Source organism: Geoanaerobacter pelophilus (assembly GCF_018476885.1).
GTDB lineage: Bacteria > Desulfobacterota > Desulfuromonadia > Geobacterales > DSM-12255 > Geoanaerobacter > Geoanaerobacter pelophilus.
In genome coordinates this window covers 1-57,671 of record NZ_JAHCVJ010000007.1, presented here as the reverse complement: position 1 = coordinate 57,671, position 57,671 = coordinate 1, and the positions used below count along the sequence as shown (strand labels likewise).

Below are 57,671 nucleotides of genomic sequence, written 5' to 3'. Positions count from 1 at the left end.
ATTGACAGCGAAGTCGCCAGGCTTATGCCCGGACTGGTCGAAGATATCAGCAAGTACGGCAAGGACCACTCAAGTGTGCTTGAGTTCGTTGCCCCACCGTTCCTTGTCCGTGGCGGTGAGATCTGCAAACATGAACCGATTGAGGTTGAAAAAATCCACTCGCTGGTCGAGCGGCATCGCCTCTGCAGGCATTCCTTTATTATTGCCATCGGCGGCGGCGCGGTGCTTGATGCTGCCGGCTATGCGGCGGCGACAGCCCATCGCGGCGTGCGCCTGATCAGGATGCCGACCACGGTTCTGGCGCAGAACGATGCCGGGGTCGGGGTAAAAAACGGGGTCAATGCCTTTGGCAGGAAAAACTTCCTCGGCACCTTTGCCCCGCCATTCGCCGTTATCAATGATCTCGATTTTCTCAAGACCTTGCCAGAACGGGATCTGCGTTCCGGGATCGCAGAGGCGGTTAAGGTTTCTTTGATCCGTGACCGCAACTTTTTTGATTCCCTGTATGCAGACCGTAAAAAATTGGCCTGTTTTGATCCAGCAGCTATGGAACAGATGATAACTCGCTGCGCCGAACTACATCTGCAGCATATCGCCGGTGGCGGCGATCCCTTTGAATTCGGGTCATCACGACCGCTCGATTTCGGCCATTGGAATGCCCATAAAATGGAGGAATTGACTGGCTGTGAACTACGCCATGGTGAAGCTGTAGCCATCGGGATCGCCCTTGATTCCATCTATTCGAACATTGCCGGTTTGTTGGGTGACCTTGACCTGCATCGGATCCTGACACTCCTCGACGATCTCGGCTTCAGCCTCTATCACCCGGCCCTATCCTGGCTTGATGTTAAAAAGGCCTTGAACGACTTCCAGGAGCATCTGGGAGGAGAGTTATCGATCCCCTTGCTCACAAGCATCGGCAAAAAGATCGAAGCACATCACATCGATACAGCCCTTATGAAACGAAGCATTGAACTGCTGGCTGATCGCGCAGCACTCAGAAATCCGGCACCAGCCAACCGACCGACGGTAACCGACCGAAACCAGGGAGAGCTCAGATGACACCGCACTACCGCCAACTCAACGCCACCGAAATTCTCGATCTCTACTTTATAGAAAACCGTGCCCGGCTCCTTGATATCGCCTCGTTTCTTGACAGGATCGACCGCTATGAAGGATCGGATGAGGCCAAGGCCGATTTCCGTTACCAGGCGTTGGTAAATGCCGCGAAACTTCTGCACAACTCTGATACTGGCAGGACTGTCGCCATCCAGAATTCGTTCAGTGATCCAAGCACCGAGCCTCTGGAGAGTGCCATTGGCCTGAAGGCGGTCGGCGCCTGGGATGGGGGTAAGCAATGAAGGCGATCGATCCCCATATCCACATGGTCTCACGCACTACTGACGACTATCTGAAACTTGCTGTCAGCGGCATTCACACGGTTTCTGAGCCTGCCTTCTGGGCCGGGTTCGACCGGAGTTCTGCTGACAGCTTTCGCGATTACTTCTTCCACCTCACTGTTACTGAACCGGCCAGAGCCGCACGATTCGGCATCAAGCATTACTGCTGGATCGGTCTTAACTCCAAGGAGTCCGAAAATCTACAGCTTGCCGAAGACGTGCTGGCCATTATGCCGGAATTTCTCGATCGCCCGACAGCACTGGGTATCGGCGAGGTCGGTCTGAACAAGAACAGCCGCAACGAGATCAAAATTCTGGAAAAGCAGTTGGCACTGGCGGTCGACCGCAATGAACTGCTCCTGATCCACACCCCGCACCTTGAGGACAAACTGAAGGGGACCCGGATTATCATGGACATGATCCTTTCTGAACCGCGCATCAAGCCGGAACGGGTGCTGATCGACCATGCCGAGGAGCATACCATCAGGGAAATCAAGGATAACGGCTTCTGGTTCGGCCTGACCCTGTACCCCAATTCCAAGGGGAGCCCGGAGCGGGCCATTGATGCGGTCGAAATCTACGGCACCGACCGGATCTGCATCAACTCCTCGGCAGACTGGAGCGTCAGTGACCCGCTTTCGGTGCTGAAATGCGCCAATGAAATGCGGCGACGCGGCCATCCGGATGATGCAATCAACAAGGTTTTCTACGACAACCCGAAGGCGTTTCTCAGCCAATGCCCCAAATTCAGCGCCGCTTGATTACCTACTGCACCAACATCCATCCCGGAGAAAGCTGGCAAGAGACCTTCACGGCACTGCGTCAGCATCTTCCGGCCGTGAAGTCCGCCGTTTCCCCTAGCGCCCAGTTCCCCATAGGGTTGCGGCTATCAAACATTGCCGCCAGCCAGTTGAGCGAAACAGAAAACCGTAAGTTCAAGACCTGGCTGGAAGAGCAGGACTGCTTTATCCCCACCCTGAACGGCTTCCCGTTCGGCTCATTTCATAATGACCGAGTCAAAGAACAGGTTTACCTGCCGGATTGGCGCAGCCCGGAACGCACCGCCTATACCAACCGTCTGGCAGACCTGCTTGCGGGCTGGCTTCCGGAACACCTTACCGGATCGATCTCGACGGTGCCGTTAGGATTCAAGGGAGTTGTTACTAAAGAGGATCTCCCGGCAATAATGAAACAGCTGCAGGGGGTGCTTGCTCATCTTGTAACCATATATGAAGAACATGGCAAAAAGATCATGCTGGCGCTGGAGCCTGAGCCGGGATGCCTGCTGGAGACTACCGACGAGGTCTGTAGCTTCTTCGAGAATCTCGAACTGCCGGATCGGCTGCGAAGTCACCTTGGTCTCTGTTATGATTGCTGCCACCAGGCAGTGGAATTTGAAGAGCCGGCTGCGTCGCTTGCCCGGTTGAAGGCATCCGGTGTCGAAATTGCCAAGTACCAGATTTCCTCTGCCCTTAAAGTTGTCGACCCTGCCCTGCCCCTGTTGCAACCTTTTGCCGAGCCCTGTTACCTGCATCAGGTTGTGATTCGCCGCAGGGATGGTACCATAGCCAGGTATATGGACCTCGGGCCGGCCCTTGCCGACCATGACCGACAACCAGGGGACGAATGGCGCTGTCACTTTCATGTGCCGATCTTTCAGGATCAGTATGACGGTCTGAGCACAACCCGCTCGTTCCTTGAGGAACTCCTGCCGGAGGTGCCGGCCGGAATACTGCTGGAGGTTGAAACATACACCTGGGAGGTTCTGCCGCCAAGTCTCAGGTGCGAACCGGTCACCGGTTCGATCATCCGCGAAATCTCCTGGCTCAAGGAGCAGCTTAATGCAGCGTACAGTCGTCCTTAATGTCGTCGGTCTTACCAAGTCGCTGCTAGGCGGGCCTGCGACGCCGCACCTCAACCGGTTCCTGGCCCAATCAGTGCCGATTGCGGCCATTACCCCTGCCGTGACCTGCTCTGTTCAGTCGTCCTACCTGACCGGCACCCTCCCATCGGAACATGGCATCGTTGCCAATGGTTGGTATGATCGCGCCCTCGGCGAAGTCATCTTCTGGAAACAGTCCAACCTGCTCGTTTCCGGGGAGAAGATCTGGCACGAGGCAAAGCGCCGCAATCCGTCATTCACCTGCGCCAACAGCTTCTGGTGGTATGCCATGCAGAGCGCTGCCGACATTACCCTGACCCCCCGCCCCCTTTACTGTGCCGATGGCCGGAAACTTCCCGACTGCTATTCGGTGCCGATGGAGCTGCGTGACCGCTACAACGCAGAGTTCGGTCAATTCCCGTTGTTTCAGTTCTGGGGACCGGCAACCTCGATCGTGTCCAGCGACTGGATCGCTAAAGCGGCCATGGCCGTGGAAAGGGATTTTTCGCCGACCTTGCAGCTTGTTTACCTACCCCACCTCGATTACTGCCTGCAGAAATTGGGGCCAAAGGGTGATCTTAGCCGCGATCTGAGCGAAATAGATGCCGTGTGCGGCACGCTGTGCGACTTCTTTACTGAACGGGGATGCCGGATCGTCGTGCTCTCCGAATACGGCATCACCGAAGTATCTCGTCCGCTCCACCCGAACCGGATCCTGGCCGAGGCAGGACTGCTGTCGCTGAAAGTCGATCAGGGCCGCGAATATCTCGATCCCATGACCAGCAGGGCCTTTGCTGTTGCCGACCACCAGGTAGCCCATATCTACGTCAGAGACAAGGCTGATATCGCCGAGGTAAAGCTCTTGTTCTCAAAAGTGCCCGGGATCGAGCAGGTTCTGGATACTGAGGGGAAGAAAGCTTACGGACTGGACCATGAACGGTCAGGAGAACTGGTGCTGGTTAGCGATAGCGCAAGCTGGTTCACCTACTACTGGTGGCGTGATGACGCCAAGGCCCCCGATTATGCGCGGACAGTGAATATCCACGCCAAACCTGGTTACGATCCCTGCGAACTGTTTCTTGACCCTGCCATCAGCTTCCCCAAGCTGAAAATTGCCGGAACTTTGGCGAAGAAACTCCTCGGGTTCCGGTACCTGATGGATGTTATTCCGCTGGATGCCACTCTGGTAAAAGGTTCGCACGGCAGGATCACTGACACACCCGATGAAGGGCCGCTGTTCATGACCAGTGCCCCTCAACTGCTTGAAGGTAGCGCCATTACCGCAACCGATGTCCGCAACCTGCTGCTGCGCCATATCTTTGAAGCATGACCAGTCGCTATTCCGCAACATTCAAGGCATACCTCGATCTCTGCCGGGTCAGCAACCTGCCGAGCATCTGGACCAATGTCCTCTGCGCTTTTGTCCTGGCAACCGGGCTGTTTGCCCCTGGCCAGTATCTAGTCCTTGCCGTTGCCCTCTCCTGCTTCTATCTGGCGGGGATGTGCCTCAACGATGTCTTCGATGCTGAACACGACCGGGCACACCGCCCTTCCCGGCCGATCCCATCGGGGCGGGTGACGCTGCGCGGTGCAGTTACCTTCTCTGCTGCGCTGCTGACAGCCGGTTTTCTGCTGCTCCTTGCCCTCCCCTTCCGCCAGGGGCTGCTTGCCGCTCTATTGTTGCTCATTACAATCATCTGGTACGATCGGCATCACAAAAAGAACCCGCTGAGCGTGCTGCTGATGGCCTCATGCCGCTTTCTAGTCTTTGCAGTTACGGCGCTGTCGGCAACCGGCATGCTCAAGCTGCCGGTAATAACGGCTGGGAGTGTACAGTTTCTTTATGTGGTCAGCATCAGCCTGGTGGCGAGGCATGAGAACAATAGGCCTAAACCGTTTGCCCGGCCGGTAATCCCGCTGATGCTGGCCGGGATCTGCCTGGTTGACGGCCTTATCCTGGCAATCCTGGCAGCACCTGCCTGGATGATTGCCGGGGTCTGTGGAGCGCTGCTGATGCACGCCGGGCAGAGGATGGTTCGCGGGGATTAGTTACTGATTAGCCGATCAACCTTGATGAGCCTGGGCAAAGGGATCTTTGCCCAGGCGATCAAGCAGCCGCAAAAGGCCGTCGAGGATGGTCAGCGGGTGCGGAGGACAGCCGGGGATGTAGAGATCGACCGGGATCAGGCCATCAACGCCGTTGTGGACTTCAGGGTTATCGATGAACGGTCCGCCATTGATGGCACAGGCACCACAAGCGATAACGATCTTTGGCTCCGGCACTGCGGCATAGGTCTTCAGCAGCGCCTCGCGCATATTTTCGCTCACCGGGCCGGAAATGAAGACTCCGTCGGCATGACGGGGCGAAGCGACGAACTGGATACCGAACCGCCCCAGGTCCCAGCCTATGGTCGACAGGACATTGGTATCCGCCTCGCAGGCATTGCAGCCGGCTGCTGATACTTCACGCAGCTTCAGGGACCGGCCGAACAGCTTCAGCATTCCGGCATCCAAGGCCTTTGCCAGGCGCAGCTCTTCTCCGGGCCGGACAACCAGCTCTTGCCGATTCCTCACCGCCAGCCGCGCATCGTTGGTGAAGCTGATAACGCCGCCCGGGCAGGCTTCTGCACACTCCGCACAAAACAGACACTTCCCCATATCCAGCGCAACCGTTTCACCTTTACTGGAGCCGATAGTTATGGCGCCGTGCGGACAGGCATTGCTGCATGCCCGACAATCATCAGGGCATTGCATCGCTTTGAGTTCAGGGTAACCGCGAAACCGCTCCGGGAGTTGAACCGGCTTTGCCGGATATTCCATGGTGCGGTGACCCTGACGAAGCCTGGCAAGTAATGGCTTGAACATTGTTGCTCCTAAAGATCAAAGCCGCAATAAGAGAGATTGAAGCTCTTGTTGCACAGCGGGAAATCCGATATCTGCTCTCCGCGCAACGCCATTGCCAACCCCATCCAGTTGTGAAACGACGGGTCTACCACCTTGTAGCTGGCAAAGCGCCCGGCGGCATCAGTCACTGCGCTATGACAGATCTCACCCCGCCACCCTTCCACCAGGGCAACGGCGATCATTTCAGCAGCAGGTTCCCTGATCCCGGTCAGGCATGGCCCCCCTGGAAGGCGCGAGAGAAGGTCATCAATGAAATAGATGGAATACTCAGATTCCAGCCAGCGGATCATGGCCCTGTCGCCGACATCGCCGCTATGGCCGGTGACCAGCGGAATCGAGCGGTAGCGGTAATAGCCGAACGGGTGATCGGTTCTGACGTCCTGTGCCAGGGTGCTCGCCCGGGCTGCGGGACCGACCAATCCCAGGTCTTTGGCAGTTTCAGGGGATACGACACCGGTCCCCTCGAAACGGGCCATGACCGAAGGGGTATCCCACAGCAGGTCAGCTGCCTCCTTCAGGTCGCGACGGGCAACACTAAGGCGTCGTCGAATATCGGCAGCCATGTCATGGGAGCAATCAAACCGGGTGCCGCCGCTCCTGATCAACCCTCGACCAAAGCGACTGCCGCATAGTTCGGCGGTCATGTTGAGGAATTCACCGCGGATCCTGCCGCAAAACGACATGGTTGGCAGAAAACCGATGTCGCCGGCCAATGCCCCGAGATCACCGGCATGATTTGCCAGCCGCTCAAGCTCCAGAGCAACGGCACGAAGCGCTTCGCCTCGCTCCGGCACTTCACCATTGGCAAGCGCTTCCAGGACCGTGCAATAAGCCGTGGCATGGCCTATGGTGGTATCCCCGGCAATGGTCTCCATTGTATGGATCGACCGAGGCGACGGACCACCTGCCAGCGACCGCTCAATGCCCCGATGCTGATACCCCAGAGAGATCTCTAGGTGATGAACAACTTCACCATGGCATTGGAACCGGAAGTGGCCTGGCTCGATAATCCCGGCATGCACCGGACCGACTGCCACCTCATGAATTTCTTCGCCCTCCACCCGGTAATAATCCATGATCCCAATCTTGATCGATCCGGGTTCCCTCCCCCAGGCATCGACACCAGGCCGGTATGACGGATGGAACCGCACCGGCTTCAGCCATGGGTGCCATTCGGGCTGGATGCCCCACTGTTCAGCAATCTCACGTTCGAAAAGATGGGCCTGGGGCGAATATTCGGCTATAGACGGGAACCGGTCCCCTTCAACCAGGGCCGACATCAGGGCCAGGCGTCGTGACGATCCGGCAAGAACGCAGACCAGCTGGTGCCTCTTCTCCCTGGGTAATGCGAAATAGCTGGCAATGCGCCAACCCTTGCCGGTGGCCGTTACTACGGTCTGGAGAAACTCGTCGATAGCCAGCACCGGGAGTTCGGCCAGAGGTGTTGCCGATCCGTTCGTTATTTCGAGGAACTTGCCGTTCATTATTCGCCACCCAGCAGAAACGCAGCATTATGAACCAGCCGCGCCAGAGGTAAAGGAAAGCAGAGCCCCATCAGCAAAAGGATAAGGGTAAGGAGCAACGGCGGAGCCACAGTCAGGAAGCTGTCCCGGTACAGGGTCCGCTCGGATTCGCGCAGCCGCTCGCCAAGCGCCATTGGCAGCACATTGGCCGCCATCCCCAGGTAGGCGGCAGCAAAACTGACCACGAGAATCGTGGTAACAACCGGCCTGCCAGCGGCAAATGATCCGGCAATGATCCCGAATTCGCTCAAAAACATGCCGAACGGCGGCGATGCCGTACCGGCAAAGAAACCGGCCAGGAACAGGCTGCCGGTCCATGGTAGACGGCGCAGGACCCCATGGACGACATCGCACCGCTTGCTGTTGTAGGATCTATGGATATTGCCGGCCGTAAGAAAGAGCACACCTTTGGTTAAACTGTTTGCCAGCAGATGCAGCAGCGTAAAAAAAATGGCACCCTTGCCGATTCCCAGACCAATAGCAATGACCCCGACATGCTCGACGCTCGAATAGGCAAGCATCCGTTTGAAATCGGCCTGCCGCACCAGAAACACTGCGGCAAGAATGGTGGAGAGCAGGCCCAGGCCGACAAGGGCATCCCGATAGAATGTGGTATCACCGGCGGCAATGCATACCTGGTAAATGCGCATCAATCCGAGAACTCCGCAGGTGACGAGGCCTCCGGAAAGCAGGGCGCCGACTATGCCGGGCGCTTCGCCATAGGCATCCGGTTTCCAGGTATGAAGCGGCGCCAGTCCGACCTTGGTGCCGAAACCAACCAGAATGAAGACAAAGGCGGCATGGAGCCACGCCGGGGAGAGCACTCCGGCCCGGGAAACAAGCTGGTCAAGCAGCAAGGTTGCCTCATGGCCGGCAACCAGCATGGAATAAGCGAGGAAAAAGAGGCCGAGAAGCGCCAGGGCAATACCGACAGAACAGATCATCATGTATTTCCAGGTAGCCTCAAGGGAACGGGCATTCCGGTTGAAATAGACCAAGGGTGCCATCACCAGGGTTGTGGTCTCAAGGGCAAGCCAGAGAAGCCCCAGATGATGGGCTACGGAAGTGAGCGACATTGCCGAAAGGCAGACCAGAAGCCCCATGCACAGGATCCTGTTGGAACGTTCCTGCCGGTAGTTGAGATAACCTACGGCATAGAAGGAACAGGCAAGGAATAGAGGACTGATGGCCACCAGAGCCAGACAACCGAGCGGGTCGAGATGAATCCAGCCTTGCAACGAAGGCAATGGCGGCGACAGAATCAGGTCTACGGTTATGGCTCCGTGAAGCATCCCGAAAACTGGCAACAACCACGGCCGGAGCCTATTGTCCGGCACCAGCCAGGCGATGATTGCTCCCAGCAGAGGTAGAATGACCAGGGCAGCTATCATCAGACGTCCCTCAGCGTTGTCAGCCGGGAGGTGTCCACTGAAGAGAATTCAGCCCGGATATGGCCGATTATGATCCCCATGACAAAGATGCCGACCAGGAGATCAAGGAGCACTCCTGCCTCTACCATGAACGGCATGGCAGTGGTCAGGAGCTGGCCGAAGATGAATATGCCGTTCTCAAGGAGTAGATAACCGATAACCTGCGACACAGCCTTGCGCCTGGTGACAATGACAAGCAGGCCTGCCAGGAGGGTAGAGATGGCTGCCGGAACGATCATCAGCCCCTGGTGCTCGGGAGCCAGAGGGAGCCGGCCGGCAAAGGCAAATGACAGCGCGGTGCAGATGCCACCGACGACCAGCGTCGGGATATGGCCGACAAACGGGTCAGACTCGCGCTTGCTGGTCAACCGGTTCACTGCCCTGGTAAGCAGCAACGGGATAATGAATCCCTTGACCGCCACCATGCCGAAACTGATAAACGAGAGATGGACCGAAAAGTGGTGAAGTATGGCGGGAAGCAGCCCCAGAGCAATCCCCTGGATCGCCACGATCCGCACCGAAACAGCAAGACGGCTGGAGCCGAGCACGACGAAATTCAAAAGCAGCACAAAGACAAGGATTTGATCAGCAATTTGGGTCATACCGTCACCGAAGCACCAGCAGCAGCCCGAAGGCTGTGAGTATGGTCGCTACCGCAAGCAAGTAGGGGATTTTTACCAGCCTCAGACGTGCCATGAGCGACTCGGTCAAGCCGATTGTGATAGCCAGCAGCAGTTGGGAACAGACAAACACGCCCCAGTCAAGCACCTGATAACCGGAGCTAATCGGAAAGGCAATATGAATGAGCAATGCCCCCAGGACAAAGAGCTTGACTGCTGCTCCGTAAAGAATGATCCCGAAGAGCGGCCCGCTGTGATCCAGCACCATCACTTCATGAATCATGGTCAATTCCAGGTGGGTGTTGGGGTCGTCGAAAGGAATCCGGCAGTTTTCAGCCAGAATAATCACATACAAGCCACCCAGCAGCATCAACAGGGGTGCGCCATCGTTTATCAGGTTCACGACCGAGCGGTGAGCCAGCATCCCGGTCAATGAAAATGAGCCGCTGAGCTTTGCCAGGGCAAGGAAAGAAAAGAGCAGTGCCGGTTCGGCAAGGCAGGCAAAGGTAGCCTCACGGGCAGAACCCATCCCCTCGAAGCTGGAACCGGTATCAAGGGCCGCTATAATGGTGAAAAATCGGGCCAGCGCAAAGAGGTACAGGAACAGGAGCATGTCGCCGCGGAAAGAGAACGGCGCCTGAGGTGCCCCAAAAGGGATGAGCAAGGCTGCCGTAAGCACAACAGCGAGCGAAACCAACGGTCCGGCACGGAATACCCAAGTGGTAGTACTGCTGAAGACCGAGCCCTTGTTCCAGAGACGAGCGATGTCGTAATAAGGCTGCAGTAATGGCGCACCGCTACGACCGGCGCAGAGAGCCTTTGTCCGTGCGATCACCCCGATCAGGAGCGGGGGGAGTAGTATTGCCAGCATGGCATGGATAAATACGTTAGTTACCATCATCTCCAATCACCAATGACTCCAGAACAGTAAAGAGACCAGGGTAACAAGGATATAAAGGACATACAGATGAAGCTGCCCATGCTGCACCCTTCTGAGCGGGGCGATTAAAGACTGGATCTTAGCGAGGAACGGCAAGTAAAGCTGCTCCAAAACCACTTCCGGAACATGACTGGAAAACTTTGCTGCTGCCGGAAACAACCCCTTTATCTTCGTACTATGCCACTCAGGCCGCAAAAACATGGCATTCAGCCGGGTCAGCATCTCTGCAAATGATGAAGAGGTGTACTGCATCCTGGGGGTCGGCTCGATATAACCGCAATCCCAGGTAACTCCCGGGGACACGCCTAGCGATCCCACCCTCTTCAGGATCACATATGAAAAGACAAGAATCAGGGCCAATAACAGGCCGTTGACCGCAGCAATCGAGACCAGAGGCGCCAGAGACGGCAAGCGGCTTGAAGAGGCAGCAAGAGACGGGAGCCAGGCAAAGGCTGCACTCTGTACAAGAGGCGAGATCAGAAACGGGAAGACGCCGATAAAAATACAGATGGACGCAAGCAGCACCATCGGCGTCAGCATCTGCCAGCCACCTTCATGCTCGTCTTCTTTAGAGATGCTGCGGGGTAAGCCAAGAAAGGCAATACCAAAGACTTTGACAAAACAGGCCACAGCCAGAGCCCCAATCAAGGCAAGCGCCGGAGCCGCCATCGCCGGAATTGCCGCAAGCCAGCTTTCGGTAGCGATCAGCCCGGAAAAGGCGGCCAGGTAAACGAGAAATTCGCTGACAAACCCGTTCAGCGGCGGCAGTCCGCATATTGCCACCGACCCGACCAGAAAACATAAGGATGTCCAGGGGAGGCGCCGTGATAAACCGCCCATGAGGTCTATTTCCCGGGTTTCGGTGGCGTGAATAACCGACCCTGCGCCAAGGAAGAGTAACGACTTGAAGGTAGCATGATTGACAGTATGGAGCAGTGCCCCGGACATCCCGAGCAGTGCCAGATCGGAAGAGCCCATGGTGCGCCCGATCAGGGCCAGACCGATACCAATGGCGATGATGCCGATATTCTCGATGCTGTGGTAGGCAAGGAGCCGCTTGATGTCGTGTTGCCCCAGGGCGAACATGACGCCGACAACGCCGGAAATAACGCCGAGGACCAGGACAAGCACCCCCCACCAGATCGGCGGCACCGAGAAAAACGACAAGACCCTGACGATCCCGTATATCCCCATCTTGAGCATCACCCCGGACATCATGGCAGAGATGTGGCTGGGAGCACTGGCATGGGCCGCAGGCAGCCAGACGTGAAACGGCATAAGCCCTGCTTTGGCCCCGAAGCCGATGAGTGCGGCGAGAAAGATCAGGGTGGCATATCCGGAGTTTGGATCAAGAGAGCCGACAGCCGGTAAGGAGAAACCACCGGTAACGACTTTGAGGTGCGCGAACATGACGAACAACAGTAGCGTGCCGCAATGGGTGGCGACAAGGTAAACCAGCCCGGCATCCCTTACCTGGCGGTCCCTGTCGGAGACAGTCATGGCAAAGAACGACGAAAGGGCCATGAATTCCCAGACAATAAGGAATAAAGCGCCGTTGCAGGCCATCACCACCAGGGACATCGAGGCAACCAGAGTACCGAGAAAAAATGACAGGCGGGCCTCGCTACCACGTTGACGGCTTGCCGGCCAATAACCGACTGCATATAACCCAGAACAGGCGCCGACGAGGAATATGGGGATCAGGAAGATTGCTGAAAGGGGATCGATGGAGAGTTCGGCGGTGCCGAAGGGAAGTGTCCAGGAGAGGATGAAACTCTCACTCCTCTCCCGGAACAAATGAATTACTGCGCCGGTAACGCCAAGGACGCCGGCTGCGACAAGAAACCATGCAGCCACAATCTGGCCACGTCCGGGGCGGCTGCCGAGAAAAAGTCCCGGAATCCCCGAACACCCGGCCAACAAAGTGGCAACCAGCACGAGGTTGGCGGAGAGGGACACTCCCTGGGCCAGCTGGTCCATCATGATCTCCATAATAATGGAATTTATTAAAAGAACGCGTTTTAAATATAGCTGCGTTCAGGGCGCTGTCAACGCTAAATCAGGTCTCCAGTAAGCTCCTTGCGGCCGAATATAGCCTTGAGCGCATACCCTTCTGCCTCGATGTTCTCTCTGCCACCCTCTTCGCGGTCAACCAGGGAGACGATACCCAGTACCGTGAGCCCTTCCTCCTCTGCCCGGCGCACCGCTTTCATGGAGGAACCGCCAGTGGTGACAACATCCTCGACAATCACCACCTTTGTCCCGGCCGGAAGGTTTTTACGACCTTCAAGCCACTGGCCGGTGCCGTGTCCTTTGGGCTCCTTCCTGATAATAAAGGCATGGAGCGGATTGCCGTCAAGCAGCGCGGCAATGGATGTAGCAGTGGCAATTGGGTCAGCGCCAAGGGTAATGCCGCCAACAGCCTGGACTCCCGCAAACTCCTTAGCAGCCTGATAGAAGAGCTTGCCCACAAGGAATCCCCCTTCGGCATGAAGGGTGGTCTGTTTGCCGTCAAAATAAAAATCGCTCTCCCGGCCGGAAGCGAGGGTCACTCTGCGTTTTTCATAGGAAAGCTCCATAATGATCTGTTTCAGGCGTTCACGATCGGTCATCTTTCAAGCTCCTTCTTTATAGAGTTCGATTTAGAAACAAGGAATTTTTCGTCCTGACCAGGAAATCAAGGAATTGCGCGAAGGCGTACTACAGTACGCCGCACAAGCAAGGCCGCAGATTGACACCGTCAGGGCGGAAAAGAACCGTTTCTAGAATAGGTCAAGCTGCGGCTCTGGTCCAAGCCTGGGAAAGCCGATCGGATAATCGCCGGAGAAACAGGCGTGGCAGAACGATTCCTTATCGCCACCCACAGCGGTCAGCAGCCCCTCGTGTGACAGATAGCCAAGAGAATCGGCAGTAATATAACGCCTGATCTCCTCAAGGGTGTGGGATGAAGAGATCAACTCCTTGCGGTTTGGCGTGTCAATGCCGTAGTAGCAGGGATAGCTGGTCGGCGGCGATGAGATCCGCATATGAACCTCGCTGGCTCCGGCCTGCCGCACCATCTTGACGATCTTGCGGGAGGTTGTGCCCCTGACAATGGAGTCGTCGATGACCACTACCCGTTTCCCTTTTAACACTTCGCGGACCGGGTTCAGCTTGATCTTGACCCCGAAATGGCGGATCGACTGTGCCGGCTCGATGAAGGTGCGGCCAACGTAATGGTTGCGGATCAGCCCCAGTTCGAAACGGATCCCGGATTCTTCGGCATAGCCCATGGCAGCGGGCACGCCGGAGTCAGGCACCGGGATGACGATATCGGCATCAACCGCATGTTCTCTGGCAAGCTGCCGGCCGAGCTCCTTCCTTACCAGGTAGACGGTCTTGCCGAAGATGTACGAGTCAGGACGGGCAAAATAGACATGTTCAAAGATGCAATGGGAAGGCTTGACCTTCTTGAACGGGAAATGGGAAGTAATGCCACCGCGGCCGATGACGATCATCTCGCCCGGTTCCACCTCGCGGATGAACTCGGCCTCGATCAGGTCCAGAGCACAGCTTTCGGAGGCAACCACATAGGACTCGCCAAGCTTGCCGAGACAGAGCGGCCGGAAACCATGCGGGTCGCGAACCGCCACCATGCGGGTTTCCGTGATAAAAAGCAGGCAATAAGCTCCTTTGATCCGGTTGAGCGCTTCAACCATGCGCTCTTCAAGACTGCTGGCCTTAGAGGCAGCAAGGAGATGGACAATGATCTCCGTATCCATGGTGGTCTGGAAGATTGAGCCCCAGGCCTCCAACTCTGCCCTGATCAACTGGGAGTTGACGATATTGCCGTTGTGCGCCACGGCAATCGCGCCACGCGAATAGTTGACCAGTATCGGCTGGATGTTTTTGGAAACCGAATCGCCGGTTGTGGAGTAGCGGACATGACCGATTGCCGAATCGCCAGGGACATTGCGGAAGATCTCAGGATTGCCGAAAACATCGGCAACCAGCCCCATGCTCTTGTGGGAGTACAACCGCTGCCCATCCGAGGAGACTATGCCACAGGCCTCCTGACCACGGTGCTGCAGGGCATAAAGCCCCAGATAAGTCAGATTTGACGCCTCGCGATGATTGTATATCCCGAAAATGCCGCACTCTTCTTCAGGCCGGTACAGGTTCATATGTGCCTTTCTCGTTATACTTCGTGGTTACAAAAGGTTATTCCGGACATACTCCGCAGCATTTCGATAGAGCATCAGCCCGTCGCCATCTTCCGGCAACTCTTCACGGGTCCATCTAGGGTGCTGGGTATAATGGACAAATGCCTCGGGATGAGGCATCAATCCCATGAGACGGCCAGTGGGATCACACAGGCCGGCAACGGCATTCTGCGACCCGTTTGGATTAAGAGGAAAATCCATGGAAGGCGCCTCGTAGTTTTCGTCGGAATACTTGAAAACTGCCAGATGACCGGACTCGATCCGCTCAATGGTTTCGGTTGTATTGCACAGGAACTTCCCTTCGCCATGCCTTACCGGCAGATAGATCCCCTTCTCTATCCCCTTAGTGAAGATACAAGGAGAGCCTTGATCCACCTTCAAGTAACACCAGCGGTCCTGAAACCTGCCGCAGTCATTGTGGGTCAGGGTAACGGTCTGGCTCAAATGATCGCCATCAAGGGCGGGCAACATCCCCATTTTCACCATCAATTGGAAACCATTGCAGACGCCAAGAATCAGTTTGCCGCTATCAATAAAACGGATGAACTGTTCAACCAACCGCTCGCCAGTACCGGCGACCTTGGCGTTGGTCAGGCGGTTGGCCTGCGCCTTGGCGCTGCCAAGGTCATCACCATCAAGAAACCCACCGGTAAGATTGAGAAAATGAAAGTCATCCAGCCTGATCTCTCCGGAGAGGATCTCAGCAATATGGGCAATGACCGCCTCATCAAAACCGCCGAGCCGGCAGGCATGGGCAGCCTCTGTTTCGCAGTTGGTCCCGTTCCCGGTTATTACGATTGCACGTGATTTATCCGACATGTCAGAGTTCCCTCAATGTATTCTGCCAGGCTTCCTTCAGCTCGGCAAGAGCTGCCTTGATGACTGCAGACCCGCTCAAGCCGGTTATTGCCAGCATCGGTTCCTCGGTTACCACTCCTACGCAGGCAAAGCAGTTGCTGCTCATCAGCGCTTCAAACTCACCCTGCTTATCCGGACGAACGGTCACAAGATGACGAGAGGCCGATTCACTGAACAGCAGAGCAAGATCGTTCCTGCCTGACTGATCGCCTTTCCATAGAATTTTTGCCAGATCAAGCGAGATGCCGAAGCCGCCGGCAAAGGCCGCTTCTGCCGCAGCAACAGCAAGCCCGCCATCCGAGAGGTCATGGCATGATGCAACAGTGCCGGCCATCACCGCTTTATGATAGGCCTGATAGCGGCGATATGCCTTTTCAGCATCTACTTTCGGCACATTGTTGCCGACAAAACCCTTAAGGGCAAGGAATTCTGAGCCGCCAAGCTCGTCGGCAGTCTTGCCAAGCAGGTAGACCAGATCCCCAGGTTTCTTGACATCCATGGTAACGGCCTTGCGGCTGTCATCCATCTTGCCGATCACCGAGAACAGGAGCGTCGGCGGAATGGATATTTTGGTCGTACCGTCATAGAAGTCATTCTTCATCGAATCCTTGCCGGAAATAAGAGGCAGATTGTACACCATGCAGATATCGTACAGTGCCTGGTTCGACCGGACCAATTGCGCCATCTTGTATGGGCCGTCCGGCGTTTTCTCGGACAGCACCGGATCGCACCAGCAGAAGTTGTCGAGACCGGCAACCAGATCCAGGGAGCCACCGACGGCAACATAGTTGCGCAGTGCCTCGTCAACCGCGTTGGCTGTCATATGGTAAGCGTCGATATCAGAATAGCGCGGGCAGATGCCGTGTGCCGTCACCACCCCTTCGAAGGAGTCGAGAATCGGCCGCACAACCGCTGCATCCGAAGGGCCGTCATTGGTCACCCCGGTAAACGGTTTGACTACCGAGCCGCCCTGAACCTCGTGATCATAACGCCTTACCACCGATTCCTTCGAGCAGATATTTAACGATGAGAGCAGTGCACGCAGCTCAGCGGTGAAATCGCTTTTACCCGCAAGCACCGGCTCTTCGTGGACAGGAGGAGTCCACTTTGCCGGCAGCTGCATCGGCGGCAGCCCTTCGTGCATGAACGCCATCGGTAACCAGGCAACAGTTTTGTCACCGTAGAGGATATGGAAAACACCAGAGTCGGTGAACTCCCCAAGGACGGTGGACTCCACGCCGAATCGCCTGGACATTGCCAGGAACTCGTCAATTCGCTCAGGAGGTACAGCCATGGACATCCGCTCCTGGGCCTCGGAAATCAGGATCTCCCAAGGGTTGAGTCCGGGGTATTTGAGCGGCGCCTTGGCCAGGTCCATCCGGCAACCGCCGCACTCTCCGGCCATCTCGCCAATAGAAGAGGAGAGCCCCCCTGCCCCGTTATCGGTAATAAACCGATAGAGCCCTTTGTCGCGGGCCCGGATCAGGAAATCAAACATCCGCTTCTGGGTAATCGGATCACCGATCTGCACTGCAGTTACCGGGGAGTTCTCGTTCAACTCCTCGGAAGAGAAAGTGGCGCCGTGGATGCCGTCTTTACCGATCCGGCCGCCGGACATCACAATCAGGTCCCCAGGAATGATGTTTTTTTCGTGCCCAGGCTTACCGTTGACCTCGGCAGGCATCAACCCGGCGGTCCCGCAAAACACCAGGGGTTTGCCGCAAAAACGCTCGTCAAAGACGATGGAACCATTGACTGTCGGAATGCCGCTCTTGTTGCCACCATGCTCCACACCCTCAACCACTCCTTCGTAAATGCGGCGGGGATGAAGCAGACGTGACGGCAGCGGCTTGTCATAGAACGGATCGGCAAAACAGAACACGTCAGTATTGAAGATCAGCTTGGCTCCCTGCCCGGTGCCGAACGGATCGCGGTTGACACCGACAATGCCGGTGAGCGCCCCGCCGTACGGGTCAAGCGCCGAGGGAGAGTTGTGGGTCTCAACCTTGAACACCAGCGACTGCTTATCGTTGAACCTGATTACGCCGGCATTATCCTTGAAAACAGAGAGGCAGAAATCCTTGTCCCCCAGCTTCTCACGCACATCCTTGGTGGTCCGTTGGATAAAGCTTTTAAAGAGCGATTTTATCTCCTGGCGATTGCCATTTTCATCCTCATACTGGACTGTTCCGGCGAAAATCTTGTGTTTGCAATGCTCTGACCAGGTCTGGGCAAGGCATTCGAGCTCGACATCCGTTGGCCGGGCCCCAAGCCCCTGGCTGGCGCGCTCGGCAACCACCTTGGGATCGCGGTAATGACTCTGGATGATCTTCATTTCTTCCAGAGTCAGGGCAAGGACGCCGTCCTTACTGATCTTCATCAGCTCTTCGTCGGAAACTTCCAGATCGATCTCGCGCACCTCTGTCCTGGTTTCACCGGCAACCTTGGGAACGTAGACAGGGAAGCCTCTTTTTGCGGCAAACTCTGCTGCCGAGACAACAGAGTAGCGCTGGATCAGGGTATTGCAAAGGAGCCCGGTTGCTATGTTCTGCACGTCCTCCAATCGCAAATCCCCTTTGATCAGGTATTGGACCGAAGAATAGACTCCTTCGCCAGGAGAAAAGGACTGGGCAGCCAGGTATTCAGCCGCCTCTCGGGCAGTCCGGCCGACGTTGTCAGTGACTCCCGGCCTGAAACCGACCTCAACGGCAAAGTTGAAATCCTTGCCCTGGGGCCGGTCAACGGTCCAGGTTTGGATGACCGGGTCGCAGAAGGGGCCGCCGGCTATTTTTTCCAGAAGGTCACGGGAGAGATCCGCATCAACCGTGTAGACGTCTATCGACCTGACCTCGTCTACCGAAAGATGGAGGAAATGAGCGATTTCATTACGGATCCGCTCGCCGCGCGGGTCTCTTATGCTGTCTTTCAGCGCAATCTCTATGCGATGTGCCATTATTCTTCCTTGTGCAGGTAGATGGTTCTTGTTGGAAACGGGAATACGATGCCGGCCTCGGCAAACCGTTTGATGATCAGTTCATTTATGCTGTCTGTTGTACCAAATACCTTAGTGTAATCTGCCACCCAAAAGAACAGCGCCATATTCAGGGCACTGTCGCCGAAAGCAGTAAAAAATGCTTCGGGAGCCGGATCGCTGAGCACCCCTTCGACTTCAAGGGCAGCCGACACCAGGGTTCTTTTTACCAGTTCAATATCACTGCCGTAAGCCACGCCGACCGTTATCTTACCCTTTGCCTTGATATCCGGGAAAGCCTGGTTGATGACGGTGGTGTTGCAAAGATCAGAGTTAGGGATGATCAACAGAGTATTGTCCACTGTCTTGATTTTGGTGGTACGCAGTCCAATATCGGTCACATCGCCCCAGTTGCCGTCTTTCAGGTGAATCCGGTCGCCGATCCGGAATGGACGGTCGATCATCAGGGTGAACCCGGAAATCATGTTGGCCAGGGTATCTTTTGCCGCCATACCAATGGCAAGAGAACCGATGCCCAAGGCTGTCACCAGAGACAGTATATCGTAGTTGAAATGCTTCAGCACAATGATCAGCGCAGTGCCAATCAGGAAGATCGTTGCCAGTTTTTCGGCAAGCGGCACCAACTGACGATCAAGCCCCTCGCCATGCCGTTGCACCAGACGAGCTGCATACCACTGAAGAATTTCATCGGTACAGCGGTAAGCAACATTGGTGAGGATGGCAACATTAACAATAAACACCAGCCCCGAGGTCACCAGATGGACCTTCTGTGGTAATGCCAGGTAACTAACCGAGTAATAAAGACCGGCAAAGATCACCAGAAGTGATATCGGAGGCGTAATCCGCTTGAGTATCCGGTCATCAAGATCAGTCGCGGTAATAGAGGTGAAGCGAGGTGCAATATTTATCAGAATCCATCTGACTACCTTTGATAGCCACCAGAAAAAAACAAAAATCAGGACAGCAATCAGTATCTCCTTAATCCAGAAGAGATACAAGCTGTCTGTTTCCTGCAGTCGATAAAAATCGAGAATCCTATTCACCGAATACCCTCTTGAAAATAGTATCCACATGTTTCAGGTGATATTTCAGGTCAAAGGATTCACGAATCCGCGACTCGCCCAGAGCCCCGATCACCTCAGGATCGGCAAGCAGCTCGGTCAGAAAATCCTTCCCTTCCTGCCAGACCTTCATGGCGTTCTTCTGTACCAGTCGGTAGGCATCTTCGCGCGACACCCCGGACTGGGTGAGATCGAGCAGGATCTTCTGGGAGAAGACCAGCCCTTTCATCTGGTTAAGATTCCGGACCATATTGTCCGGGTAGACAACCAGGTTCTTGATCAGTCCGTGCAGACGACGCAGGGAGAAATCGAGGGCCACCGTAGCATCTGGCGCGATATAGCGTTCGACCGAACTGTGGGAAATATCCCGCTCATGCCAGAGGGCAACGTTTTCCAGTGCCGGAATGCACAGTCCGCGAATATATCGAGCCTGGCCGGTCAGGTTTTCCGAGAGGATCGGGTTGCGCTTGTGCGGCATTGCCGACGATCCCTTTTGCCCCTTGCTGAAGAACTCTTCGGCCTCAAGTACCTCGGTGCGCTGCAGATGGCGAACTTCTACGGCTATCCGCTCCATGGAAGAGGCGATGATTGCCAGGGCACAGAAGTACTCGGCATGGCGGTCACGGGGTATGACCTGGGTCGAGACCGGCTCCGGCTTGAGCCCCATCTTTTCGCAGACATACTCCTCGACATAAGGGTCAATATTGGCAAAAGTGCCGACAGCACCGGAGATGGCGCCGGTAGCGATGTTTTCCCGAGCCGCGGCGAGCCTGACGCGGTTCCGTTTCATCTCGGCATACCAGGAGGCCAGCTTGAGACCAAAGGTCACCGGTTCGGCATGGATGCCGTGCGAACGCCCCATGCATACCGTATCCTTGTGCTCCATTGCCCTGGTCTTTATCGACTCCAAGACCATATCCAGGTCGATGAGCAGTTCATCCGCAGCCTGGACCATCTGCATCGACAAACAGGTATCAAGCACATCCGAGGAGGTCATCCCCTGGTGGATGAACCGCGCTTCCGGGCCAACAAATTCGGCAACTGACGTGAGAAACGCAATGACATCGTGCTTTACCTCCAACTCAATGGCATCGACGCGTGCTATATCAAAATTTCCTTTTTCACGAATTACCGGTACCACCTCTTTCGGGATAACTCCCAGTTCAGCCTGGGCCTCGCAGGCGAGCGTCTCGATCTCAAGCCAGATGCGGAAACGATTTTCAGGCTCCCAGATACGTGCCATCTCTGGTCGGGTATAACGTGGAATCATAGGTGAAACCTTTCTTGAACTGAAATTATAATGTCAGCGTCAAACTGGGCTGATACTGATTGCCGACAAAAAGCTGCGGATTGCAGGTATTCTGCCCTGCGAGAAATGATGTTGTGGCTGCCAGTGCTTTTTCCGGGTCGTTGTTCACCTCTGAAAGATGTGCAAGAAAAAGCCCGGCGAGTTCTCCATGGAGAATGTCCTGGAGAAGATCAACAGATTCGGCATTGGACAGATGACCATGCCGCGATTTTATTCTCTGCTTTAGATGCCATGGATACGGTCCGTTCATGAGCATCTCTTCGTCATGGTTCGACTCCAGAACCAAGGCTCGGCACCCTTGAAGCTTATCCTTTACAAGCCTGGTGGCAATCCCCAGGTCAGTTGCGACACCTGTTTTGCCTTCACTGCTTTCAATGACAAACCCCACAGGATCGCAGGCATCATGGGTAATGGGAAATGGGTCGATATGGAGATCCCGGAACTGGAAACCGGTCCCCGGCTGAAACTCGATAATATCACATTTGCCGATCTGCCTGCTTGCCGCTTCTTGGGTTCGGTGACTGACAATCACCGGGATCTTGAGTTTACGGGCGAGCGCCCCTACGCCGGAAATATGATCTGAGTGCTCGTGGGTGATAAAAACCGCCGCAAGTTTTTCAGGTTTAAGCCCCCTGCTTTCAAGTCGTTTACAGATCTCTCGTCCTGAGCACCCGGAATCGACAAGAATGCAGGTCTCTCCGGACTCAATATAAACGGAATTCCCCTTGCTCCCACTGGCCAGCAGGCAGAGTTTCATAAAGCAGCATCTCCAGTTCAGGCATGGGGAATCATTCAGCAGATAGTAATAAACAAACATCTATACATCAACATATCGAGTCGTTCAAGGAGAAATCAGATGATGTTCATGTATTCAATTGTGGCATCAACGGCAAGGGGATTTAAAGGGAGCAGAATATGGAAAGTTGAGCCGGGAAATTTCTCAGGGCTATAGCCCGGGGATTCCACCCAGATCTCGCCACCATGCATCTCAACAATCCCCTTAGCGATTGCCAAGCCGAGACCGGCCCCTTTCGCTTTGAAAGCAACCTTGCCAGTGCTGTGCTCCTCAATCTTACCAGCCTCATAAAACTTTTCGAATATCCTGATTTTATCTTCACCATCGATGCCGATACCGGTATCGGAGACAGTAATTTCCACAAAAATATGGTTTTCCTTCTCACTGCTGACCGGGGTTATCCCCGATTCGAGAGCCTGATTCCTGCGACCGACAATATACTTGGCTGAGGTCGTTACCGTAACCGTGCCCCCATCAGGAGTAAACTTAATCGCGTTCCCCAGTACGTTGGAAAGAAGCTGGATGAGCCGGATGCTATCCCCTCTGATGGGCGGAATTGACTCGTCGAGATTAATTTCCAATGCCTGATGCCGCATATTAAAAAAGAACCGTAGTTCATTAACGGCATCTTCCACCAAACGGTTTACATTTATATCTTCCAGTTTCAGGCGCAGTCGCTTCTCGTCAATCATGGACAGATCTACCATGTCCTTGACAATGGCATCGAGTCGTACTGCAGCGTTGGAGATGTTTTCCACCATCTCAAGCACGGTACTATCGACCTGGTCAGCCATATCAGACATGATCAGCTCTGCATAGCCCATGATCACGGTCAGAGGGGTCTTCAATTCATGAGAGGCAAGCCCGAGAAACGAGTCTTTCATCTTGTTCAGGCGGGCAAGATCGGCCGCACTTTTCCCAAGATTCAGCAAGGTTTCGCGTTCCTTGGTGATATCTCGGAAAATGGCCTGGGCAACGAACTGGTTGCCGCTGCGACTGGTACTGAAATTGACCCTGGCCAGAATGATCTCGCCGCTTTTCCTGGTGAATTGCATCTCTTCGCTTACATGCTCACCAGCCAGGGACCTTCTGAAAAATGCGTGAATTTTGGGAATATTCTCAACATTCAGCAGCAGCAGCAACTTGGTTAGCTGGAGACCGGCAACCTCAGCCGAGGAATAGCCGAAAAGGTCCTCAGCCATCTTGTTGACCATGCTGATCACTTCGTCGCTGCCAATAAGCAGGATGGCATCGCCGGAGTCCTCCATAAGTGATTTATAAAGGTGCTCGGAACGCTCCAGCTCGTAACTCAGGTTTTCAAGTTTTTGATACGACTGACGAAGCTCGTCATGAGCGCCGGCAAGATCTCGGTAGTTACGCTGAATCTCCTCGTCACGGCTTCTAAGAGATTCAGACATGAAATTGATATTTTTCGCTAACTGGTTGAATTCATAAATCGGCACTTCTTCGATTTTTGTATCAAAAGCCCCGCGCGCAATGGTCTTAACACCTTCAAGCAGAGAGGCAATCGGCGTCAGGATACTTCTATTGACAAAGATGACTAAAAAGGAGAATGACCCGAGAAGTGCGATAACCAAGACGAAGAGCGACCGGAATATCTTGGTATTTACGCGGGCATTGACACTGTCCAGAGGAAAACCGACATGGACAATCGCCGAAAGCTTGCCATCTGCGGAAAATACATTGGTTACAGTGTCGTAATACTGATGTGTTGTCCCGATAATCCTTGCGGCACGGAGGTCTTTGGTAGTTATGGTCTTGCTGACATCGCTGAGTTGAAGTTGTAAAAAGATTTGGTCATTGAGGAAGAGGTAACGTCCGGAAGGGTCGGTAACGATGCAATAGGCAATGTCAGGGTTGTTAGTGACCAGTTCACGGCATTTTTCGGAGACTCCTGACACATCCTTCAATTCCAGACCGAGGCCTACGACCTTTTCGGTGTAGCTCTTCATGGAATTGCCGATATTCTGCGCACGCAAAACCAGGATATTGACATACTCCCGCTTGTCCTCAACTATCTCCATGGCAGAGAGACAAAAAATGAGAATAAACAGAAAAATGAAGGAAAAGAAGGTTATCCTGAATTTGAGAGTATGCTTCATGCCAGACGCCACGGTGCGGCTTGACTAATTATTTTTAAAAGATACGGAATAGTAGCATGAGTATTGGCTTTTGCCAAATGATCCATACTAGTTATACCGCCCCCTGGACAGGTGTGGTTTTCGCAAAATCGACCGCTCGATCAATCCTACGCAACGTTTCATTCATGCCCAATGTTTCGACAACTTCAAAAATGCCGGGTGCAGCGGTCTTCCCGGTTAACGCCACCCGTGCCGGCTGGGCAACCTGCGGCAATTTGATACCCATGTCCGTGCAGAGCTCTTTGAATGCTGCCCCTATCGTGACTGCGTCGAATGAGTCAAGCGAGGCAAGCCGGGTCTTCAGCTCCGCCAGCACTGCCGATGTTTCAGGATTAAGAAATTTTTCAGCAGCATCGGCATCGAACGGGTAGTCAGGCTGATAATAGAAAAGTGCACCGTCAGCCATTTCTATCATGGTCCGAGCCCTCTCCTGCAGCGTCGTTACCACTGCCGGCAGTGACGGCCCGTCTGTTGGGTCTACGCCGCGCTCCTTGAGAAAAGGCAATAACAGCGTGGCCAGCCGTTCCGGATCACCGGTCTTGATGTAATGGGCATTCAGCCAAAGCAGTTTATCCGGGTTAAAAACCCCGGCAGACTTGCCAACTGCCTCAATGGAAAATTTCTCAATCAGGTCCTCGCGGGAGAAGATCTCTTCATCACCGTGGCTCCATCCCAGTCGAACCAGATAGTTAACCATTGCTTCCGGAAGCAATCCCATGTCACGGTACGCCATGACGCTTGTCGCTCCGTGCCTCTTAGAGAGGCGCGTCTTGTCGCTGCCGAGAATCATCGGCACATGGGCAAACTGCGGTACCGGTTTACCCAGCGCTTCATAGAGCAGGATCTGGCGAGGGGTGTTGTTGATATGGTCATCGCCCCTGATAACCATGGTGATCCCCATACTGGCGTCATCGATAACAACCACGAAATTATAGGTCGGAGTCCCGTCGGTGCGCTGAATAATCAGATCGTCCAGTTCTTCATTGTTGAACGAGATCGGCCCTTTGATCAGATCGTTAAAGGCAGTCAACCCTTCATGCGGAGCACGAAAGCGGACAACCGAGGGTTTGTCAGGGTTTACCTCCGTCAAATTCCTGCAGGTGCCGTCATACTTCGGTTTGCGCCCTTCCTTCATGGCTAGTTCACGCTTTGCTTCCAGTTCTTCCGAGGTACAGTAGCAACGATAGGCCTTACCCTCATCGAGAAGCTTCTGGACATACTCCTTATAAAGCGGAAAGTTGTCCGACTGATAAAAGGGGCCCTCGTCCCAGTCCAGCCCGAGCCACTCCATCCCTTGCAGAATCGCATCAACTGATTCCTGAGTCGACCGGGCGACATCGGTATCCTCGATACGCAGGATGAAGGTACCTTTGAGCTTTTTGGCCAGCAGCCAGTTAAAGAGAGCAGTGCGTGCTCCTCCGATATGGAGGTAACCAGTGGGACTCGGCGCAAAACGAAGGCGAATATTGGACATGCGAACCTCGAAATTATCGATAACTAGTCTGAATACTTTTCGTCAGGAAGCTTCTCTCCTGGGACGGCGTACTCTTCCGACGCCCATGCCCCAAGATCGACCATCCGGCACCTGTTACTGCAAAATGGTCGATCCGGATTCCCATCCCAAACTACAGGCTTTCTGCATATAGGGCATTTCACAGCACCGGGCGTCATTTTCTTACTTCAACCGGTGGGCGTACAGCGGAAAACGCTTCATGAGATTATTTACGTCAGCCTTAATGGCAGCCAGTTTCTCATCGTTACCGATATTCGCCACAGCTTCGGCTATAAAGCCGGCCACCAGCTCCATTTCCGGTTCTTTGAGGCCATGACTGGTTGCTGCAGGCGTCCCAACCCTGATGCCGGAAGTTACGAACGGAGAGCGGGTCTCGAAAGGCACAGTATTCTTGTTCACCGTAATTCCAGCCTTGTCCAGCGCCTCCTCAGCTGCTTTACCGGTGGTCTCGGTGCCGGAGAAATCTATAAGCATGAGGTGGTTGTCAGTACCGCCGCTGGTCAGTTTGAAGCCACGCTTCATAAGTGCTTCAGACAGCGCCTTGGCGTTTTTCACAATCTGGGTCTGATACACCTTGAACTCTGGCTGGAGCGCCTCTTTGAAAGCCACAGCCTTAGCAGCAATGGCATGCATTAACGGACCGCCCTGGATGCCAGGGAAAATTTGAGAATTCAGGGCCTTGGCAAACTCTTCGCGGCACAGGATCATGCCGCCACGCGGGCCACGCAGCGTCTTGTGCGTGGTCGTGGTCACATATTCCGCATAAGGTACCGGGCTTGGGTGCAGTCCGGCAGCTACCAGACCGGCAATATGAGCCATATCAACCATGACTACAGCGCCAACCTTATCGGCAATCTTGCGAAATGCCTGGAAATCAATGATTCGCGGGTACGCGCTGGCGCCTACTACGATCATTCTGGGTTTATGCTCTTCAGCAAGCCGCTCAACCTCGGCATAATCAATAGTCTGTGTTTCGGGAGTCACCCCGTAAGGGACAATATTGAAAAAACGACCGGAAAAGTTTACCGGGCTGCCATGCGTCAGGTGGCCACCATGAGAAAGGTTCATACCGAGGATCGTATCCCCAGGCTTGCAGGCAGCAAAGTAGACGGCCATATTGGCCTGTGAACCTGAATGTGGCTGCACATTGGCATGCTCGGCGCCGAAAAGCTCCTTGGCCCGATCTATTGCCAGTTGCTCAACAATGTCTACCTGGTGGCAGCCGCCGTAATAACGCTTGCCTGGATAACCTTCGGCATATTTGTTGGTGAGAACAGAACCCTGAGCCTCAAGTACAGCCTCTGAAACAAAATTCTCAGAAGCTATCAATTCGAGGTTATACTCCTGACGTTCCGTCTCCCGTGATATGGCACTGGCAACTTCCGGATCGAATTTCTCAAGAATTGACATCTATCGTCTCCTTGTATACATGTTTTAAAAAAAGCAAACGGGACATTTAGTCCCGTCTGTTTATAGTAACGCATCAATTTCGAAAACCTAGTTACAAAAGGCTTTTTCCAGTTGGGCAATTTTATCCAGGCGCAGTTGATGCCGCCCCCCCTCAAAAGTCGCATCAAGCCAGGCAGCAACTATTTCACATGCCCTGGACTGATCAATGACTCTCCCCCCCAAAGCAAGGACATTGGCATTATTGTGTTCCTTGGCCATCCTGGCCATGAAACTGTCGGTGACCAGCGCTGCACGAATGCCAGGGATCTTGTTGGCAGCTATTGAAATGCCGATGCCGGTCCCGCAAACGACAATGCCGCTGTCAGCATCTCCATTGGCAACAAGCCTGGCTACTTTTTCACCGAAATCAGGGTAATCAACCGAGGCATCAGAATCAGTCCCAACATCAAGAACCTCTATGGACCGGTTATTCAGAAAATCTACAATTTCTGTTTTTAGCTGATACCCGCCATGATCGCTTCCCAAGGCGATTTTCATAATGCCCCCCTTAAATCTTCTTGAAGAGAATGGAGGCGTTAGTCCCGCCAAAACCGAAGTTATTGCTCATTGCATATTCGATCTTGGCATCACGAGCAGTGTTTGGGACATAATCCAGATCGCACTCTGGATCAGGCTCTTGATAATTGATGGTTGGCGGGACCACACCCTTGTTCATGGCCATAAGGCTGAAAACAGCCTCAATGCCGCCAGCAGCGCCTAGGAGATGTCCGGTCATCGACTTGGTCGAAGACACCATTACCTTTTTAGCATGGTCACCAAAGGTGCTCTTTATGGCCATGGTTTCGTAAAGATCGTTCATGGGGGTTGAGGTACCATGAGCATTGATGTAGCCAACCTGCTCCGGGTTTATGCCGGCGCCGTTCAGAGCCATCTTCATGCACCTGGCTGCGCCCTCTCCCCCAGGAGCTGGAGCTGTCAGGTGGTAGGCATCACCGGTCAAGCCATAACCAACAACCTCACCGTAGATTTTCGCACCACGTTTCCGAGCTGACTCGTACTCCTCAAGAACAACAATCCCAGCGCCCTCGCCCATGATGAAACCGTCACGGTTTTTCTCAAAAGGCCTGGATGCAGCGGTCGGATCGTCATTTCTGGTGGAAAGGGCCTTCATGACAGCAAAGCCGCCAATCCCAAGTGGGGTAACTGTAGATTCGGTGCCACCGGCAATCATGGCATCAGCGTCGCCACGCTTGATCATGTGGTATGCGTCACCGATTGAGTGAGTACCTGTCGCACAAGCAGAAACCGATGATACGTTGGGCCCCTTTGCACCATATTTCATCGAAATATGCCCTGGGGCGAGATTTATGATCAGCATGGGGATGAAAAATGGCGAGATCTTTTTATATCCCCCCTCCATGAGCGCCTGATGATATTTCTCAATGGTCGGCAACCCGCCAAGACCGGCACCTACCAGGACTCCGACCCGCTCGGCATTGCTTTCATCAATGACCAGTCCGGAATCCTCCATGGCAAAATGTGCCGCAGCCAAGGAATATTGGATAAAGAGATCCATTTTCTTGATCTCTTTTTTGTCGATAAAGTCTTCCGGATTGAAGTCCTTGACCTCACCTGCGATCCGCACAGGAATATCAGAGGCATCAAAACGGGTAATGCCGGCAATTCCTGACCGGCCAGCAGTAAGGGCGTTCCAATTCACATCATTGCCGGTCCCTAGGGGTGATACGACGCCGACCCCAGTCACCACAACTCGTCTCATACGTTTTGTCTCCTGAATATCAGAAAAAGGGTGCCCTCTGGAGGCACCCATGAAAAACGAAGATCTCTTTCTCGTGCGAGAAGGATTTCCTAGGTGTGCTCAGTAATATAGTCGATGGCGTCCTGAACATTCTGAATCTTCTCAGCGTTCTCATCGGAGATCTCGATATCGAATTCTTCTTCGAGGGCCATTACCAGTTCAACAGTGTCAAGCGAATCAGCGCCTAGATCGTCCATGAATGACGCTTCGTTGGTGACCTGTGCCTCTTCAACACCCAGCTGCTCGGCTACTATTTCCTTAACTCTTTTTTCTATTGTGGACATTCCTCATACCTCCATTGATGTTTTACCTTTATCAGGCAGTGTGTGCGTGTCTTTGCTTCTTAGCACGATTCTCTAAAATTGCAAAAGGTATTTTTACATGTACATCCCGCCGTTGACAGCAATAACCTGACCGGTAATATACCCTGAATTCTCTGCAGCAAGGAATACTACCGCATTTGCAATATCTTCAGGCGATCCGAGACGCTCCAAAGGTATCTGGGCCGTCAGTTCCCCGCGGACCTTTTCGGAAAGGGCATCAGTCATCGCTGTTGCGATAAAACCAGGGGCAACGGCATTTACTGTGATGTTTCTCTTTGCCAGCTCACGGGCATTGGATTTAGTGAGACCGATTAGCCCGGCCTTGCTGGCGCAATAGTTGGCCTGACCGGCATTACCCATCTGGCCGACAATGGACGCAATATTGATTATTCTGCCGGAACGCTGCTTGGTCATGACTTTTGATACCGCTCTGGTGCAAAGGAATGCACCTTTAAGGTTTACGGTCAGCACCGCGTCCCAATCCTCGTCCTTCATCCTGAGGAGAAGCCCGTCACGGGTGATTCCAGCATTGTTGACAAGAATGTCAACACGACCGAATTTCGCTACTGCAGCGTCAACCATTTTTTCGGCATCCTCAGCAACGGTAACGTTACCCTGGACTGCAATAGCTTCCGCCCCCAGCTGCTTAAGCTCCTCGACCACGACCTCGGTTGCGGCAAGGTCAAGATCTACCGCAACGATCTTCGCTCCCTGTGCAGCAAGTGCCAGTGAGATGCTACGGCCAATACCACGGGATGCACCGGTGATTAAGGCTATCTTTCCATTTGGCATTGCATAGCTCCTTTTCAACTAGACTTAAAATGACGACTAAAGTGCCTGCAATGAGGCGACATCCTCAATATTTGCTGTTGAGGATTCTTTACTGATTCTTTTGACCAAGCCGGACAGAACCTTGCCTGGTCCGATTTCCAGAAATGAGGAAACCCCGGATCCAACCATGCACAGGATGGAATCTTCCCAGCGGACAGGGGCGCTTACCTGCTTGACCAGCAGCTCACTTACCCGTGATGAGTCCTGATTCGGCTGTGCCTCCACATTGGTTACAACAGGCGATGAAAGGCCGTTCACTGTCACCTCGGCCAGGACTGCTGCCAGCCTTTCCCCTGCCGGCACCATAAGAGAGCAATGGAATGGGGCGCTTACCGGCAGCAGCATCGCTTTACGGAAGCCTCTCCCTTTTGCAATTTCAATGGCCCGGTTCACAGCTGAAGAATGACCTGCAATGACAACCTGGCCAGGAGAATTGAAATTAGCCGGAGAAACAACCTCTCCTTGTGCGGCTTCAGTGCAAATCTCGGCAATGATTGTCGGCTCAACGCCTAGAATAGCGGCCATAGCCCCGGTGCCTACAGGAACAGCCTCCTGCATAAAAGCACCACGGGATCTGACTGTTTTCACGGCATCGGAGAATGCCAGCGCTCCTGATGCAACCAAGGCAGAATACTCACCTAAAGAATGACCGGCAAAATAGTCAGCCTGAAGCCCCTTTTCAGCCTGCAGGACGCGCAAAGCGGCAATGCTGACCGTCAGTATCGCTGGCTGAGTATTGGTAGTCAGCTTGAGGTCCTCATCCGGACCGTTAAAACATAACTCCGAAAGTTTGAATCCCAGGGCGTCATCGGCTTCACTGAAAACATCCTGCGCAATTTTGAAATTTTGAGCCAGATCTTTACCCATCCCTGCAAACTGGGAACCTTGGCCTGGGAAAATAAAAGCGCGTTTAGACATTTTAACTCCGTGGAAAGAATTAGTATAAATTACCAGCGGATCAGGGTGGATGCCCAGGTCAACCCACCACCAAAGGAATCAAGGAGCAGTAGATTCCCTGGCTGGATTCTTCCGCTGCGGTTTGCTTCATCAAGGGCAATCGGAATGGAGGCCGCTGAGGTGTTCCCGTATTTATGGAGGTTGACGAAGATCCTGTCGTTATTGATACCGAGACGTTTGCCGATTGCATCAATTATCCGGCGGTTAGCCTGATGAGGGATAAAAAGATCGATATCGTCTAGCTTAAGATCGTTTGCATCAAGCGCTTCGTGGGCGGCGTCTTCCATTGCCCTCACAGCAAGCTTGAACACTTCGTTTCCCTGCATCTGCAGGAACATGAGCCGCTCTTCCAGCGCTTTCTTTGAGGCTGGGTTTCTGTTGCCAATCCCTGGCTGAAACAGGAGGTCCCAGTAACTGCCATCGCTGTGGATGTGGGTGGAAAGAATACCATTCCCTGATTGAGATGTACCGAGAACTACCGCACCGGCACCATCACCGAAGAGACAACAGGTATTACGATCACTCCAGTCCACTACCCGGGAAAGAACTTCAGCCCCGATCACCAAGGCCTTACTGATGCTTCCGGTAATTATCATCTTCTCAACAAGCGATAGCCCGTAGAGAAAACCGGAACAGGCTGCTGAGATATCAAACGCGGCGGCGCGAGAGGCTTTGATATTGTTCTGAACAAGGCATGCGGTTGACGGAAACGGAAAATCAGGGGTTACAGTAGCAACGACTATCAGTTCTATTTCATCTGCCGTAACACCGGCTTTTTCCAGCGCCAGTTCTGCAGCCTTTGTTGCGAAAGTAGAGGTATATTCACCAGAAGAGGCAATGTGACGTTCAGCTATACCGGTCCTAGACGTAATCCATTCGTCGGTGGTGTCCACCATACGCTCTAGATCGGCATTTGTAAGTATTTTAGCCGGCACTGCACAACCGGTTCCCAGGATTACTGGCCGTAACATCAGTTCCCCCAATACCTCAGCTGATTGCAGTTTCCTTGTTAAGCCCCTCCGGCTGAGTTGACCGCGCAAAATTCTCCTGGAGCTTTTCCGCCATCTTCTGGTTAACTCCCCGCTGGGCATACTCGTGAGCAAACTTAATGGCATTTTTGATGGCTTTGGTGTTTGAGCCACCGTGGCAGATCATGCCAACACCATCAATACCCAAAAGCGGGGCACCGCCGTATTCGGCGTAATCGACTTTTTTCATGAAACGCTGGAATGCCGGACGGGCAAGAAGAAAGCCAATTTTAGGAAGAAAGCTTTTCAGGATCTCTTCTTTGAGCATCTTGCCCACAGCTTCTGAAAGCCCCTCAGAAAGTTTCAACACGACATTGCCGACAAAGCCGTCGCAAACAACGACATCAACAGCTCCGGCAAAAATATCCCGTCCCTCGATATACCCGGCATAACTAATTGGCGCATCTTTCAGAAAAGCGTTGGTCTCGCGCGTCAATTCGTTACCTTTGCTCTCCTCTTCCCCATTCGAAAGAAGACCTATGCGCGGGGTTTCGATCCCCATGATAGAACGGGCATACACCGAGCCCATTATGGCAAAGTGAACAAGATGAACAGGTTTGCAGTCGACATTCCCTCCGACATCAAGGACAAGGGTCTTCCCCTTGAGCGTTGGGAATATCTGCGCAATAGCAGGACGCTCGATGCCTTTGATCCGTTTGAGCACAAACATGCCTGCTGCCATGGTCGCTCCGGAGTTTCCGGCACTGACCACAGCTTCGGCATCCCCGCTCTTTACCAGTTCAAAGGCAACGCGTATGGACGAGTCTTTTTTCTTTCGTATTGCATCAGAAGGGGAATCATGCATCCCGACAACTTCACTGGCATGCTTGATCTGTATATCAAGTCCCGTGGAGTCATAATGAGCCAGTTCCGCACGTATCCGGTCTTCGTCACCAACAAGGGTTACCGGAATACCGAATTCGCGAGCGGCATTGACAGCACCCTCCACCTCGACACCAGGAGCGTTGTCTCCCCCCATCGCATCTATAGCAACTCTCATAGCAAATAACCAGTCAGGGTGGCAGTGTGATCAGATTTAGAGGTCTTCGGTCTTCAGGATTTCTTTCCCTTTATAAGTCCCGCATGAAGGGCATACCCTGTGCGGCATCTTTGGCGACTTGCACTGAGGGCAAACAGATGTAGCCGGAGCGGTAAGAAAATCGTGGGCACGTCTCATATTCTTGCGTGATTTGGATGTCTTTTTCTTGGGTACTGCCATATTTATGCTCTCCTTTTGTTATCTTTCCACCTTGAAATTCTTCAATGCACTAAACGCAAAACCAGTGCTTGTTTCTGAGCATCTACAAGTTGTTGTATTAAGATCTGCCCCGCAGGTCGAACAAAGCCCTTGGCAGCTGGTTGTGCACAGCGGTTTGAGCGGAAGCTCTATCAATACATGATCAGCGATTTCAGGTGCAACATCAATCTCGTCACCTTCGTAATATGCCGACACAAGTTCTTTTTCACCCAGTTCCACCTCTTCATCAGGAGTGAACCGGTCTTTGGACTTGGAGTAGAAAATCGTAAACTCTGACTTCAATCCAGTTTCGTAAGCAGCGAGGCACCTGGAGCAGGCCAGTGTTACGTTTACTGACACAACCCCTTCAACGCGAATATGGTCGTACTCTCTGACTATCGAGAACTCAAGCGACAGCGGCGAACGAAAAGTGCATTCACCATCATCCTGTAGCGCCTTGAGTACGGGGTGCTCGGCTATTTCCTCGACAGCAGTTATGCGACGCACCTTGTCGGTTATGTCGTTAACGCGGATGATCACTTGGCACCTGTCCCTTGGCGTTCAAAGCTTTTCAGTATAGTGATACAGAAAAGGTTGTCAAGGATTTTTGCGCCAACCCGAATTGACCAGGACTTTCTCATACCGCATCAATAATGAAAATGCAAGGATTAATGAAGATAGCTGAGAATCGATATGTCCGGATCTGCTGATATGTTAGCTGCACCAACCAACATCACCGACTCCAACCCTGAGCACCTCAGGTTGATTGCCGATAAGACTCACCACTGAGCTTACATCTGCAGGCAGGAGACCCCCGTCGATAATGATGTCTAGATCGTTGCCCATCTCGTCGACTATTTGCTGAGGATCACCTATTGGGTCTTCACCTGAACGGTTGGCGCTTGTGGTAATAATGGGATGTGCCAGCCGTTTGACAATTTCCAGGCAAATCCTGTTGTCAGGAATGCGGATACCAACCGTCTTCTGCCTTGTTAACAGCAGATCCGGAACAACACTCCCCGCATCCAGGACAAAAGTGTAAGGACCGGGGAGGAGTCTTTTCATAACCTTAAACGCATAGTTACTGACCTTGGCATAGCGCGCCACCTCGGAAAGATCAGCACAGATAAAGGAAAAAGGTTTTTTCTTTTCACGTTGCTTAAGCTGGTAAATGCGCTCAATGCCACGTTTATTGAAAATGCTGCAGCCAATCCCATAGGTCGTGTCTGTCGGATAGGCGATGATCCCGCCCTTTTCCAGAGTGGCAGCAACGCGCTCAATAAGGCGTGGTTGCGGATTTTCGTGGTTTATGGCAAGCAGCATTTCAGTCTTCCGGGTTCAGACATGACAGCTCTTTCGGCACAAAAAGCCCGTCTTTCTGGATCAGTTTATTGTCAAACCAGATCTCTCCATCCCCGGAAAGGAGTTTGACCATGTCCCAGTGAACAGCGGATTTATTGCCGTTGTCACACTCATCATAACACTGTCCGGGGGTAAAATGAATGGAGCCGAATATCTTTTCGTCAAACAGGATATTGCGCATCGGCCTGCGAATCCCGGGATTGACCCCAATGGCAAATTCGCCGATATAGCGAGCACCCTCATCTGAATCCAGAATTTTGTTTAGCTCTTCATTCATCCCGGTGCATTCTGCCTTGATGATCCGGCCTTTTTTAAATTCCAGGCGGATCCCGCAGAATTCCTTACCCTGGTAGATGGTCGGACAGTTATAGGTAATATACCCCTCAACCGAGTCCCTGACCGGAGCAGTAAACACCTCACCGTCAGGAATATTGAACCTGCCGTCGCACTTGATCCCGGGAAGCCCTCCGATACTGAAATTCAAATCAGTGTCCGAAGCTTTAATCCTTACCCGGTCGGCCTTGTCCATCAACTTTTTCAGCTTATCCTGCTTTCGGGATTCTGCTGCCCAGTCAATACAGCATGCGGAAAAAACATAATCCTCATATTCCTCAAGACTCATCTTCGCTTCCTGCGCCCCGCCATGCGTAGGATAACGCGTGACCACCCACCGGGTATGCTTCACCCGCCAATCCTGAATCGGTCGCAATAATCGGGAATATGCAATCATATTGGCTTGGTTGGCATTGGCCATAACCATTGAATTATCGGCAGCAGATATGGCGATAAAGACCGTTACCTGCTTCATGAAATCCAGCTTGTGTTGCGGAAACCAAGAAACCTGTTCCTTGGAAGCAGTATTGTAAAATAGCCTATTTACCTCAGGTAAGCTAAAGTCATACTCGACATATTTCGCCCCTTTCTTGAGACAAAGCGCGTACAATTCCTTGACCAGCGGCGCTGCCTCAAAGCCAGAAGCGGAAATAAGAACGATATCACCCTTCTTCACCCGGGTTGAATAGTTAACAAGCACTTCTGCAAGCTGATTTATGCGTGGATCTCTCAAGCAACCCTCCAGGAATATGAATACCAAAAACTATCGGAAGATGTTGATAGCAGTGCACCTGCCATTAAACGGTTACCGACCAGTGTGCCCAAATCCACCGCTACCTCTCGTTGTCTCATCCAGTTCATCAACTTCAACCAGCTTTGCCTGTACCACCGGCGCCACAACCATCTGCGCAATTCTTTCGCCATCACTCACAACAAAAGGTGCGTCTCCGTGGTTTATCAGGATAACCCCAATTTCACCTCGATAATCAGCATCAATGGTGCCGGGTGAGTTCAACATGGTTATCCCATACTTTAAAGCCAGACCGCTCCTGGGCCGTATTTGCGCTTCATAGCCATCGGGGAGCGCAACTGCTATTCCTGTAGGGACAAGCATCCGTGCCCCCGGTGACAATACCAAATCTTCGGCCAATTCGGCATACAGATCCATCCCGGCAGAATGGCTGGTCATATATACTGGCAAAGGGGTCGTTGACTGAGAGTGGATCCTCTTTATGAGAACAGTTACCGGTTTCATGAAATATCCAAGGTTATAAGATGAGAGATGATACAGTGGGCAGGGCCAAACCAGACTTCCCCAAAAGAACCAGATTCAACGAGCTTGCGGAAAAAAGCTCACAGGATAGTTCCTGGACAGTCTCTGCAGTAACTTGATCAAAGCTGTTCATAATATCCTTAAGGGACTGGTATTTGCCAAAATACACTTCATTTTTGGCCAGCTTGGACATCCGATTGTCACTACTTTCCAGAGAAAGGAGAATATTCCCTTTCAACTGCTCCTTGGCAGCAGAGAGTTCATCCCTGGTAAGGGGGTCTACCTTGAGACGATGCATTTCACGAAGAATTATTTCAACGACCTCATCCATACGCTCCTGACTGGTTCCGGCATAAACGACAAGAGAGCCGCTGTCCGAATGAGAAGCAACGTACGAATAAATGGAATACGCCAACCCCTGCTTTTCCCTGACCTCCTGAAAAAGGCGCGAACTCATGCTGCCACCAAGCACTGCGTTGAGGATATACGACTCATAGCGCCGTGCGTGGTTCTGCGGAAGCGCCTTGGTGCCAAGACAAAGATGGAGCTGCTCCAGTTCTTTTTCAAAATGAAGCACGCCATTCCCGTGTAAAGGATGCAGGGTCTCTGCAACCGGCTTGCCGGGAACAAGATTTTTGAAAAGCACCGAGACCAGACGGATCAGGTCTTCATGATCAACATTGCCTGCGGCAGCGATGATAATATTATCGGCGCAATAAGTGTCACTCTTGTGATCCAGCAGAAAATCCCGGGTAAGCGACTCCACGCTCTCTTCGGTACCGACTATCGGGCGACCGAGCGGATGTTCCTTCCAGAAATTCTGGCAATAAAGATCGTGGATGAAATCGTCAGGCGTGTCCTCCAGCATGTTGATCTCCTGGAGGATAACCTTTCTTTCCTTCTCTATTTCTTCACTGTCGAACTTGGAGTTCAGGAAGATATCTGCCAGGAGATTGACCGCCATAGTAAGATGGGTACTGAGAACCTTGGCGTAGTAGCAGACATACTCACGTCCGGTAAAAGCATTAAGCACTCCGCCCACAGCGTCGATTTCCCGTGCAATATCAAGAGCAGAACGCGTTGGCGTCCCTTTGAACATGAGATGCTCGATGAAATGCGTCACACCGTTCTTCTCAACTGATTCATGACGTGAACCGCTGGTTACCCATATGCCTATGGAAACTGAATGTACCGAAGGAATTTTTTCAGTAACAACCCTGATACCGTTATCTAAAATTGATTTATTTACCATGTCGAAAACTATACCCTGAATCTCTTAAATTGCCAGCCCACACACTAGAACATTAAAGACAAAAAAATTGGGTGGTCAAATACGTCAGACCACCCAATTCAGATTGCAAGACCGCTTTAAATAGATCAGCTTTCGCCCAATGATGCGCCAAGAGCCTCTTTGCGGGAGAGCTTGATTTTGCCCTGTTTGTCTATACCTATGCATTTAACCAGCACTTTGTCCCCTTCATTCAGGACATCAGTAACATTTTTAACCCTCTCCGTGTCAAGCTCAGAGATGTGAACCAGTCCGTCTGTTCCTGGGAAAATTTCGACAAAAGCGCCAAAATCCATAACCTTCTTGACCGTCCCCATGTAAAGCTTACCCTCTTCGGCTTCTGCCGTCAGGTCCCTGATCATCTGGATGGCTTTATCACATGCGGTTTTATCATTGCTTGCGATGTTGATCTTGCCCGAATCTTCGATATCAATAGTTACGCCAGTGGATTCGGTTATGCTGCGGATTGTCTTGCCGCCGGAACCGATTACGTCCCTGATCTTGTCGCTCTTGATCCAGATAGTAGTAATTCTGGGGGCATAAGCCGACAGTTCGGTTCTAGGCGTTGAGATGCTCTCCGTCATTTTCCCGAGAATGTGAAGTCGCCCTTCGCGAGCCTGAGCAAGAGCAGTCTTCATGATCTCTTTAGTAACACCGGTTATCTTGATATCCATCTGCAGGGCGGTCACACCGTTAGCAGTTCCGGCAACCTTGAAATCCATATCTCCCAGATGATCTTCGTCACCAAGGATGTCTGACAGGATTGCAACATCCTCACCTTCTTTGATTAATCCCATGGCGATACCTGCCACCGGAGAGGTGATGGGTATGCCGGCATCCATCATGGAAAGTGAGCCACCGCAGACAGTTGCCATTGAAGACGACCCATTACTTTCCAGAGTATCGGAAACAATCCGTATCGTGTAAGGGAAGTCATCATGCTTGGGAATTACTCTTTCGAGTGCGCGTTCAGCCAAAGCCCCGTGGCCGATCTCGCGGCGCCCGGGAGCAAGGCGAAAGCTTGTCTCTCCGACAGAAAACGGAGGGAAATTGTAGTGCAGAATAAACCTTTTTTTACTTTCCCCGTACAGGGAATCGATCCGCTGCTCATCAATTGAGGTACCGAGGGTGGCAGCAACCAGAGCCTGGGTCTCGCCCCGGGTAAAGAGCGCAGAACCATGAGCACGCGGCAACAGGTTTACTTCCGTCGAGATCGGACGAATCGTCTTGGTGTCACGACCATCAATCCTCTCGCCATCTTTTATGATATGCTCACGCACCAGCTCGTACTCAAAATCTCCGAGAAAGCCCTTGATCGCCTTCTCACGACCCTCGTAAGATTCAGATAATGCAGCAATTACTTCGTCTCTGATTGCATCGATGCGGTTGTGCCTGTCCATCTTGGACTTGATGCGTACAGCTTCTTTCATCGAAGCGTAAGCCAACTCCTTGACACGACTCTTGAACTCCTCATCAACAACAACCGGCTGGATTTCCCTCTTAGAAACGCCGGCCTTGGTGCGAAGCTCTGTCTGCGCATCCAAAATTTTCTGGATGGATGCTTGGCCGAAGAAAACCGCCTCCAACATGACCTCCTCGGAGACTTCCGCAGCACCACCTTCAACCATGCATATTGCATCCCTGCTCGCGGCAACAACTATTTCCAGATCGCTCTGCTCAAGCTGCTCAGCAGAGGGGTTTGCAATGAATTCACCATTGACACGCCCCACCTTGACTCCTGCAATCGGTCCGAAAAACGGGATGTCAGAAACCTCCAGAGCAGCGGAAGCGCCGATCATCGAAAGAATGCCGGGGTCGTTGTCTTTGTCTGCGGAAACAACAGTAGCCATGATCTGCGTGTCATTCAGAAAGTTTTCCGGGAAAAGCGGGCGGATCGGCCGGTCAATGAGGCGACAGGTCAGTGTTTCATTGTCTGAGGGGCGTCCCTCACGCTTGAAAAAACCGCCGGGAATCTTGCCTCCGGCATAAGCCTTTTCTTGGTAATTAACGGTCAGAGGGAAAAAATCCTGCCCTTCCTTGGCCGATTTTGCGGCAACGGCAGTAACAAGCACCATGGTATCGCCACAGCTGACAACAACTGCGCCATTGGCCTGTTTTGCCATCTTGCCGGTGGTAATGGTGACTGTTCTGCCACCAAGTTCTGCCTGTACGGAATGTTCCATTATTACAGCTCCTCATCCTTTGATGGTGTTGGGGCCGTCGATAAAAAAGCTGATGCGCACATCCAGCCGCTTTATCCACGCCCCCAACAAAAAATAAATGGGCCGTCAAGCCCATTGCGAAAACGAAAAGGCAATATACCCCGGAAAAGGGATATACTGCCTTTGATTACCTGCGGATGCCAAGTTTCTCGATAATTGCCTTGTAACGTTCGACATCGCGGGACTTGATATAGTCTAACAGTCTCCTGCGCTGGCCGACGAGCTTAAGGAGACCCCGGCGACTGTGATGGTCCTTCTTGTGGATTTTGAAGTGCTCAGTCAGATAAGTAATCCTTTCGGTAAGGATTGCAATCTGCACTTCCGGAGAACCGGTATCACTGTCATGACGCTTGTGGCGACTGATTATCTCCTGCTTTTTCTCAGTCAAGAGCATGCACACACCCCCTTTCTTTAGATATATTCGCTATAAAGCTGATTGCAGACGAAGTGAGTAATAGCATAACAACTGCGCAAAGTAAAGGAAAAGCTAGACAAAAACCCTGAGCAAACGGACGGATTCAGTAGCAGTCCCCTCGGCAACCGCGAGAATAACGCCATCCCTTTGAAGTAGCACCCGTTTCCCGTCATCAGGCCATGCGCCGCGTGTCACGGCATCCGGACCCGGTGCTATGCCGTAAGACAAGCGCTTTGCTGAACTTTCATTCAACTCAATGCCGTCTAAATGAGAAAGCAGTTGGTGCGAAGGAATAAGATAATCGCCCAGGCGTCCTTCAGTTATTACCTCTTCCAACATAGCAAGAGTTAGTGCTGATTCAATTGAAAAAGAACCACTGCTGATTCTGGAGAGAGAAACAAGATGGGCGCCACAGCCAAGCCGGTCACCAATATCATGGGCCAGCGTTCTCACATAAGTTCCCCTGGAGCACCGCACGGTGAAAGTCACGTCAGGGAGCGCAATGTTATCGACAACAAGAGAATGAATAAAGATATTTCTCGGGGCTCTCTCGACCTCGCCACCTTGCCTGGCGATGCGATAAAGAGGCACCCCATCCTGCTTGATTGCCGAGTACATGGGGGGTATCTGCAGCAGGTCTCCGGTGAACAGGCCGACAACCCGGCAAATCAGCTCCGGCGTTAAATGCTGCCATTCACGCTGCTCAAGAACTTTACCTTCGCAGTCCTGGGTATCGGTTGTTGCGCCCAGGCGCATTACCGTCTGGTACTCTTTCAGGGACTCGTCAAGAAACTGGATGTATTTGGTTGCGTCACCCAAAGCCACAGGGAGCACGCCGGTAGCAAAGGGGTCAAGAGTACCGGTGTGGCCGGCCTTCTTCTGAGCAGTCAACCGCCTGACGCGGCTAACTACCGAGTGAGAAGTCATGCCGGCATCTTTGTTAACGACAAGAAAGCCGTTAATGGTCACAGAACTTTTTCCAGGTGAGAGAAAAGGCGGGCTCTTACTTCGTCGAAGGTGCCGTCCATATTGCATCCGGCAGCATTATGATGGCCACCGCCACCAAAAGCGGCGGAAAGGCTGGCAACATCCACCTTCCCTTTGGATCGGAAGCCGATCTTCCAGGAACCGGGCTTCAATTCGCGGAAAAGGAGCGCAACTTCCACGCCTCTGATGGAACGGGGATAGTTTATGAAACCATCTGTTAGCTCAGGTCCGGTCCCTGTCTTTTCATACATATCGAGAGTCACGGTCACTGAGGCGACATCACCCTTCGGAGTAAAGGTCAAGGTAGGCAGCACCTGCGCCAGCAGTTCAAGACGCTGCCGCGGTTGGCTTTCATACAACTTTTCAGCAATATCCCAGGCATTGACGCCGCATGCAATCATTTCACCGGCAATGGCAAAGGCTTCCGGGTTGGAGTTAGAATACCGGAAAGACCCAGTATCGGTAATGACTGCGGTATAGATGCATTGGGCAATATCAAAAGAGATAGGGTGATTTGCCGATTTTATGATGCGATGGATGAGAGCCCCGGTTGCAGAGGCAGTGGAATCAATCAGGTTGATAATACCGAATTCATCACAGGAAAGATGATGGTCGATATTGATAAACGCCGTGATGCTCTGGCAGGAGGCAACAGCCTTGCCTGCTCGCCGGAACTCTCCGACATCCAGAACAAAACAGATATCATAGGTTTTATCAGGAATGGTCTGCAGTACTGTGTCTGCCAGCGGTAGAAAGGTGTACAACTCAGGAACCGGATCACAAAAGTGGATGGTAACATCTTTACCGATAGATCGAAGATAAGACGCCAAAGCAAGGCTGGACCCGACGGCATCGCCGTCAGGGCTCTCATGAGTGGTAATGAGAAAAGATGAAGATTTTGCTATGATTTCATTGATCTTCTGTATCGTGTTGCTCATTCGCCTTTATCTCTCGTAACAATGCGTCAATATGATTTCCGGTATCCAGGGAGGTATCGTATTTAAACAAAATCTCGGGGACGTAGCGCATATGCAGTTTTTTCCCCATTTCGCGACGTATGAAGCCACGAGCACTGTTCAAGCCGGCCTCAGTGCCCTTGCGAGCGGCCTCATCTCCAATAACGGTAAAATAAACCGTCGCATAATGCATGTCGTCAGTAACCTTAACTCCGGTTACGGTAACGAAACCGATGCGAGGATCCTTTAACCCCTTAATTATGAGTTCGGTTACAATTTCGTGAACAGCTTCGCCAACTTTTTCAGATCTTTTATACATTTACCGTCTCAGTCTATCCCGGGGATTGATGCGCCGATTGAATAGCCACATCATCCCCGATTGCATAAGCCGCGTTCTTACAAAGTTGCCGCGACTTTTTCCATCTCAAATGCTTCTATGATATCGCCCAGCTTGATGTCATTGTAGTTTTCAAGACCAATACCGCACTCATAACCGGTGGCAACTTCCTTGACGTCGTCCTTGAAGCGACGCAGGCTTGACATCTTCCCGGTGTAAATGACCACATTGTCACGAAGCAAGCGGACCTGAGCGTTCCGAACAACCTTACCATCCTGAATGTAACTACCAGCAACATTGCCAATCTTGGGAACAGAGAATACTTCACGAACCTCGGCACGGCCAAGATACTTCTCTTTGAAGGTAGGCTCAAGAAGACCTTCCATGGCCTTTTTCACATCTTCTACCGCATCGTAGATGACATTGTAGAGACGGATATCGACCCCTTCCTTCTCTGCCATTCCCTGAGCCTTAACTTCCGGTCTCACGTTAAAACCGATAATGATGGCATTGGAAGCAGTAGCGAGGTTTACATCCGATTCGGTAACCGCACCAACTGCTGAATGTATGACATTGAGGCGCACCGCGTCAGTAGACAGCTTACGGAGTGACTCGCCAACAGCTTCCACCGAGCCCTGGACATCGCCTTTGACAATAACGTTAAGGTCTTTAACTTCGCCGCTCTGGATCTTTTTATAGAGGTCATCAAGAGAAAGCTTGCTGTGCTTGGCAAGTTCCATCTCGCGCTGTTTGATCTGGCGCAAGGTAGCAATCTCTTTAGCCTGCTTTTCATCCTTCATTGCCACAAATACGTCACCGGCATCAGGAACGCCGGAGAGGCCGATAACTTCAACCGGCATGGCAGGTCCGGCTTCGAGGACCTTTTCGCCACGGTCATTCTGCATTGCCCTGACGCGACCGGAATGGACACCGACTACGCAGTAGTCGCCCAGCTTGAGCGTTCCTTCCTGCACAAGCACCGTAGCTACCGGGCCACGCCCTTTGTCCAGCTTGGCCTCAACAATGGTACCCTTGGCCTGTTTATTCGGATTGGCCTTCAACTCCATGACATCTGCCTGCAGAAGAATCATTTCAAGCAATTCTTCGAGATTTAACCTCTTCTTGGCAGAAACCTCAACCATGGTGGTATCGCCACCCCAATCAGATGACTGGAGGCCGAACTCAGTAAGCTCCTGCTTGACCCGGTCAGGTTTTGAATCTGGCTTGTCGATCTTGTTGATGGCAACAATGATAGGGACACCGGCGGCCTTTGAGTGGTTGATTGCCTCGCGAGTCTGAGGCATGACGCCATCATCGGCGGCGACAACGAGAATGACGATGTCAGTGACTTTTGCACCTCTGGCGCGCATGGCTGTAAACGCTTCGTGACCGGGAGTATCCAGGAATGTGATCTTCCTGCCGTTCCGTTCGACGTCGTACGCACCGATATGCTGGGTTATCCCGCCTGCTTCGCCGGCTATGACGTTTGCTTCACGAATTGCGTCAAGGAGTGATGTCTTACCATGGTCAACATGACCCATGATTGTTACCACCGGTGGCCGCTCCTCCAGAGACTCAGGAGCATCAGGAGCAGCCTCTACAATCTCCTCAAGGTCAATAGCAACATTTTCGATCTCATAACCGAAATCCGCGGCAAGAATGGCCGCTGTATCCACGTCTAGAGGGTGATTGATAGTTACCATCATCCCTTGTTTCATAAGAACACGGATGAGATCCGTGGCTTTTACGCCCATTCTTTTAGCGAGTTCGCCGACAGTGATCGATTCTGAAATCCTTATGATTCGCTTGATAGCCTTAGGCGTGGTAATTTCTGTCTTGCGCCCTTCGGGTGCGCGCTGCTCCTTGTTCTTCTTCTTTTTGCCAGATTTACCGGGCTCAAAGACCCGCTCACGTTTCTCGGCAAGATCTGCCTTGCGCAGCACCTCTTTTTTACGATCCACGCCCTTTTTGGGGGCACCTGGCTTACCGCGGTCTCCAGTTGGAGCCGCCGCCATATCCACCTCGATACGCTTCTTACCCTTGCGATCATCGGCTACTACAGGCGGGGCTTGGACCACATCAGAAGCACTCTTTTCACGCTGTGGCGCCGGACGATCTGAAGGACGCTGTTGTGTCGGTCTGTCTTGGGGTCTTGACGATGGGCGCGGTGGCTCGCGACGCTCGGTCGGTGCTTCCTTGGTACGTACCCCTGGAATCTCAACTCGCCCGAGAATGACAGCACGATTTGCGGTAGCTCTCTGGACCGGGGGTTGCTCCTTTGGTTGGGGAGGTTCCACCTTTGGCGGTTCGGGAAGAGGCTTGGCAACCTCAACAACCTCTTCAGTCTTTACCGGAGCAACAACAGTTTCTTGCGGTTCAACCGGTGCTGCCTCTACTACCGGAGCAGGCTTGACAGCTTCCACCTTTACCGGTTCGGGAACCGGCTCAGGCTGAGGCGCCACAGGCTCTTCAACCGTATCAACAACCTTGGCACGTCTTCTAATAACCGTACTAGTTACCCGCACCTCTTCCTTGGGCACTTCACGGTCAGGAGATGAACCCTTGGGCGCAGGGGCTTCTAACCTCTTTGCATCCGCCTCATCAATCATAGCCATATGGTTCTTAACCTCGACACCGGCATCCTTAAGCTTTATCATAAGCTCCTTATTGTCGATGCCCATTTTCTGGGCCAATTCATATACGCGGACTTTGCTCATTCATGCGCCCCTTCCTCAGAGAAGTTCCTGAAGCGTTCAATCTCTTTTAAGACTACTGGTACAAAATCGCCATTTTGAATAGCCACTGAACTGCGCAGCCCTTTGCCAAGCAGTGCGCCGATTCTATCACGTGTCAAAGCACGGTAACAGGGTATCGCTGCTCTAGTAGCAAGATATTCTGTTTTCTGGCCGATTTCGGATGATACATCTTTGGCTATAACCACAATCCCTGCATTATTTTTCTTAATGGCCTCGGCCACCATATCACTACCGGAAATGACCTTACCGGCCTTATTAGCTAGTGCAACATATGAGGCGATTCTATCTTCGAGCCTCACTAAAACACTCTCAACAAATTCTCGTTTATCAGCAACAGTCACCGGCGTCTTAAAAACCCGCGAGAACTGGTTCCTTTTCAACGCTTCTTCCAGGCAGCCCTTCTTTAAGCAGGTATATGCGCCCCTGCCCGGCAATTTAGCAAGAATATCCGGTATCAGGGTACCATCAGGTGCCAGAACAAAACGCAGAAGGTCCTGTTTGGCTTTTGTCGATCGGCACCCCAGACAACTGCGCTCAGGGCTATTTTTTACCATTAAGGTCCTTAAACCTCAGCCTCTGGGGCGGCAACAGTTTCAGTAGCTTCTGCATCAGCTTCAGCAGCAGCAACCTCGTTGAGTGTCCCATCATATGAAGCAAATTCGAGGAGCTCCCCTTCTGCTTGCCGGGTTTCACTCTTCATATCGATCCGCCAGCCGGTTAGTTTGGCAGCCAACCTGACGTTCTGTCCCCTCTTGCCAATAGCGAGCGAGAGCTGATCATCGGCTACAACAATCTCCATGGCGCGATTCTCTTCATCAATGAATACCTTGGTAACCTGTGCCGGCGATAAGGCATTACAGGCAAATCGAGCGATATCTTCTGACCAGGGGATAATGTCGATCTTTTCGCCTCTGAGTTCGGACACCACGTTCTGGACCCTGCTTCCTCTCATCCCGACGCAGGCGCCGACAGGATCGACATCGGAATCATGGGAATAAACGGCGATCTTTGCCCGACTGCCGGGCTCCCTGACAACTCCCATGATCTCTACGATTCCTTCGGCTATCTCAGGCACCTCGGCCTCGAACAGTTTTACCAGCATGCCGGGATGAGTTCGCGAAAGAATAATCTGTGGCCCTTTTGTCGTCATCCGGATATCGGTAATCAGCGCCTTCACCCTGTCTCCCTGGCGATAAACCTCGCGAGGAGCCAGTTCCTTATTGGAAAGCACCGCCTCGGCACGACCCAGATCGATTATCAGGTCACCCTTTTCGTAACGCCTGACCAGCCCGTTAATGACCTCACCGACCCGATCCTTGAATTCATTGAAGATCGTCTCGCGCTCTGCTTCACGTACTTTCTGAATAATCACCTGCTTGGCGGTCTGCGCGGCAATACGTGAAAACTCACTGGAGGGAAGCTTCATCCCGATAGAGTCACCGACTTCAACCTCTGGATCCTCTTCACGGGCTTCGTCCAGGGTAATCTCCTTATAGGAATCCTGAACTTCCTCAACGACCGTAACGAACTCGAACAGCTCCACCTCGCCAAGATCGGCGTTGTAATGAGCCTCAAGGTCTCGGGTGTTGCGATACTTCTTGTTGGCGGCAGTAAGAACAGCCTGTTCCAGCGCCTCGAGGATCACCTGCCGGTCAATCGCCTTTTCCTTGACGATCTGGTCGATGGTGTGTTTGAGATTAAAATTTGTTTCCACTGATGTTTCTCCTTGGCAATAGTCAAAGATGCGCCGGATAAATTTATAGAGTTACATTTCGAATTCGAGATTCGCTTTAGCAATTTTATTTAAAGGGATTTCGGCCAATTGCCCCTCTTTAAGCTGGATTTTGACAGTACCGTCTTCCAGACCAATCAAGTTGCCGAGAAAGGTCTTGCGCTTATTACCATCAGCATCCGGAAGCAATTCAAATGTCCGGATCTTCACCAGGCGACCAGCATACCTGACATAGTCCTCTTCGCGCTTCAAAGGCCGGTCAAGGCCAGGTGAAGAAACCTCAAGAGTATAGTGTTCACTGATAACATCTTCAACGTCAAGCAATTGGGAAAACTCGTGACTGAAATCAGAGCAGTCATCAAGGGTAACCCCGCCACTTTTGTCGATAAAAAGCCGCAGCACCATAGATCTGCCCACGCGCTGATACTCTACATCTACCAGCTCTAAACCGAGTGAGCCAGCGATGCTCTCAGCAATCTTGGTTACTTTTTCTGTTACTGAATTCTGGGACATATAAAAAAAACCAAAAAAAAAGCGAGCTGTAGAAGCTCACTTTTTAGTAGTGAACGTAAATTGTGCGTATTATTTAGCACCCAAATATCAAAATTGCAAGCATTTTTTCAGAGTAATTCTTATGATTATCGCTAGAAAGCATAAGAATTTACCTTGTCAACCAAAGCTACAAATCAGGTTGACAAGCATTTCCTGAACGTGATAGTTAGCTCAGCATGAATACTAATTATCATGAACTAAGCTCAAGAATTATCTCCGGCCACGACATCAACGAACAAGAAGCAGCCCTTCTGGCAACGCTAAGCGGTGTGGAGCTCTACGAGTTATTCATCGCTGCCTCTCGGGTTAGAGACCACTTTCTTGGCACTAAGATCCATCTCTGCTCCATCATCAATGCGAAATCTGGCCGGTGCCCGGAAAACTGCTCTTTCTGCGCCCAATCAGCTCATCACAAAACAGATACGCCAGTTTTTCCCCTTGTTGACGAAGAAGCAATTGTTACTGCAGCAAAGTGCGCTGCAGCAGAAGGTTCTGGCTGCTTCGGCATCGTCACCAGCGGCACCGGAATATCCAAAGGGAAAGAACTGGATCAGATAATTCGGGCCATCAAACGTATCCGCTCTGAAACAGGCATAACTCCAGCCTGCTCGCTCGGGATAATAGACCTCGAAACAGCCCAGGCTCTCAAGGAAGCGGGAGCAGGCACCTACCATCACAACCTGGAAACAGCGCGCAGCTTTTTCCCTCAGGTATGCTCTACCCATCAATACGACGAAGATATTGCAACAGTCAAGGTCGCAAAGGACGCAGGACTGCGCGTCTGTTGCGGCGGAATTCTGGGGCTTGGCGAAAACGTTACCCAGAGAATCGAGATGGCCTTTACCCTTCGTGAACTCAAGGTGGATTCTGTGCCGCTCAACTTCTTGAATCCGATACCCGGCACCAAGCTGGAAGGGACGTCTCACATCACGCCAATGGAATGCCTGCAGGCGATTGCCTTATTTCGGCTGATACTTCCTGATCGGCAGATACCGGTATGTGGCGGGCGCGAACATAACCTGCGTGATCTCCAGTCCTGGATTTTCCTGGCTGGAGCAAGCGGAACCATGATCGGCAACTACCTCACGACTGCCGGCCGTCAACCAGAACAGGACTGGCAGATGCTGAAAGATCTGGAGTTGGAGGTAGATAGCTGCAATGGCTAAAGCTAAAGGGATCTTCATCACTGGAACCGACACCGGAGTCGGCAAAACCATTGCAGCAGCAGCGCTTGCCAGGCTGTTAAAAACAAGCGGCATCAATGTCGGCGTTATGAAGCCGGTAACCAGCGGGTGCCGGGTCTCAGCCGATAAGCTGATTTCCGACGACGCTGAGTTGCTTGCCTGGGGTGCCGGCATATCCGAGGTAACCTCTGACATTGCCCCTTATCTCCTGCGAGAGCCGCTGGCACCCTCAGAAGCAGCCTTACGCGATGGCACCAGAATCGATTTCACCACCATCATCGATGCCTTCAACAGGCTGGAGCAACAACACGACTTTGTCATAGTTGAAGGGGCTGGAGGCTTGATGGTCCCGCTTGCCGGAGGACTTCTGGTGGCAGACCTTATCACCCATCTCAACCTCCCGGCCCTGGTGGTTACCCGACCCAATCTCGGCACTATCAACCATACCCTGCTGACCACGTTTGCCGCAAAACAGATGGGAATTAACGTTGCCGGAATTATTATCAACAATTTCCCCGCCGATCCAGACGATGCAGAATCATACGCTCCCCATATGCTCGGCTCACTTGCCAGCGCCCCGATACTTGGGGTATTCCCAAAAATTGAAGCGACCGATCTTCATCTGGTTGTGGAGCAATTGGCTGAGGCCATTGCCGCTCACCCCCTGACCCGTTTCCTGAAAGAGGAGCTTGGCATTGACAGCTAGCAATAACACCGAACAACTGCGCGAATACGACAGAAAGCATATCTGGCACCCTTTTACCCAAATGAGCGAATGGGAAGGGTCTGATCCGCTGGTCATCGTCCGCGGAGAGGGTTGCTGGCTCATCGACAGTGACGGGAACCGCTACCTTGATGGCGTTGGGTCTATCTGGACTAACGTCCACGGCCATGCCGTACCGGAGATCAACCAGGCAATCAAGGAGCAACTAGACCGGATCGAACACTCCACCCTGCTCGGCCTTACCAATGACAAAGCCGCCATCCTGGCAAAACAACTCGTAGATATCGCACCTGAAGGCATTACCAAGGTATTTTATTCAGACAATGGCTCAACCGCTGTAGAGATTGGGCTGAAGATGGCGTTTCAGTACTGGCAGCATCTAGGTAAACCTGGCAAAACAAGGTTTATCTCATTCCGCAATGCCTACCATGGCGACACTATCGGTGCAGTCAGCGTGGGGGGAATTGACCTCTTCCATGCCGTCTTTAACCCGCTTCTTTTCAAGGCGATCCATGCACCCTCCCCTTACTGCTACCGTTGCGAATTATGCCCAGAGAAAAACCATAATCATTGCCAAAAGGAATGCCTTACCGAACTGGAACGCCTGATAGCAACCAACGCCGATGAACTGGCCGGGCTTGTCATAGAGCCTTTGGTTCAGGGGGCTGGCGGAATGATTGTGCAGCCTCCTGGCTTTTTGCAACGGGTCAGAGAGTTATGCGACAAATACGACATCCTGATGATTGCGGATGAAGTCGCAGTGGGATTCGGCAGAAGCGGAAAAATGTTTGCCTGCCAACAGGAAGGGATAACACCTGATATCATGGCGCTGTCAAAGGGGATTACCGGAGGTTACCTGCCCCTGGCGGCCACAATGACCACCCAACAGGTATACGACGCATTTCTGGGGGAATATCGCGAACTGAAAACCTTTTTCCATGGCCATACGTTTACCGGGAATCCGGTGTGCTGTACTGCCGCCCTTGCCAGCCTCGAGCTGTTCAACAAGAAGCAGATTCTAGCTGCACTGCCCCCTAAGATTGACTATTTAGCCGAAAGACTCGGACATATCATCACGCATGATCATGTTGGTGATGTTCGCCAATGTGGCCTGATTGCAGGGATTGAGTTGGTAAAAAACAAAACAACCCGCGAGCCATACATATGGGAAGAACGCATCGGTGTCCAGGTTTGTCAGGAAGCGCAAAAGCACGGTCTGTTTCTCCGGCCTCTGGGCAATGTTATCGTGATATTCCCTCCGTTGGTGATCTCTTTGGATGAATTGAAACTCCTTATGGATGGTATCGAAGCATCAATCCAAACTATCTGCAGTAACTCTTAATCTCAGAGCAGCGCACTCGACGCTGATCGCTATGGTCGTAAAGCGGCAAAAATATCTTGGGTTTCCAAGCGAATATCGGCTTGCGTGCCTTTATCCATATCCTTGAACTGAGCAGTGCCCTTGGCAATCTCGTCTTCACCAATAACCAGGGTAAAGCGACTATTGAATTTATCCGACCGGCGCAACTGACTTTTCAGGCTTTTCCCGTCATAATCAATTTCCACACTCACCCCTTTAGCCTGCAATTCCCCCATCAATTTGAATGCAAACCCACGGGCTTCAGTGCCCAGTGCGGCAATAAAGAGATCCGGTCGGCGGGTAAAATTCTTGTCAGATAGCAGCAAGGCCACTCGCTCAACCCCCATGGCAAAACCGATCCCAGGGATTGCCGGCCCCCCCAGTTCAGATATCAGGCCATCGTACCTGCCACCGGCAGCAACCGCACTCTGCGAGCCAAGCAAACCGGTCACCAGTTCAAAAGTAGTTCTGGTATAGTAATCCAGCCCTCTAACCATCCGAGAATTTACTGAATATGGGGTTCCAGCGCTGTCAAGGTACTGTTTTGTCTTGGAGAAATGATCTTCGCAGCCAGCGCAGAGATTGTCCAAAACGGATGGAGCTCCCGCTGTAGCCTCTTTGCATCCGGCAGCCTTGCAATCGAGTGCCCGCAAAGGATTGGTTTCAAACCTGCGTTTGCAATCATCACACAAAAGTTCCAGCCGGGAACGGAGGAAATCTTTGAGAGCCTGCCGGTATGCAGGACGACATTCCGGACAGCCAAGCGAGTTAATCTCCAGGCGCGGCTCAGTTAAGCCGAGTTCAGCGAAAAAGTGACAGAGCATGTTAAGCACCTGTGCGTCAATCATAGGATCGACAACACCGGTCACCTCAGCACCTATCTGATGAAACTGTCGGTAACGCCCCTTCTGCGGGCGCTCATAGCGAAACATCGGTCCCATATAGTACAGCTTAGATACGGAATCCTGCGCATAGAGTTTATGCTCGATGAAGGCCCGCATCACACTGGCAGTACCTTCCGGCCTGAGCGTTACCCGGTTGTCCCCCTTGTCGACAAATGAATACATCTCCTTCTCGACGATATCAGTGGCATCACCGATTGATCGGGCAAACAGCTCGGTTTTTTCCATGATTGGAATGCGAATTTCACTAAAGCCATAAAGCTCAAACACTCTACGTGCGGTTGCCTCTATATACTGCCATTTCTCGACCTCCCCAGGAAGGATGTCGTTGAACCCTTTTATGCCGGTAATTGCCATATGCTGCCTATCTCCTGTTTTAAAATCTCAATAGCCGATCGCGCATAATGTATCCCCCTGGACAACGAATTTCAACCAATAACCCGCATCAAAAGCCTTGCCACAACATTTTTCTTAATTTTTGGGCAATTATGCCGATATTTATTATACTTGGGAGGTCAGACATGGAAATATCGGATATGGCGGGAATGGCAGTGCAGATGTCTCAAAGAAACTACCGCGAGGGATTGAGCCTGATGATGATTAAGCAGGCTGCTGAATCCGAAAAGCAGCTGGCAAACATGCTCGAAACCCTCATGGTCAGACAACAGCCGGATCCGCGTTTTAAGATGTCGGTCTATGCATAGGAGGGAGAAAGGTTCCCATGAATGACGTCAGCAGCATAGCCCAAAGCAGCCTTAATGCCCTTACCACCAAGCTCGAAGTTTCGGCAAACAACATTGCCAATTCAGCCACCGAAGGGTTCAGATCTTCACAGGTAAACTTGGCGGCAAGGCAAGATGGAGGTGTAGACGCGACAGTAGCAACAACCGATGAACAGGTCAATATCTCCCGCGAAGCGGTTGAGATGCTTTCGACAGTCAACGGTTTCAAGGCTAACCTGCAGGTGTTAAAAGCCGACAAGGAGATGACCAAAAGTCTGCTGGACATCATTTCCTAGCCGGATGTCTCTACCTGCAGTTTGCGAAGGGAGGCGATGACGGAGAGAGATAAGGCGAACCGTAACGCATCAAATACAACGGGAGACCATGATCTTCCGTAACATGGCTGTTCTCACAGACATGAAGCAACATGAATTTAAAAAGGGGGCCGAGAAGATTTCGCGGCCCCCTTTTATTACTCAGCAGTTACAATCAATATGCATGTGGATCCGTCAACACATCCTCTGCCCTGACCGGAGCCCGGAAGATCCGGTACACCCAGATTTTGTAGCAGATTACCGTCGGCACCATAATCAGCGCTACAACAGTCATGATTTGTAGTGTCAGCAGGCTTGACGAGGAGTTGAAGATCGTCAGGTTTGAAGCTGGATCAAGACTAGACGGTATCAAGTTGGGGAACAGCCCGGTCACTCCAGTGAAAACCACAAAAACTATAGTCAGGCATGAAAAGAGAAATGCTTTATGCATCGCTCCCTTAAGGGCAAAGAGCTTAACCAGAAGTAACGAAGCAACTGCGATCAGAGGAATAATGACAAGGATCGGCGCATTAAGGAAGTTGGCGTATAACTTCGTGGCCGGGTAAGAATAGCCCAGGAACGCTACAGCAACAACCAGCAGTGGGAACCACAGTTTGTTTGCCAGAACTCCGGCCCGTTGACTCAATTCGTCGCTGGTCTTGATAGCCACATAGAGCGCGCCGTGAACCGCGAACAAGAGCACAAACAAAATACCGGTGACTAGGCCATAGGGATTAAGCAAACCGATCAGCGTACCATCATAGCTGAAATTGACGGCAGCAAAGTCATTTTTCATCGGAATACCTTTAAAGATATTGCCAAAGGCAACACCAAACAACAGTGCCGGTAAAAAGCTCGAAATTATAATGGCAACGTCCCAGGATTTTTTCCAGGTACTACCCTCCAACTTGCCTCTGAATTCAAAAGAGACCCCGCGCACGATCAAGGCGAACAGTAGCAGGATCAGAGCTGAATAAAGATTACTAAACATAAGGGCATAGGTTGTCGGGAAGGCCGCAAAAGTGGCGCCACCGGCAGTAATCAACCAGACTTCGTTACCGTCCCAGACAGGTCCGACGGAATTAATCAAAACTCGTTTTTCGGTATCATTCTTTGCCAGAATACCGGCCAGGAAACCAGTGCCCAACACAAAACCGTCAAGCATAAAATAAACCGCCCACAAAACTCCCCACAACACGAACCAGATGATTTGGAAAACGGATATATCCATGAGTTATGCCCTCCCCTGAACATTTATGATACTGGAAACATCTTTATCCGGTCCCTTTTTGGCGTATTTAACCAACAAGAAGATATCGATAGCGCCTAACATCCCATAGAGAACTGTAAAACCTATCAATGACAGAATTACCTGAGTTGTGGTGATCGATTTGGAAACAGCATCAGCAGTTTTCAGGACTCCGTAAACGATCCATGGTTGCCGACCCAATTCAGCTACAACCCAGCCTAACTGTTCAGCCAGATAAGGGGCGGGAATAGCACATACCATCAAGGTCAGGAAGGCACGATACTCGACGAATTTCTGACGACGCGACAGAACGATCCCCGCAAGACTGGTTAACAGCATAAACATCCCCAGACCGGTCATCGCCCGGAAACTGAGGAAGGTCGGCAGGACCGGTGGGCGAAGCTCTTTAGGAAACTCTTTAAGGCCCTTGATTTCGCCTGTTGCGTCATGAAATGCCAGAATACTTAGCATGTTGGGGATACAGAACATATCGACGTTGTTACACTCACGTGCCACATCAGGAATCAGCAACAGACTCATGCCGACACCGCGCCTTGTTTCCCATTGCGACTCCATAGCTGCAAACTTGGTAGGCTGGTGCTCGGCTATTTCAACAGCATGCATATCACCGGTCACGGCTACTCCAAGGGTTGCGACAAAGGCCCAGACCGCAGCCATCCTGAATGACCGGACAAAGAAGTCATTTTCATTTTTTCTGAGCAGGTGCCAGGCAGAGACGCCCATTATGACAAAAGCTGCCAACGCGTATCCGGAAAGCAGTGTATGAATGAATTTGATCCAGCCATAGTCGTTGGTCAGCACAGCCAAGAAATCATTCATTTCCGCTCTATTGTTGCGAATCACATAGCCAACAGGCTTCTGCATCCAGGCATTGGCTAAGAGGATTATTAGTGCTGATACGTTGGTAGCGACCGAGGCCAGCCAAATAGTAACCAAATGCGCCTTTTTAGAGATCTTGTTCCAACCGAATATCCAGACGCCGATAAAAACCGATTCAAGGAAAAAGGCAAGCGTGGCTTCTATGGCCAGAGGAGCGCCGAAAATATCGCCGACATAACGAGAATACTCGGACCAGTTCATCCCGAACTGAAATTCCATAGTAATACCGGTGACAACCCCCAGTGCAAAATTAATCAGAAACAGCTTGCCCCAGAATTTGGTCATGCGTAACCAGGTCTCGTCGCCGGTTGTTACGTACTTTGTCTCCATCCAGGCCGTCATTATGGACAACCCCAGCGTTAGAGGAACGAATATCCAATGGAACATGCCGGTTGCTGCAAACTGCAGCTGACTGAGAGTGACGACACTCATGAGGTAATACTCCTTTCAAGTCAAAATTGATTATTGAACTCTTCCGTGAAGTACCCGCCAATTACGTTTTCATCCGTCACCCCCGACTATATTTTCAAAACAAAGTAAAAAGCCCTAATACTCATTAAAAGGCCTTTTTAGTCCTTTAACCCGACAAAAAAAATGCTTTTTAATTCTTGGCCAACTCTTCAATTGTAACACTGCCCAGAATTTCCACAACCTTGCTTTGTACTTCCCGCCATACAGGATGAACAAGACAGGTGCTGTTGAATTCGCATCCCGTAGCATCCATCATGCATCTGTTAGGCATAATAGGCCCTTCGACAGCCTCAACTACTTCAAGCAAGGTAATCTGTGACGGTGACCGGCCAAGAACAAAACCGCCACCTGTACCCCTGAAAGAGTTAACTAAACCAATTTTTGCAAAACTTTGCAGGATTTTAGCGAGAAACGTCTGAGGAACTCCTGTAGACTCTGCAATCTCGCTGATCAGAGCAACAGAGCCTGGCTTCAACTTGGCCAAGTGGATGATCCCGCGAATTGCATATTCACCCTTTCGGGTAAGCTCCATCATAAAAGCACCTTAAAGACCAATTTTGTCTTTTTATACCCTGACCTGTTTTACATGTCAAGCCAATATTTTAAGCATTCCCAAAAAACTATCTAGCGTACTGCTTTTCCAAAGAAGCAAGCCACTCCTGATAAACTGCCTGATAATCGAGGGTTAAATCGGAAAGAGCCAAAGAAACCGAATCGGCAATGCCCTTGCCTGCCCCAAGATTTATAAGGATATCTTTAACCTTGTGCCAGCCAAAAGTAGAGGTGAGATACTTCACAAAAGAGAAACTCTGCTGATAAGCCAGTGCTGCCTCCTTAGGGTTGAGCGACGCAAAAGTATTTTCCATTTTAGCCAATGGCAGCAGAGATTTTTGCTTAACTGCTGCTTCCAGCTCCCTCAAGGGATGGTTAAAATCACGCCTCCCCTCAAGCTCTGCAAGTCCCTCATTCAGCCACATCGGACAATTTCCGGATGTCAGATCCTGAACAATAACATGCGTGTATTCGTGCAATAGGAGTGACCGGAGGATTTCATTAACTTCCGTGGCACCGCCGATCGGCAAACGGATTTTCCCGTCGTAAAGCCCACCGGACCAATCAGGGCTATTAGTCAGATTACGATAATCTGTCTTGGTATAAATCAGCACCGGTATCCTTGAGTTCGGAAAATGATTGAAGTCGGAGCCGACTCGATTGTAGGCCGATTCAAGAACATCCAGAATACCGTCGGCAAGTTTGGAACTGTCTCCTGCGTCAAATGATACAACAAACCTGGAACTAAACCCTTTATCCATCTTCCCTTCGACAGAAAGCTCGCGCCGTGCCTTGGCAAGAAGATTGGTCATTTCCTTGTTAGCAGGTTCAATATCTAACCCTTTTTCCCAAGCCTCAATGGCAGACTGTAAATTACCATTGTCATAATGGGCCCGCCCCAGGATCGATAAGATGTCTGGCGTGTCCCCTCCAGCCATCTGTCTGGCGCTGTCAAGCTCAATGATGGCTGCGTCATACTGTTTCGCCGAATAGAGCGCAATGGCCGAAAGTACCAGATATCGCTGGGTATCAGGGAAAAGTTCGGCGGCATTATCGAATACCCTGGCAGCTTCCTGGTATTTGCCGCCAGACATTAAACGTTGCCCCAAAATAGTATAAACTTCGGCAAGGTTCCTTCTCAGGGTAACATCGTAGGGAAAGAGGCTAGATGCCTTTTGCAGGTGTTCCAGGGCCTTTTCAGGTTCACCCCGCTTTACTAACTGGAGGGCGTAATCATTAAGGATCAATGGATCAGAGGCATTTGACGACTGTACCTCTGCAAACGAAACAGCCGTTAAAAGAACAATTGTAGCAATGAAATACTGCGGTAACCTGTTAATAGCCATGTGGCTACTATATCAGAAGTCCACCGCAGTTGAAACAGTAGTTCGCTCCACGGCCAAACCTTCCAACTAGGCAAAAAGGGGCATCATGCACCAGACCGCGCATGATGCCCCTTCACATTTGACTCAGCGTAATTAATTAGATTACCACCTGGTTTTGTTGTTCCACATCTGGTTAACCGGGTTGTAGGTCGCGCCGCCGGCGGTCCCGGTGTTGTGGCAGCTGGAACCATAGGAAGCGACCGTAGGCTGGGTGCCCTGGGTTGTTCCGGTGGCCCGATTGGTCTGGAACCACCAGCCTCCAGGGCTCTGGGCGGAACCAGGGGTACCGGAGTACCGCGATCCACCACCAGGGAAACGGCCAGCCCCCAGAGCCGAGGAGGTCAAGGTGCTCTGGATGATGTTACCCGGCGTTGCTGATGTTGCCCCAGTGGATATGACTGCCGACTGCGCTTGTCCGAAATGCCGTGCATCAAGGCAGTTGGTGACTGCGAGCCGCGGCAGACGGGAGACATGCGGTGCATGGCACTTGGCACAGCT

The 57,671-nt window shown here is 52.1% G+C and carries 56 protein-coding genes (1 of these 56 running past the window's edge); 11 read left to right on the top strand and 45 right to left on the bottom strand.

Going from position 1 to position 57,671, the window contains the following annotated elements; translation table 11 throughout:
* The 6 genes in view from KI809_RS16005 to KI809_RS15980 are tightly spaced (each overlapping or abutting the next) and all read left to right on the top strand, a layout consistent with a single transcriptional unit that may run on beyond the window.
* Positions 1-1,062, top strand: the 3' portion of a protein-coding gene (locus KI809_RS16005) for a 3-dehydroquinate synthase (RefSeq protein ID WP_214172593.1). Its footprint begins 141 nt before the window's first position; only the last 1,062 of its 1,203 coding nucleotides appear in the window; its start codon lies off the left edge, out of view; the stop codon is at positions 1,060-1,062.
* On the top strand, positions 1,059-1,361 hold the full coding sequence (locus KI809_RS16000) for a hypothetical protein (protein WP_214172592.1): 303 nt from the start codon (positions 1,059-1,061) through the stop codon (positions 1,359-1,361). The genes KI809_RS16005 and KI809_RS16000 overlap by 4 nt, the downstream gene beginning before the upstream one ends.
* A complete protein-coding gene (locus tag KI809_RS15995) occupies positions 1,358-2,161 on the top strand; it encodes a TatD family hydrolase (RefSeq protein ID WP_214172591.1) in 804 nt (267 codons plus the stop codon). Before KI809_RS16000 ends, KI809_RS15995 begins: the two co-directional genes overlap by 4 nt.
* Positions 2,137-3,264: a metabolite traffic protein EboE gene (eboE, locus tag KI809_RS15990; protein WP_246559459.1), complete on the top strand. Its 1,128-nt coding sequence runs from the start codon at positions 2,137-2,139 to the stop codon at positions 3,262-3,264. Before KI809_RS15995 ends, eboE begins: the two co-directional genes overlap by 25 nt.
* Complete coding sequence (locus KI809_RS15985; protein ID WP_214172590.1) at positions 3,242-4,612, top strand: alkaline phosphatase family protein; 1,371 nt, start codon at positions 3,242-3,244, stop codon at positions 4,610-4,612. Before eboE ends, KI809_RS15985 begins: the two co-directional genes overlap by 23 nt.
* The gene (locus tag KI809_RS15980; protein ID WP_214172589.1) at positions 4,609-5,331 is read left to right on the top strand and encodes a UbiA family prenyltransferase; all 723 of its coding nucleotides are present in this window, start codon (positions 4,609-4,611) and stop codon (positions 5,329-5,331) included. The genes KI809_RS15985 and KI809_RS15980 overlap by 4 nt, the downstream gene beginning before the upstream one ends.
* 15 nt (positions 5,332-5,346) lie before the next feature.
* On the opposite strand, the gene KI809_RS15975 is transcribed toward KI809_RS15980, so the two are convergent.
* The 39 genes from KI809_RS15975 to rimP form a co-directional block, all read right to left on the bottom strand.
* The gene (locus tag KI809_RS15975; RefSeq protein WP_214172588.1) at positions 5,347-6,147 is read right to left on the bottom strand and encodes an NADH-quinone oxidoreductase subunit B family protein; all 801 of its coding nucleotides are present in this window, start codon (positions 6,145-6,147) and stop codon (positions 5,347-5,349) included.
* Between the two features lie 8 nt (positions 6,148-6,155).
* The gene (locus KI809_RS15970; protein WP_214172587.1) at positions 6,156-7,670 is read right to left on the bottom strand and encodes a hydrogenase large subunit; all 1,515 of its coding nucleotides are present in this window, start codon (positions 7,668-7,670) and stop codon (positions 6,156-6,158) included.
* The gene (locus KI809_RS15965; RefSeq protein WP_214172586.1) at positions 7,670-9,100 is read right to left on the bottom strand and encodes a proton-conducting transporter transmembrane domain-containing protein; all 1,431 of its coding nucleotides are present in this window, start codon (positions 9,098-9,100) and stop codon (positions 7,670-7,672) included. The genes KI809_RS15970 and KI809_RS15965 overlap by 1 nt, the downstream gene beginning before the upstream one ends.
* Entirely contained in the window at positions 9,100-9,741 is a 642-nt protein-coding gene (locus tag KI809_RS15960) for a hydrogenase (RefSeq protein WP_214172585.1), read from the bottom strand. Before KI809_RS15960 ends, KI809_RS15965 begins: the two co-directional genes overlap by 1 nt.
* A 4-nt stretch (positions 9,742-9,745) precedes the next feature.
* On the bottom strand, positions 9,746-10,657 hold the full coding sequence (locus KI809_RS15955) for a respiratory chain complex I subunit 1 family protein (RefSeq protein WP_214172730.1): 912 nt from the start codon (positions 10,655-10,657) through the stop codon (positions 9,746-9,748).
* 9 nt (positions 10,658-10,666) lie between these two features.
* Positions 10,667-12,679, bottom strand: a complete 2,013-nt coding sequence (locus tag KI809_RS15950; RefSeq protein WP_214172584.1) for a proton-conducting transporter transmembrane domain-containing protein — start codon at positions 12,677-12,679, stop codon at positions 10,667-10,669.
* Between the two features lie 74 nt (positions 12,680-12,753).
* Complete coding sequence (gene pyrE / locus KI809_RS15945) at positions 12,754-13,311, bottom strand: orotate phosphoribosyltransferase (protein WP_214172583.1); 558 nt, start codon at positions 13,309-13,311, stop codon at positions 12,754-12,756.
* A 150-nt stretch (positions 13,312-13,461) separates the two neighbouring features.
* Positions 13,462-14,862, bottom strand: coding sequence for an amidophosphoribosyltransferase (gene purF, locus KI809_RS15940; RefSeq protein ID WP_214172582.1), 1,401 nt, complete (start codon positions 14,860-14,862; stop codon positions 13,462-13,464).
* A gap of 27 nt (positions 14,863-14,889) precedes the next feature.
* Complete coding sequence (locus KI809_RS15935; RefSeq protein WP_214172581.1) at positions 14,890-15,720, bottom strand: phosphoribosylformylglycinamidine synthase subunit PurQ; 831 nt, start codon at positions 15,718-15,720, stop codon at positions 14,890-14,892.
* 1 nt (position 15,721) lies between these two features.
* Positions 15,722-18,712, bottom strand: coding sequence for a phosphoribosylformylglycinamidine synthase subunit PurS (locus KI809_RS15930; protein WP_214172580.1), 2,991 nt, complete (start codon positions 18,710-18,712; stop codon positions 15,722-15,724).
* The gene (locus KI809_RS15925; RefSeq protein ID WP_337833329.1) at positions 18,712-19,794 is read right to left on the bottom strand and encodes a mechanosensitive ion channel family protein; all 1,083 of its coding nucleotides are present in this window, start codon (positions 19,792-19,794) and stop codon (positions 18,712-18,714) included. The genes KI809_RS15930 and KI809_RS15925 overlap by 1 nt, the downstream gene beginning before the upstream one ends.
* Positions 19,787-21,082 (bottom strand): adenylosuccinate lyase, encoded by a 1,296-nt coding sequence (gene purB, locus KI809_RS15920; RefSeq protein ID WP_214172578.1) that lies wholly within the window; start codon positions 21,080-21,082, stop codon positions 19,787-19,789. The genes KI809_RS15925 and purB overlap by 8 nt, the downstream gene beginning before the upstream one ends.
* Before the next feature lie 25 nt (positions 21,083-21,107).
* Complete coding sequence (locus tag KI809_RS15915) at positions 21,108-21,878, bottom strand: MBL fold metallo-hydrolase (protein WP_214172577.1); 771 nt, start codon at positions 21,876-21,878, stop codon at positions 21,108-21,110.
* A gap of 95 nt (positions 21,879-21,973) precedes the next feature.
* Positions 21,974-24,040 (bottom strand): ATP-binding protein, encoded by a 2,067-nt coding sequence (locus tag KI809_RS15910; protein WP_214172576.1) that lies wholly within the window; start codon positions 24,038-24,040, stop codon positions 21,974-21,976.
* A 91-nt stretch (positions 24,041-24,131) separates the two neighbouring features.
* Positions 24,132-25,553, bottom strand: a complete 1,422-nt coding sequence (gltX, locus tag KI809_RS15905) for a glutamate--tRNA ligase (protein ID WP_214172575.1) — start codon at positions 25,551-25,553, stop codon at positions 24,132-24,134.
* Positions 25,554-25,576: 23 nt separating this feature from the next.
* Positions 25,577-25,750, bottom strand: coding sequence for a DNA gyrase inhibitor YacG (locus tag KI809_RS15900; RefSeq protein ID WP_214172574.1), 174 nt, complete (start codon positions 25,748-25,750; stop codon positions 25,577-25,579).
* A gap of 4 nt (positions 25,751-25,754) precedes the next feature.
* Positions 25,755-27,002: a serine hydroxymethyltransferase gene (gene glyA / locus KI809_RS15895; protein WP_214172573.1), complete on the bottom strand. Its 1,248-nt coding sequence runs from the start codon at positions 27,000-27,002 to the stop codon at positions 25,755-25,757.
* Positions 27,003-27,089: 87 nt separating this feature from the next.
* Complete coding sequence (gene rpiB / locus KI809_RS15890; RefSeq protein ID WP_246559458.1) at positions 27,090-27,539, bottom strand: ribose 5-phosphate isomerase B; 450 nt, start codon at positions 27,537-27,539, stop codon at positions 27,090-27,092.
* A 10-nt stretch (positions 27,540-27,549) separates the two neighbouring features.
* On the bottom strand, positions 27,550-28,782 hold the full coding sequence (gene fabF, locus KI809_RS15885) for a beta-ketoacyl-ACP synthase II (RefSeq protein ID WP_214172572.1): 1,233 nt from the start codon (positions 28,780-28,782) through the stop codon (positions 27,550-27,552).
* 89 nt (positions 28,783-28,871) lie between these two features.
* The gene (gene acpP / locus KI809_RS15880) at positions 28,872-29,105 is read right to left on the bottom strand and encodes an acyl carrier protein (RefSeq protein ID WP_214172571.1); all 234 of its coding nucleotides are present in this window, start codon (positions 29,103-29,105) and stop codon (positions 28,872-28,874) included.
* Positions 29,106-29,198: 93 nt separating this feature from the next.
* Positions 29,199-29,936, bottom strand: coding sequence for a 3-oxoacyl-[acyl-carrier-protein] reductase (gene fabG / locus KI809_RS15875; protein WP_214172570.1), 738 nt, complete (start codon positions 29,934-29,936; stop codon positions 29,199-29,201).
* A gap of 36 nt (positions 29,937-29,972) precedes the next feature.
* On the bottom strand, positions 29,973-30,893 hold the full coding sequence (gene fabD / locus KI809_RS15870) for an ACP S-malonyltransferase (RefSeq protein ID WP_214172569.1): 921 nt from the start codon (positions 30,891-30,893) through the stop codon (positions 29,973-29,975).
* A 29-nt stretch (positions 30,894-30,922) separates the two neighbouring features.
* A complete protein-coding gene (locus KI809_RS15865; RefSeq protein WP_214172568.1) occupies positions 30,923-31,903 on the bottom strand; it encodes a beta-ketoacyl-ACP synthase III in 981 nt (326 codons plus the stop codon).
* 16 nt (positions 31,904-31,919) lie between these two features.
* Positions 31,920-32,960 carry a phosphate acyltransferase PlsX gene (plsX, locus tag KI809_RS15860; protein WP_214172567.1) on the bottom strand — a complete coding sequence of 347 codons (1,041 nt, stop codon included), beginning with the start codon at positions 32,958-32,960 and terminating at the stop codon, positions 31,920-31,922.
* 36 nt (positions 32,961-32,996) lie between these two features.
* Positions 32,997-33,179 carry a 50S ribosomal protein L32 gene (gene rpmF, locus KI809_RS15855; RefSeq protein ID WP_214172566.1) on the bottom strand — a complete coding sequence of 61 codons (183 nt, stop codon included), beginning with the start codon at positions 33,177-33,179 and terminating at the stop codon, positions 32,997-32,999.
* Positions 33,180-33,197: 18 nt separating this feature from the next.
* Positions 33,198-33,737, bottom strand: coding sequence for a YceD family protein (locus tag KI809_RS20560; RefSeq protein WP_214172565.1), 540 nt, complete (start codon positions 33,735-33,737; stop codon positions 33,198-33,200).
* 174 nt (positions 33,738-33,911) lie between these two features.
* Positions 33,912-34,520: an L-threonylcarbamoyladenylate synthase gene (locus tag KI809_RS15845; RefSeq protein ID WP_214172564.1), complete on the bottom strand. Its 609-nt coding sequence runs from the start codon at positions 34,518-34,520 to the stop codon at positions 33,912-33,914.
* A 1-nt stretch (position 34,521) separates the two neighbouring features.
* Positions 34,522-35,625 carry an aminopeptidase gene (locus KI809_RS15840; RefSeq protein ID WP_214172563.1) on the bottom strand — a complete coding sequence of 368 codons (1,104 nt, stop codon included), beginning with the start codon at positions 35,623-35,625 and terminating at the stop codon, positions 34,522-34,524.
* 72 nt (positions 35,626-35,697) lie between these two features.
* Complete coding sequence (gene dut / locus KI809_RS15835; RefSeq protein ID WP_214172562.1) at positions 35,698-36,147, bottom strand: dUTP diphosphatase; 450 nt, start codon at positions 36,145-36,147, stop codon at positions 35,698-35,700.
* A gap of 13 nt (positions 36,148-36,160) precedes the next feature.
* Positions 36,161-37,417 carry a M16 family metallopeptidase gene (locus tag KI809_RS15830; protein ID WP_214172561.1) on the bottom strand — a complete coding sequence of 419 codons (1,257 nt, stop codon included), beginning with the start codon at positions 37,415-37,417 and terminating at the stop codon, positions 36,161-36,163.
* A gap of 125 nt (positions 37,418-37,542) precedes the next feature.
* Complete coding sequence (pnp, locus tag KI809_RS15825; RefSeq protein WP_214172560.1) at positions 37,543-39,636, bottom strand: polyribonucleotide nucleotidyltransferase; 2,094 nt, start codon at positions 39,634-39,636, stop codon at positions 37,543-37,545.
* A 166-nt stretch (positions 39,637-39,802) separates the two neighbouring features.
* The gene (gene rpsO / locus KI809_RS15820; RefSeq protein ID WP_041971923.1) at positions 39,803-40,069 is read right to left on the bottom strand and encodes a 30S ribosomal protein S15; all 267 of its coding nucleotides are present in this window, start codon (positions 40,067-40,069) and stop codon (positions 39,803-39,805) included.
* Positions 40,070-40,162: 93 nt separating this feature from the next.
* A complete protein-coding gene (gene truB / locus KI809_RS15815) occupies positions 40,163-41,053 on the bottom strand; it encodes a tRNA pseudouridine(55) synthase TruB (protein WP_214172728.1) in 891 nt (296 codons plus the stop codon).
* Between the two features lie 2 nt (positions 41,054-41,055).
* The gene (locus tag KI809_RS15810) at positions 41,056-42,015 is read right to left on the bottom strand and encodes a DHH family phosphoesterase (RefSeq protein ID WP_214172559.1); all 960 of its coding nucleotides are present in this window, start codon (positions 42,013-42,015) and stop codon (positions 41,056-41,058) included.
* Positions 41,987-42,352, bottom strand: a complete 366-nt coding sequence (locus KI809_RS15805; protein WP_214172558.1) for a ribosome-binding factor A — start codon at positions 42,350-42,352, stop codon at positions 41,987-41,989. Before KI809_RS15805 ends, KI809_RS15810 begins: the two co-directional genes overlap by 29 nt.
* Positions 42,353-42,429: 77 nt before the next feature.
* Positions 42,430-45,087 carry a translation initiation factor IF-2 gene (gene infB / locus KI809_RS15800; protein ID WP_214172557.1) on the bottom strand — a complete coding sequence of 886 codons (2,658 nt, stop codon included), beginning with the start codon at positions 45,085-45,087 and terminating at the stop codon, positions 42,430-42,432.
* Complete coding sequence (locus tag KI809_RS15795; RefSeq protein ID WP_246559457.1) at positions 45,084-45,680, bottom strand: DUF448 domain-containing protein; 597 nt, start codon at positions 45,678-45,680, stop codon at positions 45,084-45,086. Before KI809_RS15795 ends, infB begins: the two co-directional genes overlap by 4 nt.
* An 8-nt stretch (positions 45,681-45,688) precedes the next feature.
* Positions 45,689-46,840, bottom strand: a complete 1,152-nt coding sequence (nusA, locus tag KI809_RS15790; RefSeq protein WP_214172556.1) for a transcription termination factor NusA — start codon at positions 46,838-46,840, stop codon at positions 45,689-45,691.
* 51 nt (positions 46,841-46,891) lie between these two features.
* Positions 46,892-47,371, bottom strand: a complete 480-nt coding sequence (gene rimP, locus KI809_RS15785) for a ribosome maturation factor RimP (protein ID WP_214172555.1) — start codon at positions 47,369-47,371, stop codon at positions 46,892-46,894.
* A 215-nt stretch (positions 47,372-47,586) separates the two neighbouring features.
* On the opposite strand from rimP, the gene bioB reads away from it, so the two are divergent.
* From bioB to bioA, 3 genes are read left to right on the top strand one after another with little or no spacing between them, the layout of a single operon-like run.
* Positions 47,587-48,576 (top strand): biotin synthase BioB, encoded by a 990-nt coding sequence (gene bioB, locus KI809_RS15780; RefSeq protein WP_214172554.1) that lies wholly within the window; start codon positions 47,587-47,589, stop codon positions 48,574-48,576.
* Positions 48,569-49,300: a dethiobiotin synthase gene (bioD, locus tag KI809_RS15775; RefSeq protein ID WP_214172553.1), complete on the top strand. Its 732-nt coding sequence runs from the start codon at positions 48,569-48,571 to the stop codon at positions 49,298-49,300. The genes bioB and bioD overlap by 8 nt, the downstream gene beginning before the upstream one ends.
* On the top strand, positions 49,290-50,660 hold the full coding sequence (gene bioA, locus KI809_RS15770; RefSeq protein ID WP_246559456.1) for an adenosylmethionine--8-amino-7-oxononanoate transaminase: 1,371 nt from the start codon (positions 49,290-49,292) through the stop codon (positions 50,658-50,660). Before bioD ends, bioA begins: the two co-directional genes overlap by 11 nt.
* Positions 50,661-50,689: 29 nt before the next feature.
* Here bioA and hisS read toward each other — a convergent pair whose 3' ends face one another.
* On the bottom strand, positions 50,690-51,937 hold the full coding sequence (gene hisS, locus KI809_RS15765; RefSeq protein ID WP_214172552.1) for a histidine--tRNA ligase: 1,248 nt from the start codon (positions 51,935-51,937) through the stop codon (positions 50,690-50,692).
* A 164-nt stretch (positions 51,938-52,101) separates the two neighbouring features.
* Between hisS and KI809_RS15760 the strand changes: the two genes are divergently transcribed.
* Positions 52,102-52,284 (top strand): hypothetical protein, encoded by a 183-nt coding sequence (locus KI809_RS15760; protein WP_214172551.1) that lies wholly within the window; start codon positions 52,102-52,104, stop codon positions 52,282-52,284.
* A gap of 17 nt (positions 52,285-52,301) precedes the next feature.
* The gene (locus KI809_RS15755) at positions 52,302-52,598 is read left to right on the top strand and encodes a flagellar basal body protein (RefSeq protein ID WP_214172550.1); all 297 of its coding nucleotides are present in this window, start codon (positions 52,302-52,304) and stop codon (positions 52,596-52,598) included.
* Positions 52,599-52,791: 193 nt separating this feature from the next.
* On the opposite strand, the gene cydB is transcribed toward KI809_RS15755, so the two are convergent.
* The 5 genes from cydB to KI809_RS15730 form a co-directional block, all read right to left on the bottom strand.
* Positions 52,792-53,847 (bottom strand): cytochrome d ubiquinol oxidase subunit II, encoded by a 1,056-nt coding sequence (gene cydB / locus KI809_RS15750; protein WP_214172549.1) that lies wholly within the window; start codon positions 53,845-53,847, stop codon positions 52,792-52,794.
* Positions 53,848-53,850: 3 nt separating this feature from the next.
* A complete protein-coding gene (locus tag KI809_RS15745; RefSeq protein ID WP_214172548.1) occupies positions 53,851-55,197 on the bottom strand; it encodes a cytochrome ubiquinol oxidase subunit I in 1,347 nt (448 codons plus the stop codon).
* A gap of 169 nt (positions 55,198-55,366) precedes the next feature.
* Entirely contained in the window at positions 55,367-55,771 is a 405-nt protein-coding gene (locus KI809_RS15740; RefSeq protein ID WP_214172547.1) for an RrF2 family transcriptional regulator, read from the bottom strand.
* A gap of 85 nt (positions 55,772-55,856) precedes the next feature.
* Positions 55,857-57,134 (bottom strand): peptidase MA family metallohydrolase, encoded by a 1,278-nt coding sequence (locus tag KI809_RS15735; protein WP_214172546.1) that lies wholly within the window; start codon positions 57,132-57,134, stop codon positions 55,857-55,859.
* A gap of 141 nt (positions 57,135-57,275) precedes the next feature.
* On the bottom strand, positions 57,276-57,671 hold a 396-nt coding region (locus KI809_RS15730; RefSeq protein ID WP_214172545.1), incomplete at its 5' end, for a hypothetical protein.

Excerpts from the sequence above, each read along its gene's own strand:
- KI809_RS16000 (WP_214172592.1), top strand. The coding sequence starts at position 1,059 with ATGACACCGCACTACCGCCAACTCAACGCCACCGAAATTCTCGATCTC.
- KI809_RS15995 (WP_214172591.1), top strand. The coding sequence starts at position 1,358 with ATGAAGGCGATCGATCCCCATATCCACATGGTCTCACGCACTACTGAC.
- eboE (WP_246559459.1), top strand. The coding sequence starts at position 2,137 with ATGCCCCAAATTCAGCGCCGCTTGATTACCTACTGCACCAACATCCAT.
- KI809_RS15985 (WP_214172590.1), top strand. The coding sequence starts at position 3,242 with ATGCAGCGTACAGTCGTCCTTAATGTCGTCGGTCTTACCAAGTCGCTG.
- KI809_RS15980 (WP_214172589.1), top strand. The coding sequence starts at position 4,609 with ATGACCAGTCGCTATTCCGCAACATTCAAGGCATACCTCGATCTCTGC.
- KI809_RS15975 (WP_214172588.1), bottom strand. The coding sequence starts at position 6,147 with ATGTTCAAGCCATTACTTGCCAGGCTTCGTCAGGGTCACCGCACCATG.
- KI809_RS15970 (WP_214172587.1), bottom strand. The coding sequence starts at position 7,670 with ATGAACGGCAAGTTCCTCGAAATAACGAACGGATCGGCAACACCTCTG.
- KI809_RS15965 (WP_214172586.1), bottom strand. The coding sequence starts at position 9,100 with ATGATAGCTGCCCTGGTCATTCTACCTCTGCTGGGAGCAATCATCGCC.
- KI809_RS15960 (WP_214172585.1), bottom strand. The coding sequence starts at position 9,741 with ATGACCCAAATTGCTGATCAAATCCTTGTCTTTGTGCTGCTTTTGAAT.
- KI809_RS15955 (WP_214172730.1), bottom strand. The coding sequence starts at position 10,657 with ATGGTAACTAACGTATTTATCCATGCCATGCTGGCAATACTACTCCCC.
- KI809_RS15950 (WP_214172584.1), bottom strand. The coding sequence starts at position 12,679 with ATGGACCAGCTGGCCCAGGGAGTGTCCCTCTCCGCCAACCTCGTGCTG.
- pyrE (WP_214172583.1), bottom strand. The coding sequence starts at position 13,311 with ATGACCGATCGTGAACGCCTGAAACAGATCATTATGGAGCTTTCCTAT.
- purF (WP_214172582.1), bottom strand. The coding sequence starts at position 14,862 with ATGAACCTGTACCGGCCTGAAGAAGAGTGCGGCATTTTCGGGATATAC.
- KI809_RS15935 (WP_214172581.1), bottom strand. The coding sequence starts at position 15,720 with ATGTCGGATAAATCACGTGCAATCGTAATAACCGGGAACGGGACCAAC.
- KI809_RS15930 (WP_214172580.1), bottom strand. The coding sequence starts at position 18,712 with ATGGCACATCGCATAGAGATTGCGCTGAAAGACAGCATAAGAGACCCG.
- purB (WP_214172578.1), bottom strand. The coding sequence starts at position 21,082 with ATGATTCCACGTTATACCCGACCAGAGATGGCACGTATCTGGGAGCCT.
- KI809_RS15915 (WP_214172577.1), bottom strand. The coding sequence starts at position 21,878 with ATGAAACTCTGCCTGCTGGCCAGTGGGAGCAAGGGGAATTCCGTTTAT.
- KI809_RS15910 (WP_214172576.1), bottom strand. The coding sequence starts at position 24,040 with ATGAAGCATACTCTCAAATTCAGGATAACCTTCTTTTCCTTCATTTTT.
- gltX (WP_214172575.1), bottom strand. The coding sequence starts at position 25,553 with ATGTCCAATATTCGCCTTCGTTTTGCGCCGAGTCCCACTGGTTACCTC.
- KI809_RS15900 (WP_214172574.1), bottom strand. The coding sequence starts at position 25,750 with ATGACGCCCGGTGCTGTGAAATGCCCTATATGCAGAAAGCCTGTAGTT.
- glyA (WP_214172573.1), bottom strand. The coding sequence starts at position 27,002 with ATGTCAATTCTTGAGAAATTCGATCCGGAAGTTGCCAGTGCCATATCA.
- rpiB (WP_246559458.1), bottom strand. The coding sequence starts at position 27,539 with ATGAAAATCGCCTTGGGAAGCGATCATGGCGGGTATCAGCTAAAAACA.
- fabF (WP_214172572.1), bottom strand. The coding sequence starts at position 28,782 with ATGAGACGAGTTGTGGTGACTGGGGTCGGCGTCGTATCACCCCTAGGG.
- acpP (WP_214172571.1), bottom strand. The coding sequence starts at position 29,105 with ATGTCCACAATAGAAAAAAGAGTTAAGGAAATAGTAGCCGAGCAGCTG.
- fabG (WP_214172570.1), bottom strand. The coding sequence starts at position 29,936 with ATGCCAAATGGAAAGATAGCCTTAATCACCGGTGCATCCCGTGGTATT.
- fabD (WP_214172569.1), bottom strand. The coding sequence starts at position 30,893 with ATGTCTAAACGCGCTTTTATTTTCCCAGGCCAAGGTTCCCAGTTTGCA.
- KI809_RS15865 (WP_214172568.1), bottom strand. The coding sequence starts at position 31,903 with ATGTTACGGCCAGTAATCCTGGGAACCGGTTGTGCAGTGCCGGCTAAA.
- plsX (WP_214172567.1), bottom strand. The coding sequence starts at position 32,960 with ATGAGAGTTGCTATAGATGCGATGGGGGGAGACAACGCTCCTGGTGTC.
- rpmF (WP_214172566.1), bottom strand. The coding sequence starts at position 33,179 with ATGGCAGTACCCAAGAAAAAGACATCCAAATCACGCAAGAATATGAGA.
- KI809_RS15845 (WP_214172564.1), bottom strand. The coding sequence starts at position 34,520 with ATGCTGCTTGCCATAAACCACGAAAATCCGCAACCACGCCTTATTGAG.
- dut (WP_214172562.1), bottom strand. The coding sequence starts at position 36,147 with ATGAAACCGGTAACTGTTCTCATAAAGAGGATCCACTCTCAGTCAACG.
- KI809_RS15830 (WP_214172561.1), bottom strand. The coding sequence starts at position 37,417 with ATGGTAAATAAATCAATTTTAGATAACGGTATCAGGGTTGTTACTGAA.
- pnp (WP_214172560.1), bottom strand. The coding sequence starts at position 39,636 with ATGGAACATTCCGTACAGGCAGAACTTGGTGGCAGAACAGTCACCATT.
- rpsO (WP_041971923.1), bottom strand. The coding sequence starts at position 40,069 with ATGCTCTTGACTGAGAAAAAGCAGGAGATAATCAGTCGCCACAAGCGT.
- KI809_RS15810 (WP_214172559.1), bottom strand. The coding sequence starts at position 42,015 with ATGAGCAACACGATACAGAAGATCAATGAAATCATAGCAAAATCTTCA.
- KI809_RS15805 (WP_214172558.1), bottom strand. The coding sequence starts at position 42,352 with ATGTATAAAAGATCTGAAAAAGTTGGCGAAGCTGTTCACGAAATTGTA.
- infB (WP_214172557.1), bottom strand. The coding sequence starts at position 45,087 with ATGAGCAAAGTCCGCGTATATGAATTGGCCCAGAAAATGGGCATCGAC.
- KI809_RS15795 (WP_246559457.1), bottom strand. The coding sequence starts at position 45,680 with ATGGTAAAAAATAGCCCTGAGCGCAGTTGTCTGGGGTGCCGATCGACA.
- rimP (WP_214172555.1), bottom strand. The coding sequence starts at position 47,371 with ATGTCCCAGAATTCAGTAACAGAAAAAGTAACCAAGATTGCTGAGAGC.
- bioB (WP_214172554.1), top strand. The coding sequence starts at position 47,587 with ATGAATACTAATTATCATGAACTAAGCTCAAGAATTATCTCCGGCCAC.
- bioD (WP_214172553.1), top strand. The coding sequence starts at position 48,569 with ATGGCTAAAGCTAAAGGGATCTTCATCACTGGAACCGACACCGGAGTC.
- hisS (WP_214172552.1), bottom strand. The coding sequence starts at position 51,937 with ATGGCAATTACCGGCATAAAAGGGTTCAACGACATCCTTCCTGGGGAG.
- KI809_RS15760 (WP_214172551.1), top strand. The coding sequence starts at position 52,102 with ATGGAAATATCGGATATGGCGGGAATGGCAGTGCAGATGTCTCAAAGA.
- KI809_RS15755 (WP_214172550.1), top strand. The coding sequence starts at position 52,302 with ATGAATGACGTCAGCAGCATAGCCCAAAGCAGCCTTAATGCCCTTACC.
- cydB (WP_214172549.1), bottom strand. The coding sequence starts at position 53,847 with ATGGATATATCCGTTTTCCAAATCATCTGGTTCGTGTTGTGGGGAGTT.
- KI809_RS15745 (WP_214172548.1), bottom strand. The coding sequence starts at position 55,197 with ATGAGTGTCGTCACTCTCAGTCAGCTGCAGTTTGCAGCAACCGGCATG.
- KI809_RS15740 (WP_214172547.1), bottom strand. The coding sequence starts at position 55,771 with ATGATGGAGCTTACCCGAAAGGGTGAATATGCAATTCGCGGGATCATC.
- KI809_RS15735 (WP_214172546.1), bottom strand. The coding sequence starts at position 57,134 with ATGGCTATTAACAGGTTACCGCAGTATTTCATTGCTACAATTGTTCTT.